The sequence below is a fragment of the Mechercharimyces mesophilus genome, from assembly GCF_059818345.1.
In genome coordinates this window covers 1439666-1497336 of record NZ_JCBAPH010000001.1, presented here as the reverse complement: position 1 = coordinate 1497336, position 57671 = coordinate 1439666, and the positions used below count along the sequence as shown (strand labels likewise).

Annotated in this window: 45 protein-coding genes, 1 pseudogene and 1 other annotated feature (1 of these 47 cut by a window edge); of the genes and pseudogenes, 35 read left to right on the top strand and 11 right to left on the bottom strand. The window is 45.9% G+C overall.

Going from position 1 to position 57671, the window contains the following annotated elements:
* Positions 1–78: 78 nt before the first annotated feature.
* Positions 79–516 (bottom strand): PH domain-containing protein, encoded by a 438-nt coding sequence (locus AC6RGY_RS07315; protein ID WP_499861230.1) that lies wholly within the window; start codon positions 514–516, stop codon positions 79–81.
* Between the two features lie 287 nt (positions 517–803).
* Between AC6RGY_RS07315 and AC6RGY_RS07310 the strand changes: the two genes are divergently transcribed.
* The 6 genes from AC6RGY_RS07310 to murC all read left to right on the top strand — a co-directional run bounded on the left by AC6RGY_RS07310 (position 804) and on the right by murC (position 9542).
* Complete coding sequence (locus AC6RGY_RS07310; RefSeq protein WP_499861227.1) at positions 804–2114, top strand: LysM peptidoglycan-binding domain-containing protein; 1311 nt, start codon at positions 804–806, stop codon at positions 2112–2114.
* A gap of 83 nt (positions 2115–2197) precedes the next feature.
* Positions 2198–3316, top strand: coding sequence for a YutH/CotS family kinase-like spore coat protein (locus tag AC6RGY_RS07305; RefSeq protein ID WP_499861225.1), 1119 nt, complete (start codon positions 2198–2200; stop codon positions 3314–3316).
* 169 nt (positions 3317–3485) lie between these two features.
* Positions 3486–3644: a hypothetical protein gene (locus AC6RGY_RS07300; protein ID WP_499861220.1), complete on the top strand. Its 159-nt coding sequence runs from the start codon at positions 3486–3488 to the stop codon at positions 3642–3644.
* Positions 3645–3774: 130 nt separating this feature from the next.
* Positions 3775–4005 (top strand) — a binding site (T-box leader).
* Between the two features lie 40 nt (positions 4006–4045).
* A complete protein-coding gene (locus tag AC6RGY_RS07295; RefSeq protein WP_499861217.1) occupies positions 4046–6712 on the top strand; it encodes a valine--tRNA ligase in 2667 nt (888 codons plus the stop codon).
* Between the two features lie 115 nt (positions 6713–6827).
* A complete protein-coding gene (locus AC6RGY_RS07290; RefSeq protein WP_499861214.1) occupies positions 6828–8132 on the top strand; it encodes a bifunctional folylpolyglutamate synthase/dihydrofolate synthase in 1305 nt (434 codons plus the stop codon).
* A 33-nt stretch (positions 8133–8165) separates the two neighbouring features.
* On the top strand, positions 8166–9542 hold the full coding sequence (gene murC / locus AC6RGY_RS07285) for a UDP-N-acetylmuramate--L-alanine ligase (protein WP_499861209.1): 1377 nt from the start codon (positions 8166–8168) through the stop codon (positions 9540–9542).
* A gap of 137 nt (positions 9543–9679) precedes the next feature.
* Here murC and AC6RGY_RS07280 read toward each other — a convergent pair whose 3' ends face one another.
* From AC6RGY_RS07280 to AC6RGY_RS07255, 6 genes are all read right to left on the bottom strand, one after another.
* Positions 9680–10519, bottom strand: a complete 840-nt coding sequence (locus tag AC6RGY_RS07280) for an SDR family oxidoreductase (protein ID WP_499861205.1) — start codon at positions 10517–10519, stop codon at positions 9680–9682.
* Between the two features lie 622 nt (positions 10520–11141).
* Positions 11142–12350 (bottom strand): ABC transporter permease, encoded by a 1209-nt coding sequence (locus tag AC6RGY_RS07275; RefSeq protein ID WP_499861201.1) that lies wholly within the window; start codon positions 12348–12350, stop codon positions 11142–11144.
* Positions 12347–13093: an ABC transporter ATP-binding protein gene (locus tag AC6RGY_RS07270; protein WP_499861198.1), complete on the bottom strand. Its 747-nt coding sequence runs from the start codon at positions 13091–13093 to the stop codon at positions 12347–12349. The genes AC6RGY_RS07275 and AC6RGY_RS07270 overlap by 4 nt, the downstream gene beginning before the upstream one ends.
* Positions 13094–13210: 117 nt before the next feature.
* Positions 13211–14062: an SDR family oxidoreductase gene (locus AC6RGY_RS07265; RefSeq protein WP_499861195.1), complete on the bottom strand. Its 852-nt coding sequence runs from the start codon at positions 14060–14062 to the stop codon at positions 13211–13213.
* Positions 14063–14496: 434 nt separating this feature from the next.
* Positions 14497–16530 (bottom strand): SBBP repeat-containing protein, encoded by a 2034-nt coding sequence (locus AC6RGY_RS07260; RefSeq protein WP_499861191.1) that lies wholly within the window; start codon positions 16528–16530, stop codon positions 14497–14499.
* Between the two features lie 201 nt (positions 16531–16731).
* Entirely contained in the window at positions 16732–18699 is a 1968-nt protein-coding gene (locus AC6RGY_RS07255) for an NTTRR-F1 domain (protein ID WP_499861188.1), read from the bottom strand.
* 463 nt (positions 18700–19162) lie between these two features.
* On the opposite strand from AC6RGY_RS07255, the gene AC6RGY_RS07250 reads away from it, so the two are divergent.
* The 3 genes and pseudogenes from AC6RGY_RS07250 to AC6RGY_RS07240 form a co-directional block, all read left to right on the top strand.
* Positions 19163–19933: a TSUP family transporter gene (locus tag AC6RGY_RS07250; RefSeq protein WP_499861186.1), complete on the top strand. Its 771-nt coding sequence runs from the start codon at positions 19163–19165 to the stop codon at positions 19931–19933.
* Positions 19934–19959: 26 nt separating this feature from the next.
* A complete protein-coding gene (locus AC6RGY_RS07245) occupies positions 19960–20598 on the top strand; it encodes a uridine kinase family protein (RefSeq protein ID WP_499861184.1) in 639 nt (212 codons plus the stop codon).
* 18 nt (positions 20599–20616) lie between these two features.
* A pseudogene (locus tag AC6RGY_RS07240) lies at positions 20617–20766 on the top strand (chloramphenicol acetyltransferase); the annotation flags it as partial.
* Between the two features lie 102 nt (positions 20767–20868).
* Here AC6RGY_RS07240 and AC6RGY_RS07235 read toward each other — a convergent pair.
* Together AC6RGY_RS07235 and AC6RGY_RS07230 are read right to left on the bottom strand one after the other, a co-directional pair.
* The gene (locus tag AC6RGY_RS07235) at positions 20869–21084 is read right to left on the bottom strand and encodes a helix-turn-helix transcriptional regulator (RefSeq protein ID WP_499861182.1); all 216 of its coding nucleotides are present in this window, start codon (positions 21082–21084) and stop codon (positions 20869–20871) included.
* Positions 21081–21596, bottom strand: a complete 516-nt coding sequence (locus AC6RGY_RS07230; protein ID WP_499861178.1) for a DUF6773 family protein — start codon at positions 21594–21596, stop codon at positions 21081–21083. The genes AC6RGY_RS07235 and AC6RGY_RS07230 overlap by 4 nt, the downstream gene beginning before the upstream one ends.
* A gap of 170 nt (positions 21597–21766) precedes the next feature.
* On the opposite strand from AC6RGY_RS07230, the gene AC6RGY_RS07225 reads away from it, so the two are divergent.
* Entirely contained in the window at positions 21767–22402 is a 636-nt protein-coding gene (locus AC6RGY_RS07225) for an AAA family ATPase (protein ID WP_499861174.1), read from the top strand.
* Positions 22403–22581: 179 nt separating this feature from the next.
* A complete protein-coding gene (locus AC6RGY_RS07220) occupies positions 22582–24300 on the top strand; it encodes an acyl-CoA dehydrogenase family protein (RefSeq protein ID WP_499861169.1) in 1719 nt (572 codons plus the stop codon).
* Positions 24301–24529: 229 nt separating this feature from the next.
* Here the strand turns inward: AC6RGY_RS07220 and AC6RGY_RS07215 are convergent, their stop codons facing one another.
* Positions 24530–25561, bottom strand: coding sequence for a ketopantoate reductase family protein (locus AC6RGY_RS07215; protein WP_499861167.1), 1032 nt, complete (start codon positions 25559–25561; stop codon positions 24530–24532).
* 315 nt (positions 25562–25876) lie between these two features.
* Here AC6RGY_RS07215 and AC6RGY_RS07210 point away from each other — a divergent pair, with 315 nt between their 5' ends.
* The 16 genes from AC6RGY_RS07210 (at position 25877) to AC6RGY_RS07135 (ending at position 52014) form a co-directional block, all read left to right on the top strand.
* Positions 25877–26602 carry a prepilin peptidase gene (locus AC6RGY_RS07210; protein ID WP_499861164.1) on the top strand — a complete coding sequence of 242 codons (726 nt, stop codon included), beginning with the start codon at positions 25877–25879 and terminating at the stop codon, positions 26600–26602.
* Between the two features lie 36 nt (positions 26603–26638).
* Positions 26639–27643: a type IV pilus biogenesis protein PilM gene (pilM, locus tag AC6RGY_RS07205; RefSeq protein WP_499861162.1), complete on the top strand. Its 1005-nt coding sequence runs from the start codon at positions 26639–26641 to the stop codon at positions 27641–27643.
* A complete protein-coding gene (locus AC6RGY_RS07200) occupies positions 27640–28230 on the top strand; it encodes a hypothetical protein (RefSeq protein ID WP_499861158.1) in 591 nt (196 codons plus the stop codon). Before pilM ends, AC6RGY_RS07200 begins: the two co-directional genes overlap by 4 nt.
* On the top strand, positions 28227–29093 hold the full coding sequence (locus tag AC6RGY_RS07195) for a hypothetical protein (protein ID WP_499861153.1): 867 nt from the start codon (positions 28227–28229) through the stop codon (positions 29091–29093). The genes AC6RGY_RS07200 and AC6RGY_RS07195 overlap by 4 nt, the downstream gene beginning before the upstream one ends.
* A gap of 95 nt (positions 29094–29188) precedes the next feature.
* Positions 29189–30241 carry a hypothetical protein gene (locus AC6RGY_RS07190; RefSeq protein WP_499861149.1) on the top strand — a complete coding sequence of 351 codons (1053 nt, stop codon included), beginning with the start codon at positions 29189–29191 and terminating at the stop codon, positions 30239–30241.
* 220 nt (positions 30242–30461) lie between these two features.
* Positions 30462–31157 (top strand): RadC family protein, encoded by a 696-nt coding sequence (gene radC, locus AC6RGY_RS07185; RefSeq protein WP_499861145.1) that lies wholly within the window; start codon positions 30462–30464, stop codon positions 31155–31157.
* Positions 31158–31243: 86 nt separating this feature from the next.
* On the top strand, positions 31244–31918 hold the full coding sequence (minC, locus tag AC6RGY_RS07180; protein WP_499861143.1) for a septum site-determining protein MinC: 675 nt from the start codon (positions 31244–31246) through the stop codon (positions 31916–31918).
* A gap of 32 nt (positions 31919–31950) precedes the next feature.
* Positions 31951–32745: a septum site-determining protein MinD gene (gene minD / locus AC6RGY_RS07175; RefSeq protein ID WP_499861141.1), complete on the top strand. Its 795-nt coding sequence runs from the start codon at positions 31951–31953 to the stop codon at positions 32743–32745.
* A gap of 300 nt (positions 32746–33045) precedes the next feature.
* On the top strand, positions 33046–33858 hold the full coding sequence (locus tag AC6RGY_RS07170; protein WP_499861139.1) for a peptidoglycan DD-metalloendopeptidase family protein: 813 nt from the start codon (positions 33046–33048) through the stop codon (positions 33856–33858).
* Positions 33851–34720: a M50 family metallopeptidase gene (locus AC6RGY_RS07165; RefSeq protein WP_499861137.1), complete on the top strand. Its 870-nt coding sequence runs from the start codon at positions 33851–33853 to the stop codon at positions 34718–34720. Before AC6RGY_RS07170 ends, AC6RGY_RS07165 begins: the two co-directional genes overlap by 8 nt.
* 87 nt (positions 34721–34807) lie before the next feature.
* A complete protein-coding gene (locus tag AC6RGY_RS07160) occupies positions 34808–34954 on the top strand; it encodes a hypothetical protein (protein WP_499861135.1) in 147 nt (48 codons plus the stop codon).
* A gap of 211 nt (positions 34955–35165) precedes the next feature.
* Positions 35166–36806, top strand: a complete 1641-nt coding sequence (locus tag AC6RGY_RS07155; protein WP_499861133.1) for a S8 family peptidase — start codon at positions 35166–35168, stop codon at positions 36804–36806.
* Between the two features lie 347 nt (positions 36807–37153).
* The gene (locus AC6RGY_RS07150; RefSeq protein ID WP_499861131.1) at positions 37154–48751 is read left to right on the top strand and encodes a golvesin C-terminal-like domain-containing protein; all 11598 of its coding nucleotides are present in this window, start codon (positions 37154–37156) and stop codon (positions 48749–48751) included.
* 47 nt (positions 48752–48798) lie between these two features.
* Positions 48799–49476 carry a hypothetical protein gene (locus AC6RGY_RS07145; RefSeq protein ID WP_499861129.1) on the top strand — a complete coding sequence of 226 codons (678 nt, stop codon included), beginning with the start codon at positions 48799–48801 and terminating at the stop codon, positions 49474–49476.
* Positions 49477–49679: 203 nt separating this feature from the next.
* Positions 49680–51536, top strand: a complete 1857-nt coding sequence (locus tag AC6RGY_RS07140) for a polymorphic toxin-type HINT domain-containing protein (RefSeq protein ID WP_499861127.1) — start codon at positions 49680–49682, stop codon at positions 51534–51536.
* Between the two features lie 61 nt (positions 51537–51597).
* Positions 51598–52014: a hypothetical protein gene (locus AC6RGY_RS07135; RefSeq protein ID WP_499861125.1), complete on the top strand. Its 417-nt coding sequence runs from the start codon at positions 51598–51600 to the stop codon at positions 52012–52014.
* Positions 52015–52163: 149 nt separating this feature from the next.
* Here the strand turns inward: AC6RGY_RS07135 and AC6RGY_RS07130 are convergent, their stop codons facing one another.
* A complete protein-coding gene (locus AC6RGY_RS07130; RefSeq protein ID WP_499861123.1) occupies positions 52164–52361 on the bottom strand; it encodes a hypothetical protein in 198 nt (65 codons plus the stop codon).
* 43 nt (positions 52362–52404) lie between these two features.
* Between AC6RGY_RS07130 and AC6RGY_RS07125 the strand changes: the two genes are divergently transcribed.
* The 8 genes from AC6RGY_RS07125 to AC6RGY_RS07090 all read left to right on the top strand — a co-directional run.
* Positions 52405–53013, top strand: a complete 609-nt coding sequence (locus AC6RGY_RS07125) for an RHS repeat-associated core domain-containing protein (protein WP_499861120.1) — start codon at positions 52405–52407, stop codon at positions 53011–53013.
* 95 nt (positions 53014–53108) lie between these two features.
* The gene (locus AC6RGY_RS07120; RefSeq protein ID WP_499861117.1) at positions 53109–53924 is read left to right on the top strand and encodes a hypothetical protein; all 816 of its coding nucleotides are present in this window, start codon (positions 53109–53111) and stop codon (positions 53922–53924) included.
* A gap of 14 nt (positions 53925–53938) precedes the next feature.
* Positions 53939–54181, top strand: a complete 243-nt coding sequence (locus AC6RGY_RS07115) for a hypothetical protein (RefSeq protein ID WP_499861115.1) — start codon at positions 53939–53941, stop codon at positions 54179–54181.
* A 142-nt stretch (positions 54182–54323) separates the two neighbouring features.
* Entirely contained in the window at positions 54324–54767 is a 444-nt protein-coding gene (locus tag AC6RGY_RS07110) for an RHS repeat-associated core domain-containing protein (RefSeq protein WP_499861481.1), read from the top strand.
* Positions 54768–54845: 78 nt separating this feature from the next.
* Positions 54846–55397 (top strand): hypothetical protein, encoded by a 552-nt coding sequence (locus AC6RGY_RS07105; RefSeq protein WP_499861112.1) that lies wholly within the window; start codon positions 54846–54848, stop codon positions 55395–55397.
* Between the two features lie 1094 nt (positions 55398–56491).
* Positions 56492–56884 (top strand): hypothetical protein, encoded by a 393-nt coding sequence (locus AC6RGY_RS07100; RefSeq protein WP_499861110.1) that lies wholly within the window; start codon positions 56492–56494, stop codon positions 56882–56884.
* Between the two features lie 68 nt (positions 56885–56952).
* Positions 56953–57486, top strand: a complete 534-nt coding sequence (locus tag AC6RGY_RS07095; RefSeq protein ID WP_499861107.1) for an RHS repeat-associated core domain-containing protein — start codon at positions 56953–56955, stop codon at positions 57484–57486.
* Positions 57431–57671: the 5' end (the start) of a hypothetical protein gene (locus AC6RGY_RS07090; protein WP_499861106.1), read on the top strand. It continues 503 nt past the right edge of the window; only the first 241 of its 744 coding nucleotides appear in the window; the start codon lies at positions 57431–57433; its stop codon lies off the right edge, out of view. The genes AC6RGY_RS07095 and AC6RGY_RS07090 overlap by 56 nt, the downstream gene beginning before the upstream one ends.

Below are 57671 nucleotides of genomic sequence, written 5' to 3'. Positions count from 1 at the left end.
CTGGCGAGATAAGAAGTTGTTTGGTTTTTGGCTTCGAATGGGGTGATTTTAGAATAGAAGCGCCGATGTTGTGTACGTCTAGGGTTCACGGCGAATCTCCGGGTTTTTGCTTTGTAACTGGGAAAAGAATTGATCGATCTCTTGTGGAAGACGGATCACATGCTTCTTCTCTTTTTGATTTGGATAATCCTTGAGATAAGAAATCTCTAACGCTTGTCCGAAAGGTTTGATCATTATCGGGTTAACTTGCATCGATTTAATCGTATGATAAGGGATTTCTCGTTTTAGAAAGGCGATACGAATGATGAGTGCATGATCAGCTAAGTGATACGTCGTTTTAAGCAATGCCGATATAGAGAGTCCATTACAGAGGATGATGGGAATGAGTAAGAGTAACATGTAGGAATTGAAGTGGTTGAGTGTTATGAGGACTAGGCCAATACTAGAAAGGATTAAGAGAGAGAATACCAATGTTCCACTCTTCCTTGTTGGAGTAAAAACTTCTTTTGGGGGCATAGAATTTACTTATCTCCCTTCTTTTTCTCTACTTTCTTAATCATAGCATAACTTATGTGACGATAAGAATGACTTGTAAACATATTGACACTTTTCCTTTGTTCCAGAAGGAGCACGTGCCGTCTATTTTCATGAGGCACCTACCTTGAGGCATCTTCATATCGGCTGCTTCCCTTCGGACAGGGTATATCCGCTCATCGCACGCATATAGATACAGTACAGTCGAAAATCTCTGATGTTTGCGAAGCGGATTTTCGAATGAAATTTCGAAGTGAGGAGGGAGCACAGTGGCGGGCAACGAGTACAAACAACTACGTTTTGATATCTCCGAAAAAGTGCGACTTCACCCCCACCAACCGGGGATGGATACCCTCCTGGAACTGGACCTTTATCCTGATGTCGAAATTGAAGAACAGGATACGCACTTAAAAATCCATGGCTATTTACGCCTCAATGGATCTTATCGCAGCAACGAAATGAATCCGACAGAGTCAGAGGTTCAGTCAGAGACGGGTGCCAGTAGTCAAGAAGAGATTGCTTATGTCATTCCAGTTGAGATTTCCTTACCCACTGACAAAGCGGACTTGGAGCAACTTGCGGCAGAAGTGGAAGCATTCGATTATCAGGTGCTTTCCCCATTTGAATTGCAAATCGAAGCTTTACTTACCATTGACGGACTGATTGAGGATTCGAATGAGGCATCGACAGCAGACAGAGAAGAACCATCCTATGAAGAATTACCCGAAGCATCGTTTTCAGGGGCTCAAGAGGAGAAAGGGTTATCGGTATCGCAGTCAGTGGAAGAAGGGTACGATCCAGAGTCACAAATTCAATCCGTTGAGACGGGTGAAGAGTATCATCAACCGCATGAAGAATATCGGGAAACGCAAGAATACGGTACACATGAGGATTATCAAATTTCCTCCAGTGATCATCCATCATCAGCCGGGTACTCCCCTTCGGCAAGCAGTTGGAATCCTTATGGATATGATGGAGAACAGGAACAGCAAGAAAGAGAAAGGCAAGCATACTCCTATCAGCAACGTGAACAAGCGGAGGAGGAGCGGATCAACGACCTTTCTTCGCGGGATGAAAGAGAATATTCCACATCTCAACAGCAGACAGATGAATTCGCATCGCATCAAGGAGAATCTGCTTATTCTTTTAACGAAGGGCAACGTTGGAGTGAAAAAAGAAATGAAGGAGATCCAACGGACGCATCATTCTCTACAAATGACAATAAAGATGTAGAAAGCAATGTCTATCCTCTCTATCCTCAACCATCGGAAGAGGAACGTCTGTCGCCAGCGAAATCTTTCACACGAGAATTGGATGATTCCGAGCAAGCGTCGATTCATGAGGAGCAGGAAGAAAAAGAAGAAAAAAGTCGTTCAGCATCCGATTGGGCGAAAAGATTGGTCTCCGAGGACGAACCGCGTTTTGTTCGCATGAGGATGGTGATTGCGCAAAAAGAAGATTCGGTAGATTCGATTGCCGATCGTTATAACTTGCCATCGAGTAAAATTAAGCAGTTAAATCGACTGGAAAGTTCCAGTCTAGATGAAGGACAGGTGGTTTACATTCCACGCGAAGGATAGCAATTGGGGAGGATTTAGGAGAGAGGGGATAGGACAGAAGGTCGATCCTCTCTCCCCGTTTACCTGCAGAGGGGGAAGGAAAGGTGAAACAGCAGACCATTAACCGCCAAGAATTACAACAAGTATTTACTGAGTACGGGTGGGCACCCCATAAAGTAACACAGATTAAAAGAATCTTCCGCGTAGAAACCAGTCAAGGTACATACGCTCTGAAGTGGACCAAACAACCAGCAGAAAAATTGATGATGCTCCACGATGTAATCTCTCACGCGTGGGAACAAGGATATGCACATGTACTACCTTGGGTGAAGACACCGGCAGATGAAGTGTATGTGATGACGAAGAATGGGAATTGGTATGTCACTCCTTGGGTGGAGTCGAAAGAGAATACGATCTATGAACCGCCTCGCGATGCTTTGTTACAATCATTGGCTCAATTTCATCGCTTGGTAGAGCCGGTGGTAGATCATTACACGAAATTTCGTAACCAACTGAATCAGCCTTTCATCGAAAGATGGAGGGATCGAAAAGCAAAAACGGCTGAACTGTACTATTTGGCGCAAGAGCGTGATATTCCCTCCCCGATGGATCAGTCTTTCCTGGAACAGGCGGGCTTTCTCGAAAAGGCGTTTGATTTCGCTATCCGTGGGGTTGAGCGATATCTAGAATCGCAAGGAGGGAAAGCACCACGGTATACCTTGTGCCATGCACGTACTCATCCTGGAAAACTTTTGATGAGCGAACAAGGATGGTATTGGGTTGATTTTGATCAGGCTGTAGTGGATTCGCCTGTGCGGGATATTGCCACTTTTTATCGTCAGTTTGGAGATCCAGATCATGAGGAGATTTCCACCTATCTAGGCTACTATGAAGAGGAATTTGCACTAAAACGCATCGAGGAGAAGCTGTTAGCTGTATACCTGGCTTATCCTCTACGCCCCTATCAAATATTGAAAGCGTATTATACACAAGAAACCAACACCAATGAAATCGATGCTGTCCGCCAGTTTGAACGAGCGATTGAGCAGTTGGAACAATTCCAGCAAGTTATTCAACAATTATGGCAAAAAAGAGAAAAAATAGAGCTTAAAAAAGGGAAGAAGAAGCGTCCGGATCGCTTTCAAGAGGATTTAGAGGACGAAGTGGGACCTTTGGATGAGTCGGTGCAGTTTCCGATTTTTCCTCATGCTCCCCAGGATTAAGAAAGAAGATTCGGCTGGTGGAGAAGCTCTCTCTTCCAGCTTTTTTTTTATTTAAGTTCAAGAATTTGTATCGCTTAAGAAAAATGTGTGGAAAAAGACTGGACAAGTGTAAGTGAAAAGAGCAGAATAGATAAGAGACTTGTGTGTTGAGACAGGGAGGTTTTTGCCTGTGAGCGCGATGAAGTCAATGGCGAAGAGCATGTATCGTGGTTTTTTCTTTCTATTATTACTAAGTTTGCTATTGATGGGTGCTACGCTTTTGTTGGCCACCTTGGCCGATCCGCCACTGATGTATGATAGTGTTCAAAAAGCATTTGGGATGAATTAAGACTGGGTTATATGAAACAAGGTAGAAGAGAACTTAGGCTCTCTCTACTGGGGAAAAGACAACAGGTGCCTCGAGTTGACCTGTTGTCTTTTCCATTGTACAATATGAAAAACATGACATGGATTAGTGAAAAGAAGCGATGACAGGGAAAAGTAGTTGGACCTTCACTTTCAGAGAGAAGTGCTCAGGGCTGAAAAGCACTTTAGTTGAACCCAATGAACCGTCCCCCTCGAGCTATCTGTCTGAATGATGGAGTAGGACAGGTCGCCTCCTTGCGTTAACAGGATGGAGGGCACGTATCGACGAAAAGCAGATACGTGAACAAAGGTGGTACCGCGAAGATGCTTCTTTCGTCCTTTGGATGAAAGGGCTTTTTTTATGCTGATAAGGAGATGAATATTATGGTAGAAAATACAGGATTGCCTTCTGCTTATGATCCGAAGAAAGCGGAGGAGAAGTGGTACGATTACTGGATGGCCAAAGGTTTTTTCAAAGCGGGACAAGACCCGAACAAAACACCTTATACCATCGTGATTCCTCCGCCCAATGTAACGGGTAATTTGCATATTGGGCATGCCCTCAACAATACATTGCAGGACCTCTTGATTCGATTTAAAAGAATGCAAGGCTATGATGCACTCTGGCTACCGGGGACGGATCATGCGGGGATTGCCACGCAGACAAAAGTGGAACAACGTTTGCGCGAGGAAGGGCTTACCCGCCATGATCTGGGGCGTGAAGCATTTTTAGAGAAAGTATGGGAATGGAAAGAGAAATATGCCGAAGTGATCCATCATCAGTGGAAGAAAATGGGCCTTTCATTGGACTATTCGCGGGAACGTTTCACGATGGATGAAGGGCTGTCTAAGGCCGTGCGTGAAGTGTTTGTGCGGCTTTATGAAAAGGGCCTCATTTATAGAGGGAAATACATTATCAACTGGGACCCAGCAGCACGTACGGCACTTTCGGACATCGAAGTGATATACAAAGATGTGCAAGGTGCACTCTACCACATGGAATATCCACTCCAAGATGGATCGGGCTCCATCCGGGTGGCAACCACACGTCCCGAAACGATGTTGGGCGATACGGGGATTGCCGTTCATCCAGAGGATGAGCGATATCAAGGGCTCATTGGTAAGAAAGCGGTCTTGCCGATCATCGGTCGTGAAATTACGATTGTAGCGGATGAACACGTCGATCCTGAGTTTGGCAGTGGGGCTGTAAAAATTACGCCAGCACATGATCCCAATGACTTTGAGATCGGGGAGCGTCATGGGCTAGCTCAAGTGTTGATTATGGATGAAAGTGGCGTCATGAATGACCAAGCGGGTCCCTATCAAGGAATGGACCGCTTTGACTGTCGGAAAAAGATTGTCAAAGATCTGAAGGAATCGGGAGTACTAATCGAAATCGAAGAACATATGCATTCTGTGGGGCACAGTGAACGTTCAGGTGCGGTGGTGGAACCTTACCTGTCGACACAGTGGTTTGTCAGCATGAAACCATTGGCAGAACAAGCGATTGCGGATACCCAGAGTGGAGAAGGCGCGCAGTTTGTACCGGATCGCTTCGAGAAGATTTACTTGCACTGGATCGAAAACATTCGTGACTGGTGTATATCTCGCCAATTGTGGTGGGGACACCGGATTCCGGCTTGGTATTGTGAAGGGTGCGGGGAAGTCATTGTGGAACGAGAAGATCCGTCCACCTGTCCGCATTGTCAAAGCGAAAACCTCAGACAAGAGGACGATGTTTTAGATACCTGGTTTAGCTCAGCATTGTGGCCCTTTTCTACCTTAGGCTGGCCGGCAGAGAGCGAGGATATGAAACGCTTTTTCCCGACAGATGTGTTGGTTACTGGCTATGATATCATCTACTTCTGGGTGGCACGCATGATCTTCACCTCACTGGAGTTTACGGGGCAGAAGCCGTTTGCTGACGTCCTCATTACGGGTTTGGTTCGTGATGCAGAAGGACGGAAAATGTCGAAGTCATTGGGGAATGGCGTGGATCCGCTGGAAGTAATTGATCAGTATGGTGTGGATGCGATGCGGTTTATGCTTTCCACTGGTTGTACCCCAGGAAATGATCAGCGCTTCCGCTGGGAACGCGTAGAGGCAGCCCGAAATTTCTCCAATAAGATTTGGAATGCCTCCCGCTTTGCTCTGATGCATCTTGAAGGGGTAAAACCAGAGGGATTGACATTGGATAAAGAACAACTGGACCAGTTGTCTACCGCGGATCGGTGGATTCTACACCGTCTGAACGAGACGATTGAGGATGTTACCCGCCTCTTGGAACGTTATGACTTTGGGGAAGTGGGACGTCTCTTATATAACTTCATCTGGGATGAGCTTTGTGACTGGTACATTGAGTTTGCCAAGTTGCCTCTATATGGAGAGGATGAAGAGGCGAAAAATCAGACACGAGCCGTGTTGGTGCATGTGCTAGACCAGTCGCTTCGTTTGCTTCATCCTTTTATGCCATTTGTAACAGAAGAGATTTGGCAACACCTGCCGCTCGAGGGAGGCGAAAGCATCACCGTCGCGCCATGGCCAGTTAAAAATGATTCTTTCTCCTATCCCAAAGCCGTGTCGGATATGCAACTACTGATCGACTTGATTCGGTCGGTACGAAATATCCGTGCAGAAGAAGAGGTGGAGCCCGGTCATAAAGTGGATTTGCTGATTAAGACGGATGCCACTGCTTTGGATACGATTAAAGGAAGTCAAGAGGCGATCCAGCGTTTGTGTAACACCAATAAGCTGGAGATTGGAACGGATGTAAAGCAACCCGCACGAGCGATGAGTGCAGTAGTGGCAGGAGCTGAGGTGTTCCTCCCGCTGGAAGGGTTGATCGATATTGAACAGACGATCGAACGTCTCCAGGCGGAGAAAAAGAAGTTGGATAAAGAAGTAGAGCGGGTAGAGAAGAAATTAGCCAATGAAGGGTTCGTGAAGAAAGCACCTGCGCATGTCGTTGAGGAAGAGAAGCGAAAAGGGGAAGAATACCAAGAGATGCGCAAGAAAGTGATCGCAAGATTGGAAGACTTGCAGAAATCATAAAGCACGTTTAAACGTTAAAAATAGCAAGGAGAGCATAGAAGCGTTGCCTTCTGGTAGAGAAGGCAACGTTGCTATGCGTAAAAAGGTGTAAGTGATGGAAAAGGAGAGCCGAATCATGATAGCACACGAGTCATTTCATTCCACAGAGGATGTATTTCAATGGATGGATTCGTATTGCCAGAATAAGATCCAACCGGGCTTGGATCGTATGCAAAACGTACTTACAGCACTGGGTCATCCGGAGCGACGACTAAAGTGTATCCATATCGCCGGAACCAATGGCAAAGGCTCCACCGCAGCGATGGTGGCCTCTTCCTTACAGCAAGCCGGGTATCCGGTTGGATTGTTTACTTCTCCCTACATTACCCATTGGAGCGACCGCATTGTCGTCGATGGAGAACCCATAGCAGATGAATCTTTGGTCAAATGGGCGAATCACCTCCTGCCCTATCTGAGGCAATTAGAAGAGGAAACGGGGGAGCGGCCCTCACCTTTTGAATTTTGGACGTTGGTTGCGATTTGTTACTTTGTATACGAAGCGTGTCCCTGGTTTGTCGTGTGGGAAACCGGACTTGGAGGACGCTGGGATGCCACCAATGTGGTTCATCCTTTGGTGTCGGTCATTCCACATATCGGAATGGACCATACCCAATACTTGGGTGAGTCACTGGAATTGATCGCACGCGAAAAAGCAGGAATTATTAAAGCGGGCGTACCAGTGGTGGTCGGCCCCTTGGAAACGACGGCACTTGCTGTGGTAGAGGAAACTTGTCGTACGAAAAAAAGCCGTCTTTATCAGTGGGGCAAAGATTTTCATATGCAGGATAGCGAAGGCGTGCTACAATTTGCAAGTCCATTCCGTACGGTGGAGCAGGTGAAAGTTCCCTTGCTAGGTGACCATCAAGTGAGGAATGCTGCAACCGCGTTAATGACACTAGAAGTTCTGAGGCAATATTATGCGACGGTATTAGAAGAAGAGGAAGTACGCCAAGGATTGGCAGAAACGAAATGGCCGGGTCGCTTGGAAGTCATCACGAGGAATCCTACCTGTGTTATCGATGGAGCTCATAATGAAGCAGGGGCAGAATCGCTAGCGCAAGCGATTTCAAAACATTTCTCTTACGACCGTCTTTATCTCATGCTGGCTTTCCTTAAGGATAAAGAGGTGGAAGCAATTTTAAAGCCTCTTCTTCCGTTGGCAGACGGTGTATTTGTTACTGAGGTGGATGATTCGCGCGCCTTGCCACAAGCGGAATTGGCACGCCAGGTAGAAGCACTTGCTCCTCAGTTAGACGTTAAAGTGATGAAAAGTGATGAGGAAAGTATGCGACAGATCATGCAGGGGATGGGAAAAGAAGATCTGCTGGTTGTGACGGGATCGCTTTATTTGGTTTCTGACGTAAGAGCTATTCTTAAATAGAAGAGTGAAAGATATTGAAAGGGAGTGAGTCTGATGAAAGCAAATGAACATATTCATTTTATCGGAATTGGTGGGTATGGCATGAGTGCCATTGCTCGCGTATTGTTAGAAATGGGGTATCAGGTGACGGGCTCTGATCTTTCTGCGAATAAGCTGACGGAAAGCTTGGCGGCTCGCGGAGCGGATGTGTATTATAGTCATGATGTAAAGTGGATTGAAGGAGTGGACCGCGTCGTCTACTCATCCAGTATTCCTGCCCATAATGTAGAGATGGTAGCCGCACGTGAACAAGGAATTACGGTCATGCACCGCTCCGAGATGTTAGCCCTTCTTCTAAATGATCAGAAAGGGATTGCCGTGGCGGGTGCGCATGGCAAAACAACTACCTCGTCGATGATCGCACAAGCGATGGAAATGTGTGAAGCCGATCCTACCTATATTATCGGAGGAGAAGTGGTTGGACTGGATGGCAATGCCAAAGCTGGCCAAAGTGAGTATGTGGTAGCTGAAGCAGATGAGAGTGATGGCACCTTTCTCGAGTACTTTCCTTACATAGGAATTGTGACCAATATTGAACCGGATCACTTGGAGAATTATGAAGGGGATTTTGAAAAACTAAAGGATGCTTATAAACAGTTTTTGTCCCAGATACAAAAGCAAGGCTCAGCGATCCTCTCGGTTGACGACCCTTACCTGCGTGAATTAAAGGATAAAGTGGATGCCGATGTGATCACCTTTGCTTTGGATCAGGAGGCGGATTATCGAGCGACCAACATTCGTGCACATGAGCGGGAAGTAGAGTTTACGGTGGAGAAGGCGGGAGATGCCATTGGGGATATCCACTTATATGTTCCTGGACGCCATAATGTATCCAATGCGCTGGCTGCGGTGATTGTGTGTTTAGAGATCGGGTTACCGTTTGCTCAAGTAGCGGAAGCACTTACCCATTTTCGCGGGGCCAAACGTCGCTTTCAAGTGATTGGTGAAGTGAATGAGATTTTGGTCGTGGACGATTATGCACATCACCCTACGGAAATTCAGGCGACGATCCAAGGGGTAAAGGCGATGAATAAACGAATCGTGACGATTTTCCAACCGCAACGATATTCTCGTACGCACCTATTGATGGACGAATTTAGTCAATCGTTTGGGGAGGCAGATGAGGTCGTCATCACGCGTATTTACTCACCGGCAGGAGAGAAGCCGATTGAAGGCGTAACGGCAGAGAGACTGACTCAATTGATTAAGGAGAACGGTCAAGATCATGTGCGTTACTGTGAAACACAGGAGGATGCGAAGAATTACCTAGTCGAAATCCTTCAAGCAGGAGACTTGGTGCTGACGATGGGAGCAGGCGATATCTGGCGTTTGGCTCACGCGCTTATTCCAGAGCTGGAAAATCGCTCATAGGGACTCGTTTAGAATGACCGTTTGGTGAAAGAGAATCTAAAAACCCACCTAGGTTACAGATTAAAACCTAGGTGGGTTTTTGTATTTAGACATAATAGGAGACTAGTGAGCAGGACTACATATCATCCAAGCGTCATTTAATCTGAAAGTAACTTTTTCACCACATAACGCTCGATCCACTCCCAGGGAAGGAGGGCTTTGGATCTGAGGGCCATCCTTGCCTCTTTGCCAATGGGATAGCGGAGCTTAGGCCGTTTTTGTCCCGTCACTTTAATAATTAGATCGACCACTTCTTGAGGATCAGCCGCCGTTTCGGCTATCTGTTTGGCTTCCTTCATGAGGGTCTCAACTTCCTTTTGATAAACGACCGGCTTACTTTCATCGATCTGGGCGAAACTTTTTGCCCAGATATTTGTTTTGTACGATCCCGGTTCAATTAAGGAGACATAAATGTTGTAGGGAAGCAATTCTAACCGAAGCGTTTCGCTAAACCCTTCGAGGGCAAATTTTGAAGAAGTGTAGGGGCTAAAACCGGGAAAGCCAAAGCGTCCGCTCACACTGCTAAGGTTGATAATTTTCCCACTCTTGCGTTGGCGCATGGAGGGGAGGACGGCCTGTGTCACGGCAATGAGACCAAAGAAGTTGGTTTCAAATTGACGGCGAAAGGCTTCGACAGAAACCTCTTCTGCATAACCTGTTTCGGCATAGCCAGCGTTATTAATGAGGACATCAATTTTTTCATACTGGCGAAGAACCTCGTCAATGGTCGTGTGGATGGTCTCTGGTTGGGTTACATCCAATGGTTGAATTTCAATAGATTTCAGTTTTCTTTCCGCGATGGCTTCCTGTAAAACTTGGCTACGATTGGTGTCGCGCATGGTCGCTATGACATGGTAGCCATGCTCCGCCAAAGCGAGGCTTGTAAGTAGTCCAAAGCCACTGGAAGCACCGGTGATGAGCGCGATAGGTTTATTCATGGTTTTGTCTCCTTTGTTGTGGAGTGATTGCTTCTATGGAAGTAGATATTGGTGAAGCCTAATGTTACGAAGGGAAATGATTCCCCTTGAAAATAAGGGTGAAAGCTCTCCCGAGAATGGTTGGAAGATGGGTGCAGGGTGCTGGCACTGTTCTCTTGCAACCGCTTCGGAAAAAGGTTCTTGGTATTACCACGACAATGTGAGGGAACCAGGTATTCCCTGTAGTCAGCTTTCATCCGGGGCTTGTGGCACCAACCATGGGAGTTTTCTATGAAAGTTTACACTTCGTGAAATAATATTTCGTTATAAAGAGAAACCCACCTTCTGATAAAGGGTGAAAGCTCACCCTAAGAGTGATTGGAAGATGGGCGAGCGGTTTCTCCTTGAGAGACTCTGAGCCGTGGATCATGGAACGAAAGGAGATGCCGCCACCCATCAACCACGCTACGAGAGAACCTGAAACTCCCATGCTGGTTGTTTTCATTCGGGGATGTGTATAGACCATGGTGGTTTTCTATAAGTGAAAATCTTATGCATGAGAAGATCGATAAGTGAGAGCTCCTTTCGTTATGCTCCTTATAATGGGGCTGACATACGCCATATCGAAAGAGGCTTCACTATGTCACTTAACCATATGACGCTTGGGAAGCCAATAGAAGCTGAGGAGATAGCTGAACACGAGACCACATCCGCCTAAAGCGAGTGTATGCAGGACTGCCTGCTCATTCTTAAGTAGAATCAACCCTAATAATACAAGCGATTGAGCACCCATCAAAACCAAGCTGAACCAAGCAAAACTCTTCCTTTTTTCTTCCACTGGGATGGGATACAGGTGAATGATGATTTGTTGGCGATGGGGACGGATGACGGTAGGTACATGCAGACTGGTCGCGAAAATACTGGCAAGATAGATTCCCAAAACGACAGAGGGAAGGTCAATCCACCATAAAAGCAAGGCGGAGACAATCAGTAAGCGCACGTACATGTCCCATAATTCGTTGGTGCGGAAGAAGGTCCGGATGTATAGGTATAGATAGGGACGCTTAAAGAGTGGAATTCTCCGTAACAATAGAATGAGCCAGGTGCGCTCTTTTACTTTGGCATGAACGTGTGGGATATCGACAAAAAGATTGGCAATGCTGTAGTTGCGTGCTTGGGCTTTCTCTTCTTTTTGTAAAAGGGTGCGCCATGGAAACTGTTTGCTTTTCCGTTTTACCTCCAGCCAGTTTAGAAGAACGAAGAGGAAGATCGCTGCAATGAGCACCCATTTATGTCGATAAAATAGAGCAGTTGTAAAGAGTACATTGATCCCTGCTCGTTGGAGAAATGAGAACATCGACGACTGCACATGCATCAAAGATTCTCCACGATAGATGATATTCCACCCTTTTAATACGACCATCCATCCAAAAGTAAGCCAGATGGACCAATCATTTGCGATGTGAAGCAAATATAAGGGCCACAAAAGGGCAAACAGAATGATGGTTGCGATCATCTGAAACAATGCACTATAGCGAATGCTACTGCGGTAATAGTGTAGCATATGGTCCTCTGCTGGCAATAAAAAGGAGAGGTCTGGCTTTTGCAAAAAAGTGCGGATAGGTGCATAGAGAAGCCATAGCGAAAAAAGTGTCGTTAAAAATAAAGGGACAGAGATGAAACTGGGAAAGAGATCGGGTATATAGAGGACGGGATGCTTCTCAGGAAGGGAGAATAAGAGTAGCAAGCCAAGGATTAAAACGCCCATTCCTTGTGCGATTAAACGGAAGTACCCCAATCGCTTGCCCCATGCATCTGAAAGCCGATCTCGAAATAATGTAGCAATATTCATAGCTTCTTCTCACCCTTTGTCGCATATAGAAATAGGTCATCAAGGCTAGCTCCTGATAAATTAGCTTGTGTGCGCATTTGGGCGAGTGTGCCGTGAAGTTGAATATGTCCATCGTGCAAAATGACAAAGCGATCACAATATTTCTCTGCCGTTGCGAGAATATGAGTAGAGAGTAAAATCCCTGACCCTTGGCTTTTCATGTCGGTGAAGTGATCCAGTAATGCTTGCGTGGCGAGAGGGTCCAATCCAACAAAGGGTTCATCTGCAATGAGAAGTGAAGGCTGAACCAAGAACGCACACAAGATCATCACCTTTTGCTGCATGCCCTTGGAAAAGACGGTAGGAAACCACTTTGCTTGCTTTTGCATGCGAAACGTTTCCAAGAGTGGTCCGATCCGCTCTTCAAAGGTTTTTTGATCAATTTGGTATGCTTGCGCTGTTAATTCCAAATGCTCCATTAGCGTAAGCTCATCATATAGTTGCGGTGTTTCGGGAATATAGGCCATCTTGGATCGGTAACGGACAGGATCTTGTGCCAGTGATACCTCATCCAACGCGATGTCGCCGGAGGCAGGCGTAAGCAGGCCCAAAATGTGCTTAATGGTCGTGCTTTTCCCCGCTCCATTCAACCCGATCAACCCGACGATTTCATGTGGGTTTACATCGAAGGAGATATCATGGATAACGGGCTTATGTATTTGATAGCCTCCTATGAGTTCGTTCACGCGTAACATATTATGCATCCTCTCTATCTTTGTGGGAACAGATTCCATTCTTTATTCATTGTAGTCGAATGGAAGAGGGCTTGTCTAGGTAAGTTTGAACCCATTAAAAGGGTCCACCAGCTGACTTCATTTGAGTTAGTCTGCATCGGGATTCGGAATGCGAAAGATGGGGATAGAACGCCCATCAATATCCGTAAAATGATACTCCTGTGCTAGTTGCCCTACTGGCCATACGCGTCCGCTCTTGTGGATGACATGAGGATCGGATGCGAGGGCGGCGGTAGCTCGTCCAATGTAATGAGGAGTTTCACTATCTTTGAGTGCGTCGTGCTCGTGCCAATGGTTTTCATCAGTGTGGAAATGTTGCAAGACCAGTTCGGTTCGCATAAAGCCGGGAGAGATAGCCAGTACAGCAATATGGTCGTTTTTCAATTCTAGTGAGAGTCCATAGGCCATGCGATTGAGCGCATTTTTTGCTAAATCGTAGTAGAAGTGACCGGTGTATTTTCCTTCATCCCAGAACGTGGTATGGACAATGAGGCCCCCTTTTTGTGCACGCATGAGGGGAATGGCAAAGTGATTGGTTACCAATTGGGCGCGTACTCCAGCAGTAAACATGGTTTCCCAATGATCTAAAGGAATTTCCCAGAATGGTAGTGGTTCAATTGCTCGTTCGTTTCCACCCCATACATTATTGACGAGAATGTCTAGTTTTCCGTGCTCTTGATGAATGCGCTGAAACAATGCTTTTACTTCTTCATCTTTTGTGTGATCACATTGAATGGGGATGCCGATTCCGCCGGCTTCCTCAATGAGAGCGGCCGTTTCATCTAGTGTACCAGGGAAGCGGGTAGGTGTTTCGCCGTGAAGACTTCTACCGGTAATGTATACGGTTGCGCTCGCTTTTGCTAATTCGATGGCAATTCCACGACCGGCTCCACGGCTCGCCCCTGTAACAAGGGCGATCTTTCCATGTAATGAAGGCATCATGCACATCCTCTCGATCATGAGTTTTTACGTTGGGATTCATTCGTTTGGTACTCTGAGATCTCGTTATGACAGTGTATATTTGCTAGTACCTTTTATTATCATGGCTTCCGCTACGTGATTTCTTCCACTGTTTTGAAAGCAAATAGTACCGATCGAATACCGCTTGCTGAGGTTTGTGTCGACTCCATTATCTACGACGACATAGGGAAATATGTTGTGGAAACTGGAGAAGTCCTCGACACACTCGGTGAATAAAGCTCATCGAGGAGATCCACTCTATACTCGTGTTCAGGAATGGCGCACGGGAGGTGTCGGAGTGATGAAACTGTGGATTCACGTGCAGCAAAAACACAAGAAGGGAAGCGTTTCGATCTTTAACATTTGATGTGATAAAGCAAACTTAAAGCCGGGTGAACAGACGCCATTTCCTTTTATCCAAAACCAAACTCTCCTCCATTCCCTCTTGGTCCTCGGGGACCTCGAGGACCTCTTCTTCCCTGTGGTCCACGAGGACCTCGAGGACCAGTGAACCCTGCTGTTCCAGTGGGTCCTGTCGGTCCGGTAGGGCCAACGGAGGATGACCTACCCATTTTGAAAATAAAGGAGTCTTGTGCCCCGCTTAATAAAGTTTGATATGCCGCAAAGGTGGTAGGAAAATTAGTGGAGGAGGTGAGTCCGGTGGTATAAGCATTTTGTAATGCATCAACTGCGATAGCTAAGCCTTCGTCACTTCTATCTCCGCCCAAATACGATGAGAAAGAAAGTCCTTGCCCTGAGTAACTTATTTGGGTGATAAAAGCGTCATTACTCCCCCCGATCTGCCGTTGAAAGGCATCGGAAGTAAGAGGAAAGTCCGTAGAGAACGTGCATCCTGTTACCCAAGCTGATCCAAAATCATCTACCGCAATCCCTTCGCCTTGATCCAAATCGCTCCCACCTAAATACGTGGAATATACAAGCACACTTCCCTGTCTATTCAGCTTTGAAACGAAGGCTGATCGGGCGCCTTTAAGAGTAGTTTGAAAGGCATTATTTGTTACAGGGAAGTTAGTAGATTCTGTTATACCTGCAATATATGCATTGGAAGCACCATCAATATCAATGGCCATTCCAAACTCGAATCCATTTCCACCTAAGTAGGTGGAATAGAGAAGAGAAGTTCCAACAGAATGGATAGTAGTAATAATTGCGTCAGACAAACCTCTTAATATTGTTTGAAAAGCATTGCCCGTTGTAGGAAAGTTCGTTGAGATCGTAAAACCTGTCACATAAGATTGATTATCACCATCAATGGTTAACCCATTACCAACATCCTGATCCTTTCCGCCTATGAAAGTTGAAAATACAAGACTACTTCCAGTCGAATTGAATCTAGTAACAAAAATATCTGAAGCTCCCCCACCATATACCGTTTGAAAGCTATCTGAGGTGGTGGGGAAATCAGTAGCATTGGTGCTTCCTGTCACATAGGCGTTTTCAGATTCATCAACGGCAATCCCCATGCCTCTGCTGAAAGAGAATACTCCAGTCCCCTTTTGCCCTCCCAAATAGGTGGAGTAAATTAGCGAAGTGCCATCTGTGTTCAATTTCGAGACAAAGGCATCCTCGTCTCCCTGTTTATTAGTTTGAAGTACTCCTGATGTAACAGGGAAGTCAGACGATTGGGTTATTCCTGTCACATAGGCATTATTGGAAGAGTCTAGGGCGATATCGAAGCCAAAATCTGCATTGCTTCCACCGATAAATGTTGAATACAGAAGAGTGGTTCCACCACTATTTAATTTTGAAACAAATACATCGGTTGAACCGGAAAGAATGGTTGCAAAGGCTCCTGAAGTGATTGGGAAGTTGGTTGAAGACGAAGAGCCTGCAACATAAGCATTCCTTCTGTCATCAACCGTAATCCCCACTCCCTCATCAAGATCTGATCCACCTAGGTAAGTTGAATAGAAGATGATGGGATCGATGACCAGTGCTTTCGTTGGATCAAACCCTTCGTTTAGTTTGAAGCCGAAGGATTGATCTGAAAAGATCTGAAAACACGTCGAGAGATACGTCCGCCCCCGGTCGGATTCTTGAAAACTGATTGGTTTTTTTTCATAAAACACTCCATCAGAAGAAGATACGATGAGGTCCCCCTGTTTGTTTAAATGAACTTCCTTTGCATTTTCATAATAAAGACGCACATCCTCCATGTTGGCGCCAGGATAAACAATGGCATCGTACTTGATTTTTTTACCATATTTATAAAAGTGAATGTCAATTCCTTCCCATACATTTGTGTAAATGACCTTCTTATAGATAACTTGATCTTCATTTTTCATCAAGACCTTGTCAGACATATTTTTAAATTGGAGCATGATTTCACAGCCGGGACTTCGAGTGAACAGTACGCCTTCAGGTAGAAAGGTAATATGGACATCCTGTTTTCGTATGGGTGTGAAGGACGTTGAATTTATTAACATTTACTAGTATATCTCCTTTCCAAAAAGCCTGGATAAATTAAAATATGCTCTTTTGTCCTCATCGGTATGGGTATTAGCGGAAGTGTATATAACTACGATGAAATTCTTTCTTTTCTTAAACAAGGTTATAAAAGAAAAAATAGACTGTCGAGAAAGTCTCGACAGTCTAACCGTCCAATATTGTAACCGTAGAAGGTGGAGCTAAGGGGTGACGGCAATCCCTTGACCGCCGTTCCCGCCCGACATTGGAGTAGCTATGATTGTATTATCGGAGGTTCGCAGTACGTCGATTTGATCAGGATCTTGATTGGAGACGTAAACCCTTGTACCATCGGTATTAATGGCTAGTTGTTGTGGGCTTGCACCTTGGAGATCCACTTGCTGGACGAGAGAGAGATTGGGTCCATTAATGACATTAAGAGTAGGAAAAGCTAAGAAGACTTGATTGTTGATGGTGTAAACAAGGTTGGATGTAGGTGATACAACAATATCAAGTGTAAAGTTTGCTCGTGGAATTTCTACACTTCCGAGGATACTATTATCTAAAGTTCGAATAACCACGACGAATTGGGTATTACCTACAACATAAAGAAATGCTCCATCGTTTGATATCGCTAAGTTTTGTGGAGAAATGGTCCCCACTCCAAAGCTGTCAAATATTGTTTGGTCGGAGAGTCTGATAACAGTTAACGTATTACCTCCAACCGATTGTACATAGGCGAATGAACTATCTGGGGAGCTTACGATGGAAAGCGGACTAGTGGCTACATTTAGTGTGGTGCTTACTGAATTGGTCAATGTATTAATAATCGAAACGGTATTGTCATTGGTGTTCGCTACCAATACAAATTGGCCATCAGCTGTGATATGAATGTTTTTAAATGTGTTAAAAGGATTCCCTCTGCCGATAGGTATTTCTTTGATGACTGAATTATCAACTGTACGAATGACAGATACGACCATGGCATCGATACAGTAGACGTATACAAATTGGCTATCTGGTGTGATCACAAGATTTTGGGGTCCTCCTCTTACAGATACGTTTGTAATAAATGAGTTATCCACTACACGGATAACAGTTACAGAAGCACTGTTGAAATTAGTTATATAGGCAAATTGAGCATCTGGAGTGATCTTTACGCGAAAAGGATTTCTTTGCGCGGGGATTGTTGTAATAAGTGTATTTGTTTGTCCGTTAAATGCGGATACGTTTGCAGACTCGGAATTTGTAAGATAGATGGTTTCAGGCTCAGCTATACACTCTGCAATAGTGAATTGAGTAACGGACAGCGGCAAATTATCTACCTCTGAACTAGCCATAACGGTAATAACTGTTTGAAGTGTAGAGGGCTCTGCCGAGATAGTTGCAGTATAATTCCCAGATTGATCGGTAGTTACGGGATTAGGTGTAAAACTAATGATTCGCGGCTCTGAGCTGTTAAAACGGACAACAGCTGGATTCACTCCGTCAGTCGTTACCGTCCCACTAATGGTTGCTTGACAGTTAAATTCCATTGGTAAGTTGAGAGTGATGGTTGGTGTGGAACTGGATGTGGTTTCTAAAGGTCCGGTTGGATTTAAAGGACCTTCTGCTGCCTGAATCGGTACTTCTGTAATTTTAGATGGATCGGAGTGCCTGCTTTGGACGGCGAAAGGCAACCCTGGTTTAGTCCCCGCATTGTACTTTTCCTCAGAAAAGGGAGAACAGGAGATTTCGTCAATCAAGACGCTTACTTGATTTTCAGGACATTTAGTAATGGTTATGCGGCCTTGTACGGCTTCCTTCGGAGCAGTGGTACTCTTATGCTGGATGAGAGTAAATGATGGAGCCCCTCCACGTGATCGAAACTCTTCCGTGATGTCTTTGTCGATTCCTATAGCAACCGTTTCACCCTTGTCATTTAGAAAGTCTAATTTAATACGAATGACGGGTTGTAAGCGGGTGATCCTATTCACTAATCTTATATGGATGAGGTAGCTCTCCTCTGATTGAATCGGCATTTCTTGGGAAAGTAACGAGCTCCTGTTTTCTCCAAAAAGGTAAGCACAGTACGTCGTCACTTTCCCTTTACTGTGGACAGGCAGAACAGAGGCATTTTGTTTGTGCCAATGATCCAGTTTTCCACTTTGAAAATCTCCATTTTGAAGTATATTAAATGTATTTAGCATATAAGTATCCCTCCCTCTCCCTATATATTCAAAAAATTAACTATTATTACGCAGGTTCTCATTAATGAAGTAGAAAAGAATAAGTAATGAGGCTATGAGTAGTGGTGAAGATACATTTGAACGGAAAGGGGGAGTTGAGGGAATGATTGTTGAGTGGTCTTGGGAAAGAAAAATGCCTTCCTCTTTCTCGCTTTCTCCTTCATAGGAAAATTAAAAAGACCGGACATGGGTACATTATACCCCTCTGTCCGGTCTCTCCGTTGGATGATTTGGTCTCGGTATCTCTATCAGGCTCTGTTCTCGATCAATGGTTTCCATTCTACTATGGATAGAAACCATATTCTAGTGGTATAGTGAAGTGGATTGTGTGAAAAGGAAATTTTACAATCGGACCTTATATAGCGTGTGATCGGTCAGAAGAGCGAAGGATGCTGTCACGATCGTAGTAGAGTGGGGGAAATGGATGGATAGCCTAAGTATTGAAATGCTTTTATTTCTAATCGCAGCTGGTTTTATAGCAGCCTTTGTGGATAGCGTGGTTGGGGGTGGAGGATTGGTATCTATTCCCGCTTTATTATTTACCGGTCTCTCGCCATCTATGGCATTGGGGACCAATAAATTGGCTAGTACGATGGGAGCCTTGACCAGTACGCTCTCCTTTCTCAAATCAGGGAAAATCAATAAGAGGCTCGTACTCCTATTATTCCCCTTGTCGGTAGGTGGGTCTGCCATTGGCGTGTATGTCGTACAATTAATAGCACCGGAAGTATTAAAGCCACTCATCATGGTGCTACTGATTGCTGTAACCATTTATACCGTGACAAAGAAGAGCTGGGGAGAAGTGTCTACCTTTACTGCGATGACAGCCAAATTAGGAATGTTCATTGCGCTAGCGGCATTTTTCATCGGCTTTTACGATGGATTTCTCGGAGCGGGAACGGGTTCTTTTCTCATTTTCGCTTTTTTGTTGCTCGGCTTTGATTTTGTTGAGTCAGCTGGTAATGCCAAGGTACTCAATTTTGGTAGCAACATAGCAGCCCTGGTCGCTTTTATCTACTTTGACTCTGTTCATTTTTCCTATGGCCTTCCGATGGGACTAGCCATGGTGGCGGGTGCGATGGTAGGGTCCAAGTTAGCGATTCGGAAAGGAACCGCTTATGTGAAAGTTCTTTTTGTTGCCGTAACCGTTGTGTTGGTAGGAAAAGGGGTGTGGGATTATATTGGAGGGCTCTAACTTAACTGAAAGAGGAGAGAACGTTGATGGTGATAACGGTGCAAACATTGATCGATCAGATACTCAATCATGCTAATCATAAACAGAAAACCCTCATGGTTGGTATTGATGGCTGTGGCGGTGCAGGAAAGAGCTCGTTAGCAAGGAAGATGAAGGAAGTGTTACCTGATAAGGTGACTGTTGTTCATAAGGATGATTTCTATCTCCCTTCTACAGAACGAAGAAATATGGAGAGTAGCCAACCAGGTGCTAATTTTGACTGGAATCGTGTGATTAATCAAGTATTGAAGCCGCTAAGTCAAGAGAAAGAAACCCATTATCAGCGTTACGATTGGGAGCAGGATCAATTGGTAGATTGGATTCATATTCCAATAGGTGGAATAGTGGTGGTAGAGGGAGTCTATAGTACACGACAGTCGCTTGCTCACTATTATGATTACCGTATTTGGATTGATACTCCATATAATCTCCGTCTGGAGCGAGGTCTTGCACGGGATGGTGAAGAGGCGCGCCATTTGTGGGAGAAAGAGTGGATGCCGGAAGAAGAAGCCTATATACGCGCCGAAATGCCATATAAACAGGCACATGTCATCCTTGATGGTACTGGAAAAGAGGCAAATAAGGAAGTGGGAGAGTGGCAGATGCTAGAGGTGACTGATCGCTAGAACGAGGAGGAAAATATCATGCCCATTATTTGCTTGGAAGGGGCGAGTGCAGTCGGGAAAACAACCGTTAGCCGCGTGATAGCAGAGGAGCAGGGTGCTTTTGTGATCCCGGAAGTCAACCTGCTCTTTGAACGACCGAAGCTGGAATGGGAAACGTGGTATCTTGATGTCATTCACTTTGATAACCTCATGAGCACGTCAGTTCGTTGACATGCTCATGAGGTTTTTAATGTGAGACGGAGTGAAGAACTTTGATTTAACGCTTAAGTTTTACTCCTCCTTGTCTTCTTGGTTCTCCTCCCAAAACAAATCATCCAATGTTTTAGAGAGCGCTTTGCTGATAGCAATGCATAATTTTAGACTGGGATTGTATTTCCCTAGCTCAATTAAGCCAATGGTTTGTCTTGACACCCCAACAATGTGTGCCAATTCTGCTTGAGATAAGTCTTTCTCTACCCTTGCTAACTTTAGTTTCAAATTTTTCATTGGACACTGTCATCGTCCTGATCAATCATGGTAACCTTGCTTACACGCTCACTCTTCTTTTGTGCGAAAGCGTGTAGAAGGAATGTTAAAGCAATGGATATTGGAATAAATATGAGCGAGCAAAAGAAAAACACTTTAGTGAAATACCATATTTCTTGCCCATTTGCTTCAGGGTGTAGCACGGTGTTACGGATACCGAACAACAATCCAATAGCAATCCCTCCGGTAATTCCTCCGAAAATATTCTTGGTGGCCATCTTCCTTGTGTTTGATCGATCATGCATCTCAATTTCCTCAGAGTACAAGCCTAGTCTGCTGGAGCGCATAATTAGGTAGAGAGAGGATAGAGCAATAATGAGGAACTCCGTGATAGTATTTTGACCAAGAATGAGTTTAATTACTAGAAAGACAGTGACGAGTAGCATGATGAGATAGTACGTTTCTTTAAAAAGTTGGTTTTTAAGATTTACGATTCGTTCGTCCAGGGTCGCTTCTTTTTTGTTAAAGAACACTCTTATCTCTCCTTCTATCAGAAAAAGCATACTATCCATGATTGTCCAATTTCTAAATAAATATAACATATAGAAGTCATTTAGACAAATATATATTGCATTTCTCCTTTTCCTTAACAAACATTACCGATATTTGATATCATGACTGCTAGGACGAGGAGGAAATCGCCATGCCCATTATTTGCTTGGAAGGAGCGAGTGCAGTAGGGAAAACGACCGTTAGTCGCGTGATAGCAGAGGAGCAGGGTGCTTTTGTTATCCCGGAAGTCAACCTGCTCTTTGAACGACCGAAGCTGGAATCGGAAACGTGGTATCTTGATTGTCAAATAGAGCGTTGGCGAATTGCGCAAGCGAAAAAGGAAGTTTACGATCTTGTTATTTTGGATGGTGACCCCTTGCAACCATTATGGTATAGCTGGATCTACCCTCATTCGTATTCTTTTGACTCCATTGAAGCGTATTATCGTCGGAATTGTAAAGAAGATCGAATGGGATTTCCAGATTCCTATTTTGTCTTGTTGAGTGATGAGACGGAGCTGAGAAGGCGGAAAGAACAAGATGATACACGCTTACGCCGTAACTTCGAAGAGCATTTGCACATGAATAAGCCACATCGAAGGTACTTTGAGAGGGTGAGCTTACTTAAATCTGAACTTGTTCACTTTATAGAATCTTCTTGTGTTCATGAAGTGGCAGAATCGATCACGCGGGAGGTGACCAAATCTTCCCTCCCTGATTCACAGGATAATCCGTTTCTGTGGTTGGAAGAGATGGTGAATTGGATGAAGAAGGATACGAGCCAATAATCATTTACTTCTGAGCAAGATGGAGGAGAAGGTTCTTTTATAGCGAAAGAATGGTTAGTACCCTTGTTGGCAAGCGATCCACGACCTGAGAATTCCAACTTTTTATATTTGTTGCGTTTCAACAGCCAGGAATTTCAATGTCAGAGAGAATTTTTAATGGAAAAGGAGAATAGGCATCCATGATCGATTACAGTCAATACAACAGTGGAACCGAGGCCAATTGGTATGAGATCGACCCTACCATGAAGCACTATTTCCATCGCTACCTTCCCCATCTACGTGAGTGGGGAGAAGAGCGCTTAGCCCAATGGGGGGCTTATTGCGCGGAAACGATGGAGGAGAGGGCACGACATACGGATCGCGAAGGAGCTCCCAGACTGATTCGCTATGATCGCACAGGCGAGGAGATTAGTCATATTTGGTACAACGAAGGTTACCGTCAATCCATAGCGGATTGCTATGAATCAGGCGTGGTGGGCTGGCGCTATGACTCAAATGCTCCTGCACCCATTCCCTTTTTTTATACGCAACTTCTCTTTATGCTCATGTCAGAAGCAGAGACGGGACTAACCTGTCCGATCACCTTGACCACGTCGGTTGCTTTCGTGCTTGAGAAATTTGGTACGAAGGAGCAACAAGAGAAGTATCTCCCGCTTCTTGCCAGTATGGATCGAACGACTTTACAAGAGGGAGCTACCTTTCTCACGGAAATTCAGGGAGGATCGGACGTGGGTGCGATTGAGACCAAAGCGGTACGAAAGGGGGACCACTATTACCTTACCGGGGAGAAGTGGTTTGCTAGTAACTGTGACGCAGGGGTATCCATCATCTTGGCACGTACGGGTGAGGAAGCAGGGACCAAAGGATTAAGTTTGTTCCTGATGCCACGAAAGCTGCCCACTGGTGAGAAGAATCGCATCACGATTCGGCGTCTAAAAGATAAATTAGGAGTACGTGCGGTTGCTAGTGGAGAACTGATTCTTGATGAGGCTGAGGGGTATCTGATTGGGAAAGAGAATGAAGGGTTTAAAATCATGGCGGAAGCTTTAAACATCTCGCGTATGTGTACGGCTTCCGGTTCGCTCGCCATTTCGCGCCGTGCTTTTTTAGAAGCGGCCGTCTATACGTCGCAGCGCAATGCCTTTGGGAAAACACTGGACCGTTTTCCGATGGTACAAAAGAGTCTCATTGACATCATGACTGATATCGAGGCGAGTTGGGCGCTACATGCGGAGATGCTCCAAACGATGGATCATGTGCATACCAACCAACAGGGAGAAGAAGATAGCAGCTGGTTACGGATGCTATTGGTCATGAGTAAGTATCGGAACAGTGAGAATGGAGTGAAACACGCACGAAGTGCTTTAGAGCTGCATGGTGGCAATGGTTATATAGAAGATTATGCAACCCCACGACTTTTACGAGATGCCCAAGTACATACCGTATGGGAAGGGACGTCCAATATCATGGGGCTGGAGTGGATGAAAATCCTAGCTCGTGATACCAGTGGTAAGCAAGCGCGTGAGTCGAGTCTGGTTCAGCGTTTGGAAGAGAAGATCGAACAACTTGATCAACCAGAAGTAAGAGAAATGGTTGGATTATTAAGAGAGGAAGTAAGGGGAGTGATCGAAGATGGGGAGTATCTCTTTGCCTCAGATTCCTACGTGCAACAGGCTCATGCCCGTACCTTTTTACATCGGTGTACCGAGCTTTCATGTGCGGTCTTCTTATTGGAAGAAGCGCAATATGCTTTAAAAGAAAAAAGATCAACGCGCTTGCTTACCGTAGCAAAAGGTTTTGTGTATCGTCTACTCTCGACATCAAACGAGGGACTGCGCCATCAACCCATTCCGAGTGAGGAAGAGTATCGGGCTGTGGTTTGTTATGAGGGGATGTAGAGATCTCCCGGATATCGATATCTTGGAAATGAATGGATAGAAGGAATCCCCAGTCACCTATAGGATGATTGGGGATTTCGTAATGAGTGAAAGGATGAAAGCGATTGCAAAAAAGCAGTGTTAAAAAATAGGGATTAGCGCTTTGCTGAGATTGGTTTATATAGGGATCATCATGGATCGTAAGCGAGGGTTGATGATCGTCCTCGATATATAGTAACTCAAGGAATTCTCAGGCCTCACTTATTTGTTGGGCAATTTTATTCCATACCTCTCTTTCCGTAAGAGGCTCGAATGAAGGTTTGGAAAATTCCTCTTTACATAATGCATAGATAGCACGATTGTACGGAGCACTTATCCCTGCTTGATCGGCTAATTGGACGATGTAACCATTGATCGTATCCAGTTCGGTGTCTGTACTGCGTCTCTGTAGGAGATCTTGCCCCATACTGCTAAGCACCATTTTGGACAGATTTTTACGAAAGATGCTATCCGTTAGGAAATGAGGCAGAAGAGTGGTCATTTTCATGGTGCGCCAAGAGGGCATGCCACCTAAGCGACATTCTTGGTATCCGTTGGCTTGCACAATCTCTACTCCTTCGACGAGTAGATTCGTAAGAATTTTTTTGAACAAGCGGAAGTCGGTGATTTCCCGGTACTTATGACCAACCAAGGTAGTAAAGGAATTGGTTAAATTAATAATAATTTTTGAGTGAACCGCATCTTGGAGGTGTGAAGTGATGATGGTTTCCACCCCTGCTTGAAAGTAAGAAGCGACCTCAGACAGCTCGGTTTGCATATCGTTATCTGGAGTACCCAGGATAAAGGGACCTTTCTTTTGATAGCCGATGACTGCGGGTTCGTCTAACCAAGCATTATAGCCGATAACCCCATAGAGCACACGCTTGAAGTACTTGGGCACAATGGATTGGTTTTCGATGCCATTTTGCAGTGCCACGATGATGGGTTCGCCGGATATCTTCTCTTGTATCGAGGACATGACGGCATCCAAGCTGTAATTCTTGACGGCGACGATGAGGATATCGATGGAATCGAGCTGATCCAGTTCGTCGATGGTTTTTACTTGAACCGTTTGCTTCCGCTCTTCTTCTCCCCCAAGATAAGTGGTAATACCATTTTGTTTAATGGTGGTTGCGACTTCGCCTCGATCGAGTACGTACGTGGAAGGGTGGTGTGGACCAATCCAAGCGGCCAGGGTTCCTCCGATGGCTCCAGCTCCTAGTATGACGATGTTTTTCTCCATGATTGTTTGTTCTCGCTCCTTCTTTGGTGGGATAAATCCTGACTTCTTTGATTATATCGTAATCAAGCGAATCCATCACCCGCGAAGAGGGTTTTAAAAAAATAAAGAGGGTAAAAAGGGACTGCAACTTCCTCTCATATTGGAGCGTCTAACTAGATAAAGAAGTTTAGACTTATGACAAGACAAAGATACGAACAGGGGACTCTATTGGTCTATCTTTTGTATGAACGAAAAATTTCCAGTTTGCTATTTTCCTTTGAACCTTTATCTAGTAAAGTAGAGGAATAAGGGAATCTTCTGGAAAGGAGTACAGTGATGCCAGTTGGATCCCTGATGGTATCTTTACTTACAGGAGCTGTGGCAGGACTTCTCATTCCAAGGTTGACCTTGCTTGTGTTACAATCACCAAAGTGGGGCGAAGTGTGCCCTTTTTGCCGAGCTTCACTTACCCCCATTGGGATATTTGCAAGGCTTTTCCCTTGTGTTATCTGTTCGCCCAAGCAGTACTTTCGGATGGGACGGATTCTTGCTGTTACCATGGGTGGTTTTTTACTCATCTATGGGGAAGTAGGATTGACGTCGGAATGGATGGTTGCTGGTTTGTTAACCATCTATCTGATTGTTTGCGGGACAGCAGATACCTGGACAGGTCTCATTCCTAACCGCTTAACGGGCAGCGCCTTCATTCTATTAGGAGGGGCCCGCTTGTGGGTAATCGACTCAAGCTGGCTTCCTTATATAGGAGGAGCGTGTGTTGGATTCAGTATGATCGCTCTTATTATTCTATTGAGCCGAGGCGGAATGGGATGGGGTGATGCCAAAATGATGGCAGCATCTGGGGTGGTTCTTGGTTGGCCATCCATTGTCCTTGCTTTTTTCTTAGCAATCCTTAGTGGAGGGCTGTGGAGTGGATTCTTATTAATGAGTCAATGCAAAGCAATTCGATCTGCGATTCCATTTGGCCCTCATCTTAGCTTGGGTTGTTTTGTCTCCTATTTGTGGGGAGAAGCTCTTATGCAGGCATATCTTTCCCTCTTGTAGGGAGCGATGCCAATTCATATTAGAAGGAGTACGAGCATGGGGTGGTTCTCGCGCAACATGCTAGCAATGGAGATTACCGATTCGTTTATCAAACTAGCAGAAGTAAAAGTGAAGAGAAAGCGCCATAAGTCACGGTTACGTGAATATATGGTACATCCCTCTCCGCAAGGTTGGATAGAGGGAGGGACGGTCGTCGAGCGGGACGCATTTATCCAAATGGTGCGCGAAGTGATGAAGACGAAAAAGTTTAAAACGCGTAAGGTGGTATTGGCTCTGCATAGCACCGATGTACATATGGTGAAAAAGAGCATTCCTGAGATGAGGAACCGCCGCCTACGCAAATGGTTTTCCAAAGAAATCTTGCCTGAGCTGGATCTTCCGTTTGACGATGCTGTTTATGATTTTCATCGCATGGGTCATGTTTGGGAAGATGGGGGAGAACAAGAGGCGATGTTTGCGCTCGCTTCACGTGAGAAAATCAATGACTGGATGGAGCTTTTGGGCTGGCTCGGTTTGGAGCCGGTTGGTATTCATCTGGCCCCTCTTGCCCTGTACCGCTGGTTGGATTTTCAAGAAGAACCTGCTTCGAAACTAGCAACGATCCAGATAGTGAAGTCAGGGGTAGAGATTGCTTTCTATTTTCAAGGAAATCTAATGGAGTGGGTTTCTATCCCGCTTTCGATGGAGCGGCATTGCACAAATGGTGACCGTCCGCAAATGGATCCGCTCAAACCGATTCTAGTGGAAGCTGGGGAAGTTGCTGCCTATGGCGAGGAACTTCTGCCATTGGTGGCACAAACCCTGGCTACATTTGAAGAAAAGCATGGATTCATAGCAGAGGAATGGGCATTTAGTGGAGATCACATCAACTTTCATCGGTTGAAAGAGTGGCTTGAAAGACAGGTGGACAAAAAAATCACGATCAGTTCGTCACCAGAAGTGTGGATGACGAAGAAGTTACACAAGAGACATTCTTCGTGGTTGGGTCCTGCTTTGTCGGTTCCGCTAGGAATGGCGCTGGAAAGGAGGAAGAGAGTTTGAAAATAAACCTCTTGCCTTCTATTCCACTGGCTCGCCGTTATTATCGACTATGGGTTTTTCTGATCCTATTGTTTTTTAGTAGTCTGTTCGCTCTAGGGGGATGGATCTACTATGAACAAAGAGTCGCGCTGCTGTTAGTGAAGCAACAGGTGAGTGCGATCGATCGATCGTATACAGAGCTTCGCGCCAAGGTGAACACGGAAGAAGGGATCACCAGTAACCCCAGCTATCGCTATGCGGAACGAGTCGCTCAATTGGCGGATTCGAGGTTGAAGTGGAGTCAGGGAATGGATTTGGTGAAATCTTCTCTTCCTTCTGGAGCAGAACTTTTTCAAGTAACAGTGACAGATCGTGAGATGAGAGGATGGGTTGCTCTTCATTCCTATCAAGATGCAGCAGCTTTTACGGATGAAATGAATCAGCAGTCTTCAGTTTCTTCCTTCTCACTGGATTCCGTAGAAGTATCAGCTGTGTACCAACTGCTAAACATTGATCCGAATGAGGCAAAAGTGGTGCGCTTTCATTTTCAGTTTCATCCTGACGCGGAAGAAGCAGAGGGATTGACGGAGGAGGGAAGTACACCATGATGGCTCGTATTCGCAATCGGCACCCACTATGGTGGAAATCGGCTGGATTTTTGATGTCGTTTCTTTTCATCGGAACCCTCGTCGTTTTGGGGAGCTTGTTGCTGATTCTCTATCAACAGAAAGGCACGCTTGACCGAGCGGAGAGTCAGTACAGTGAGATGGGTCGCTTTATTATTGAACATGATCAATTGGCTGGAGAAGATTATGAGCTTCCGGATTTGCCAGAAGAGGAGGACCTGATTCAGGCGCAAGAACAAGTGCCTCTTGAAAAGGAATTGCCTTATCTGCTGGTGGAACTGGAACAACAGGCGAAGGCTTCTGGCGGGACATTGACAGGAGTCCGCTTTGCTGATGATCCCTCTGGGTTGGAAAAAATGATATTGGAGTCACAAGCAGAAGGGGAGAAGGAAAAAGAAGAGGAAGCGACACCCTTTTTCGTCACCTTTCCTACAGGTATGAAAGCCTTATGGGCAGATGTATTTGTAAAGGCGGATCAAGAGGAACTAGAGGATCTCTTAGACGGACTACATGGTTCAATGGAACGGTTGGTCTCCGTTCAGGGATGGGAATACCTCCTGGAAAGTAAGGAAGAGCAAGGGCATGGAAATGTTCGCATTCGTCTCGCTTACTTTGTCTATGAAGATGATCAGTTGCCGGCATTGCCAGCAGTAGATTTGCCTGAAATCTCTTCTGACGGTGGGACCGCTATTACAGTGGAAAGAAAGGAAGAAGAGATAGAAGGGGACGAAACACAAAAGGAAGAAAAAAAGAAGAAAGAGGATGACGAGGCCTCGCCATTGGAGAACCGTTCTGAGAGGGAAGAGATAACCGATGACCTTGAGGAAACGGAATCCTCCAACTAACGAAGCTGTGCAGATCACTGCACAGCTTTTTTGGTTCTATCCACTCTATCAAATCATATAGATGAATTAAAAGATGATAGAAGGAGAGAATCAATGTGCCTCAGCCAAAGATCACGGTAGGTTCAAAAGGAAAGCGCGTCAAAACCTTTGAGAAAGATGATGTTAGAGAGAGAGAGGAAGCAGAAAAAAAGAATCTCCCTTCCTCCCAGGTGAAATCCGAGATAAAAATATCCGAGATGAAAGATGAACTTCCATTTCCACGTGTTTATCCGAAAAAAGAAGGGTCATTTTCTGAGGAAGTAGATTGGGGAGCTCCGCGAGGAAGTTATGCTTATCCTAAGAAAAGAACCTCTTTCCAACAGCCTTTGTTCACCTTACTCCTCGCCATTGGCAGTGCCATTTTGTTGGGAGTACTCTTAGGCTACTCTGTTCTTACTATTTTTTTCTCTGATACGACCCTTCCCTCCTCGCAAAGTATTGACGCTCATCTGAAAGAACCCCCAAAAGAGAACAAAGGAGGGGAGGAGAAAGGGGCTACCTCCTTACCCACCATGAAGATGACACTACTTCAAGCGGGGTCCTACAATGAAGTAGAGGGTGCAAGGGACAAAATCGAGGGGTTGCGGAGCCGAGGATGGGCAGCTGTCATGACAGAGGAAGCACCTTATCGGATTTACTTAGGGATCTCTAGCAATCGAGATCACGCCTTGCAACTATCTTCTTTTTATCAAGAGGAAGAGACGGATGTTTACTTAAAAGATTTGCAAGTGACGGGAGGCTCTCTACCAGAAGAAGCAACAGAACAAATGACTTCTTATATGGAAACGGCGGCCTCTCTTATGGGTTCATTAGAAGAAACGACCATTACAGGGCTGAGTGGCAAGACAGACGAAGCTGCTTCGGGGATGGATGAAGCGACTCTTCAAAAAAACTATCAACAATTGTTAAAGCAACAAGAAACAGCTACAGGCGTACTCAAAGAAGAGCAAAACGCACAATTAACAGAAATGACACAAGCATTGGATCAAGCGGTACAGTCGGCAGTTGTATTTAAGAAAACACCGAGCGAAGCGATTTTGTGGCAGGTTCAAGAAGGTTTGTTGCGGTACGCCCTGGCCTATGAGCAATTTGTTCAGTTAGCAAAATAAACCTACATTTGCTTGTTTGCATCTACTCTGTTTTGCTAGAATGGAGATAGAAGTTTCTGTTTCATGGGTAGCAGGTGATTTCAAGGTGCATAGTAACCTTTCACTTCCTGCTTTTGTTATGCGAACTTTCTGTAAAAAATCGGCTATAAGGTCGCTTTCCTCTGTGTGCTTCTCGACTTCGTAGAAGTTGATCTTTATGGTCCTCTGAGGAGGAAAAGGAATGCCCCATAGGGATGAGCCGATCATGGTGCGCGATTTGCCAGAAGAGGAACGTCCTCGAGAGCGTATTCTGGCATTGGGTGCGAGCCAAGTGGCTCCTGCCGATCTTATTTCCATTCTCTTGCGAACAGGTACGGGCAGGGAGTCCGTGATGACATTGGCGGATCGCGTCCTTGCACAAGCGGAGGGGATTCGTGGCTTAGCAGATATGACATTGGACGAGCTGATGCAGATTCGTGGAATTGGTCCAGCCAAAGCGATGCAACTTCTAGCAGGAATTGAATTAGGGCGAAGAATTTCTCGTGTTCATCCGGAAGAGCGGGTGAAAATTCGAAGCCCACGCGATGCTGCTGAGTATGTAATGGAAGAGATGCGCTATTTAAAGCAGGAGCACTTTGTCTGTCTCCTATTGGATACGAAGCATCAAGTACTTGCTAAGAAGACGGTCTTTGTAGGCAGTCTCAATGCTTCCATCGTTCATCCACGGGAGGTTTTTCGGGAGGCGATTCGGCGCGGTGTGGCAGCGATGATCTGTCTTCACAATCATCCGAGTGGCGATCCTCAGCCGAGCCGAGAGGATGTCCAGATGACCCAACGTTTAGCACAAGCGGGGGAAATCGTGGGGATTCCATTGCTTGATCATGTGATTATTGGTGACCAAAATTACTATAGTATGCAAGAAAAAGGGATGTTGTAATCATAAGAGGGGCGCGCCCTTTTATTTTTTTGTGGAGGAAATGAGGAAATGATAGAGAATACCTTTGTGAGGCGGGGTGAACGCATATGGGACAAGTGTTAAAGCCAGCAGTGATGATCAAAGGAACGAAAGAGGGCCTTTATTTTCTGCTGGATGAATCACGACCTTTCCCTTCAATTATAGAAGAATTAAGATATAAATTAGAGAATAGCGCCAATTTATGGGATGGCCCCGACATGCATGTCATGATCAAACTAGGACGGCGGCAAATTACAAGGGAGGAAGAGGCGGAATTACGTTCGCTGTTCGCAATACGTAAAAACTTAATCATCCATTCTATCGAGTCGCAAGGTCGTCCCTATTTAGTAGAGCCCGGAGGCGGTATTCATGTGATGACAGGAACCGTGCGCTCCGGTCAATTGCTTGAACATCATGGAGATGTTCTGTTATTAGGTGATGTGAACCCTGGTGGGAGCATTCAGGCAGAAGGGAGTATCTTTATATTGGGTGCACTTCGTGGCTTGGCACATGCAGGAATGCGGGGAGATACTGCTGCTGTTATTGCTGCCTCGCAACTACATCCGACGCAACTACGCATTGCTGATGTGATCTCTAGACCCCCTGATCAATGGGGAGATACGGAATCAGGAATGCACTTTGCTCACTTGAAGGGGGAGCAAATCTCCGTAGAAAAGACCTCACATCTGGCACGGTTGCGCCCGGATTGGGAATGGAAAGAAAGCCACTTTCGACGTAAATAAATAAAGGTTTAAGGGAAAGGGGGACGGAAAGTATGGGTGAAGCCATCGTCATTACATCGGGTAAAGGTGGTGTGGGGAAGACGACTACTACCGCCAATATTGGCACAGCATTGGCTCTTATGGGTAAAAGCGTTTGTCTAGTGGATACGGATATTGGGCTACGGAACTTGGATGTATTGATGGGATTAGAAAACCGCATTATTTATGACATTGTGGATGTATTGGAGAAAAAATGCGAGACACAGCAAGCGCTCATTCGTGACAAACGGTGCGAAAACCTGTATCTTTTACCGGCAGCTCAATCAAAGGATAAGTCTGCCGTTAGCTCCAGTCAGCTCCGCTGGTTAAATGGTGAGCTGAAAGAGCAATTTGACTTTGTTTTCATTGATTGCCCGGCAGGAATCGAAAGTGGATTTCAAAATGCGGTTTCAGGAGTGGATCAAGCGATTGTGGTTGCCACTCCAGAGAATGCTTCTGTAAGGGATGCCGATCGCGTCATCGGGTTATTGGAAAAGGAGAGTGTGCAACCTCCTAAGCTGATTATTAACCGCTTTCGTGCACACATGGCGAAAGACGGTGGGATGATGAGTGTAGACGAAGTGGTTTCCGTTTTAGCGGTAGATCTTCTTGGGGTGGTTCCCGATGATGAAAACATTATCCGTGCGGGTAATCTAGGGGAACCGGTCGTATTAAGGCCAGGTGGCTTGTCCACGCGCGCCTATCAGAATATCGCTCGCCGTATCCAAGGTGAGACGGTACCTTTATTGGTACTGGAAAAGCGAAAGAAAATGGTGTCACGTGTGAAGAAGTGGCTCGGGTTTGCTTAGAGGATAAAACAATGTAAGTGGATGAAGGTTGCCTGAAGGGCACGAATAGAAAATGACGCCATGGTGAGAAAGCAGAAGATGATTAAGAGAGAACTTACTTACATGTAGGATCGATGGATACCATAAGGAATAGAGAACAATATCCCCTTAAGTAGACAGTGAGAAAGTGGAATGCGTCTACTTAAGGGGATATTTATTTGTTAGACACGCCGGCTAGAGATCCTGCTGGAAAGCCAATGGTAGAGTAGCAGAGGTCACGCTGTCATACCACTTCTCGTACAAGCATAAGGTTGTATAAAAGTGGGACAGGGTGGTGAACAAGCGATGAGTGAATTTGGTGAAGGGGTGCGAAAACGTAGAGAAGAAAAAATCCAACGTATCCAGCGAGGAGGCGCCAGTCGTTATCCGGAAGAGCGTTGGGACAGCCGGTGGGATGCTCATGGGACAAAGCACGAGATTGCCCCGTGGAATCGTTCTCCATCATCAGGAGGCTGGATGGAAAAAGAGAAGAAGATAGGAAAGAAGCGCTTTCTCATCCAGTGTATTGCTTCCTTTATGCTATTTCTGTTGACCTATCTCGTTTTTACCATGCAATCCCCTGTGACAACGCCTGCACAAGCTTTTATCGTGGATTCTCTACAACGGGAATTTCATTTTAACCAGGTGGCTGCTTGGTACCAAGAGAATTTAGCCGGTAATTCCTCTTTTATTCCAGCTTTCTCTACGAAAGAGAAAGAGAAGGAGGAAGCGAAAGCGAGTTTGGCATGGAGCGCTCCTGTCACGGGCGAAGTCGTGCGGTCCTTTAGTAAGGAGGAACCCATGATTATTATCCGGGCACAGAAAGAGAAGACCATTGGAGCGTCAGAAAGAGGATGGGTTATCTTTGCTGGGGAAAAAGAGGGGCTCGGAAAGACCGTTATTTTGCGTCACTTAGATGGAGAAGAGACGTGGTATGGGTGGTTAAATGAGGTTGTCGTGCAGGAGAAAGATTGGGTAGAGAAAGAGCAATCCATTGGGGATATAGGGGGGGAAGAGGGAGATCCACTCCTGTATTTTGGGTATCGTAAAGCGGATCAATTTCAAAACCCTGTAGGTGTGATCCCTTTTGAATAAGTGGCCATGGAGTCAAATACGCATCCGTATTCACTTTTTGTTCTGGGTTGTTATTATTTCTAGTGTGCTCACAGGACGATTCTTGGAGATCATCACGTTGTTTGTGTTGGTCTTGATTCATGAGTTGGGTCATCTGACGGCGGCATGGTCCTTTGGCTGGCGGATGGATTCTTTGGAACTCTTGCCGTTTGGTGGGGTGGCTAAAACAGATGAATGGGGCACGGTCTCCTCACAAGAGGAGATGATCGTGGCGTTAGCGGGCCCCTTTCACAATGTGATGATGGTGTTAGTCGGTTCGATCTTTTATTATGCGGGCTGGTGGTCTCCTGAATGGACGGCTTATTTTGTACAATGCAATGCTTGGTTGGCCGGATTTAATCTGTTACCGATTTACCCTTTAGATGGTGGGCGGGTACTACAAGCACTGCTTAGCTTTGTTTTCCCTTATCGGCAGGCAATTATCTATACGCTGGTCCTCAGCTTTCTCTTCTCCTTGCTTCTCTTTGGGGTGAGTTTGACCTACACGGGTGGCATTCATCTCAACTTGTTGGCAGTCTCTCTCTTTCTCTGTGTGTCCAACTGGATGGCTTATCGGCAGAAGGATTTCCAATTTATCCGATACTTGATGAACCGGCATCATCGACGAGCCGAAGAGGATGTGCCACTGGTCTGGGTGGATGTTCATTTGGACGAGCGCTTATTAACGGTGGTAAAGAGGTGGAGGAAAGAAGGATATCATTGGATGCGTGTCGTGGATGCTCCGCCTTCTGCGAACGCAATGGTTTCAGAAGAAGTGCTTCTCCGCCACTACTTTGAGGTAAAGAAGCCACAAGCGACGATGCGGGAGCTGGTGCGGGGCTGAGAGGAGGCACTCATCATTTATTTTTGATTAATCATTCTTTTCGGTTAATCATGTGGTATATTGGGATTAAAGAGGAGGTGGGCTAACATGCATGCGCTTTTTGGAACGATCCATCTTCATCTGCAAACCATTTTCGTTATCATCGTCATGCAGTTTTTTATTCTGCCTGTGTGGATCTTGAAAATATATTACTCCTTTAAAGGGATGATTCAGTTTTTTATTGATTTACTTTAACGGCGATTGCAGATTCTCTGTAGCTTCCTCTTCCTGCATGGTTTAGACTCCCACTTATATAAGTGGGCTTTTTTGATTGGGTGGGGTCAAAACGCTCCGGATACTCCAATGACCCAATTATTTTTTTAAATTTACTGAATATATTTTGAGAACCCCCATATATATCGTATTGCTGGTGAAAAACAGCAAACTTTTGATTCAGGGGGATGTTATGAGAGCTTTTATTGTTGTAATCGCATTGCTGATGACTTTTTCTATTTGGGTAGCTCCTTTGCATGGTCCGTCCACAGTCAACGCAGAGAATGAGATGGTGGATTCCATGCTTCAAGGAAAAATGAAGAACCTAACGCAGAATGAAAAAATACCGGTTATCATCACAACAAAGGGACGAAACCATGAGTCAAATCAAAGGAAACTGCAAGAAAAAGTGCATGCTATGCAGGTAGATCACACATTCCAACATCTCCCGTTTGTCACGGCTAAATTGACGAAAGAACAGATTGCCGAAGCCCAATCATCCGGAGTGGTATCCAAAATTGAGCTGGATCAAAAGGTTACCGCCATGCATGAAGGCAACTACATTACTTGGTATGGTGGGTTAAAAGCAAGGAATGAATTTGGACTGACAGGGGATCGTGATGGGGACAAAAATCATTACTCCAAAGAAGATGTCACGATTGCCATTATTGATACGGGGATTGATGCTCAGCACGTTAGCCTGGATGAAGGTAAGGTTATTGGTTTTTACAATTATTTTAATCCGGGAAACAGTACCCCAATAGATGATCAGGGACATGGAACGCACGTTGCAGGAATTGCCGCAGGGGATGGAAATGGTGGAACGAGCAGTGTTGGTTATGGAGTGGCGCAAGATGCAGCGCTTGTCGGAGTGAAAGTACTAAATCAATTCGGAAGCGGGTCCTATAGTAGTGTCTTAGCTGGTATTGATTGGGTAATTGCAAATAAAGAAGAGTACGGCATCGATATTCTCAATATGAGCTTAGGCAGCAGCGCCCCATCGAATGGAACAGATGCGATTTCCCTAGCAGTTAATCAAGCGGTAGATGTAGGGATTGTGGCTGCCGTTTCCGCAGGAAACAGTGGGTCCAATCATGGGACGATTGGGTCACCGGCAGCTGCAGCGAATGCGATTACGGTGGGAGCGGCATCGGATCCAAAGGTAGGCGGATTTTTCTTAGCGGAATTTTCAAGTAGAGGACCGACAGTCGACGGTCGTGTGAAACCTGATATTACCGGACCAGGTTGGCAAATTATTGCGCCCGCGGCGAACACGGGGGATGGCTTTACAACCAAAAGCGGTACCAGTATGTCCTCACCGTATGTGGCGGGTTCGGCAGCGCTCATGCTAACAGCCAACCCCGACTTATCTCCTGGAGAAGTAAAAGCGATGATGATGGCTTCTGCGCGAGATTGGGGTGCTTCTGGTCTGGATGTTGAGTATGGCGCTGGCTTGATCGATACATGGGAAGCCGTTAAGCTCGCGGGAGATTATGATGCGGGTGGACGACACATGGTTAATCATCGTTGGAAAAGCGAGGATATCACATCCGGAGAGGATGTATGGACGTTCAATATTCATAAAGTCCATGCGCCGATTGCAGTCACATTATTGGCATCAAATGCAGGAGAGGATTTTGATGTGGAGCTATACGATCCAGAAGGCGAGTTAGTAGCTACCTCAAGTGATTATCGCCGACAAGAAACACTCTCTCATGCTCCGGTTACGATGGAAGGAGAGTATACACTGGTGGTAAAATCCTCAACGACAGGTGAGTACTCATTTGATCTCAGTGGCTATACGCACGATCTGCAATTGCAGGAGGATCATTGAGTGGGTGAAGGCGGTACAAAATAATTCAATAACATTTCGGTAATAGTTTGATAGATAAGGTCTTTGAGGACGCTGAGCAATCAGCGTTCTTTTTTTCTTTAACTCTGCTTGGTCATTTTTTCTATTATCCAAAGATAAAAAATATATACAGCAAAATAATCCATATCAGAATATAAAGTCTATTTTTCGAGCGCTTAACCTTACAGGTTTTTTACAAGATGATCGAGTTATTTTTGAAGAATGGTAGAGAGGTATCCCCAAGATCAAGGATTTTTTGTCATTGAATTCCCTCTTTAATCTATTAAAATAAATCCATGTGACTATTTTCAGAAGAAGGGGTTTTGTGGATGTATCGTAATAGAAAACGACGATGGATACATAAGAGTTTCATCAGTTTATTTGTTTTTATTTTTCTTTTTACAAGTATTGTTCCTGTACCCGCAGCGATCGCAGCGGGAAACAACACGAGCGTAGCGTTTAGCGATGAGAAGGTACCATCGCTTCGCAGTATCTTTCTGCCTTTGTGGCAATCCACCCAATCTACGGGGAAGGAGATGGTTGAAGGGCTAAAGAGCCTCGTTGCGGATGACGAGGACGAGAAAGAAGAAGGAGATTCCTCTGAATCGAAAGAGGAAGCGGAAAAAACTGAGGAAAAAGAAAAGAAGGACCCGCCCAAGAAAGTGAAAGAATTGACGGAAGAGCGGGACACCCATACGAAAGTCTATGAACTGGACGATGGACGCCTGCAAAAGGAAGTGACGGCTACGCCGGTTCACTATGAAGATGAAGAGGGGGAGATGCAAGAGATTGATGTCGAAGTGGAGAAAACGAACGAAGAATCCTTCGTCTTTTCCAACGAATCCAATACCTTTCAAACCCATTTCGGTCAAACAGCTGAACAAATCATGCGATTTGACCAGGGGAACTACCGCATCGAGATGGGCGCCATCGATGCGCACGATGTGACCCCGGAAGCCAAAGAGAATCGGGTCACCTACAAAGGACTGTGGGAAGAGACGGATCTCCTCTACGATATTGGATCGGATTCCCTTAAGGAAACGATTCGTCTCCATGAGGTACCCAAAGATCCCACCTACACGTTCCACTTAAACGTGAAAAACCTCGAAGCGGTGAAAAAGGACGATGGCTCCATCGTTTTCTATAGCAAAAGCGACGAGCGGATTGTCTACACGCTTCCCAAGCCGTTTATGATGGACAGCCAGGAAGACCCGGATTCCCCATACGGTTATGCTTACAGTGAAAAGGTGACGCAATCGGTTGAGCAAGAAGGCGATACGGTTACCGTGACCATCGAAGCGGATCCAGAGTGGTTGGAGGCGAAGGAAAGATCCTACCCTGTCCATATTGATCCCACCATTGTGGTGGCACCCACACCGACTCAGAGTCAGGACGTCTATATTACCGATCACGATCCGACGGGAACCTACAACCAGACGTGGGAGATGAAAGTGGCCACTGGTGAAGGAACCAAATACCGTGGTTTGGTGAAATTCGACCTTTCCAATGTGCCGGAAGGGGTGCGCTTGGATGAGGCGAAGCTTTCTCTTTACTATGATCGGTACTTTCATACCAACGCGAACAATGTTCCGATTTCCGTCCATCAAGTGACCAAATCTTGGGACCCAAACAGTGTGACCTGGAACCGGGCCTCGGATGATGTGGATTGGAAAAATGGAGGAGAATATAGCTCCACGGTACTCGATACCGAGACGAAAAAAGATCACATCTACAACACCTGGCATCACTTCAAGGTGACGTCGCTGGTACAGAAGTGGCTGAATGGATCGGCGACCAACCATGGTTTCCTCCTAAAGACCAAAACGGACAGTTCGAAGCAAGGCGGTCCCATCTATACAGCGAGCGAAAACTACGATGAACATGAAGTGCGCCCCAAGTTGACCTTAATCTACGGGGAGCCTGGCGTGACACTGAAAACCCCGACCGTGCTCCACGGAAACGGGGCCGAATTGAACTGGTCGTACTACAAGGGAGACGACTTTTTAGAGTATCAAGTGCACCGCAGTGTGTATCAGCAATTTACACCGGATGAAACGACCTTGATTGCGCCCATTGAGGACAAAAAACAGGTTCACTTTACCGATACCACGGCCAAGCCCACCCCCGCGGATGACCCGCGCCGAGTAGGAGATGCCTACTATTACATGGTGGCGGTAAAAACGAAGAGTGGGGAATTGCTTCCAGCAGGAACGGCATTGGCCCGGTTACCAAAGGCCGGTATGACCAAGGTGATTTTCTCGGGAGCAAGGAATGACACCACCATTTCTAGTAAGACAAATGAAAATATGAACCACATAGACGACACGCACTTTGAACACCCCTGGCTGTCTGTGGGAAACAACAGTCCTACTTATGGTCGGACACGATCTCTACTCAATTTTGACCTCTCCAGCATCCCAGCGGATGCGCAAGTGGTCGATGCGGAATTGGGGCTGTGGGCCTTTCTTCTAAATCGTGACAGTAATGCTAAGAAAGACGCCACTTATCGCATTCACGAGCTTACTAAAAGCTTTAGTGAAACCAGTGCAAACTGGGATGACTATGCGGGTAGCTATCATTCGACGGTCATTGACGAAACTGGCCCCCTCACGAACGATCCCAAGTGGCGGGATTTTGATGTGACGAGCCTTGTCGGCGACTGGGTATCGGGAGCCAAAGGGCAACATGGTTTCATGGTGAAGATGGAGAAAGATAGTGATTCGAATGAGGGTTCCGAGCGAGCGATCTTTCTGAGCAGTGAAGCCAGAGAGACCAACTTACGCCCGGAGTTACGGGTGATCTACACGACGCCTACATCGGAAAATACGTATGATTCTACCGACCTGCCTCAAGAAATGGAGAGTGGGGAGTCGTATGAAATCGATGTTACCTTGACGAATACCACGGATCGGGTGTGGAAGAAAGATCAACAATCCCTTGCTTATCGTTGGGCAGACATCCAAGTGCCCCAAGGGGAAGAACGGGTCGATCTTCCGAAAGATGTGAAGCCCGGTGACTCCATTCGCTTGAAAGCGGAAGTGCATGCGCCTCAGCTGAAGGGTAAAGGGGCTTACCGCGAATCACGGATGGTCGAATGGGACCTCCTCGATCACAATGGCCAGTGGTTATCTGAAAATGCCCAAGGCATTCCGGCCCTTCAGCAAGCAGTCGTCGTTGAATCCAAACCGGATGCGAAGAAGCTGGGCTTTGAGCCGGATCAAGGCTTGATTAGTGAGCCAACCGGGGGCGGAACCGCGTTGGTGGCCAACCTGTTCGAAGGCAACACCATGTTTGACTACACGCCGTTCGCCAACCCCTCACGTGGGTTTGATACAGCGCCGCAGATGACCTATAACAGCCGCGACTTCTCCGACTCGATTATCGGACCCGGTTGGTCGTTTGCGCTCACCAACATGATGCGTTTGGGGACCCCCTCCAACAGCAAAGGGGTCAAATTTGTTAATGGGAAAATGGTGTCCGGAAAAGTCTTCATGATTGACGGGGATGGGACCCAATACTCCTTTACGTATAACAAAGACAAAAAGAAATTTGTTGGACCGAAAGGAATTCACTTATCGCTCAAACTGAATTCCATGAAAGACAAGGCCCGCATGTGGAAAATCACCGCCAAAGACGGTTCCAAATACTACTTTGATAACAAGGGGTATGTGACGGAAACCATGGACCGGAACGGCATCAAGCTGAAATATGCTTATGAGAGCCGCCGCATCGGGAACCACAATGTGAAGCTCTTGCGCTACCTGACGGATACCGAAGGGCGCCGTACCGTCAAGGTGGAGTACTATGAGAGCAAAGAGACCCCCAACAAACAGATTCAGAATCAGATCAAACGCTTGACGGATATCTCTGGTTACCAAGTGGCGTTTGCCTATGACGATGAAGGACGTTTGATTAAGATTACCGAAGGGGCCAATACATCGGATCAGAAGGTGTACAAGCTCTCGTATGAGTATAACCTTCTGCGGACCATTACCGATCCCAAAGGAAACACGACGCAAGCGTATTACGATGATTACGGTCATCTTACCAGTATGGTGGACCGACAAGGGGAAGAGACGACGATCGATTACCGTTCCACCTTTGAAGAAGAGCTGGCGCTCACCTTGGTGACGGACCCCCTCGGGAAGAAAACCGCCACCACCTTTAATGACGACGGAAAACCGATTAAAGTCCATAACGCCTTAGATGAGACCACCACCTACGAGTGGGACGAAGACCTCAATATGGTGAAGCGGGTGGCTCCCAATGGCGCTACCTCGACTTGGACCTATGACGACAACGGCAATGTGTTGACAGAGAAAAGTCCGGAGTACAACGAACAGCAAGCACAAGAAGCACAGGAAGCGAAAGACGCCAATGTGCTCGAAAAAGCAGCAGGTACCGTTAGCGGTTGGATGGAAAAAGCCCCACTGGTAGGAGAGGATTCCACGGACGGGAAAGGGTATACCCAATACGTCTACGACTACCGCGAGGACGGGCAAGTGGCGGATTTGGTGCAAACGATCTCGCCGGAAGGGCGCGCCACGACGTATGAGTACGATAAAGAAGGCAACCTGATTAAGGTGAACGCCCCTCAAGGAAATGAAATTCAATCGTATGATGACGAGAAAAAGCGTTATAAGATCCAAACGAGTGGGGAGTATACCACGACGTATAGCTACCACACGGGTGAGCTCGTCGGATTGCTGGCTTCCGTCAAAAACGCCAAGGGGCAAGTGACGAAGTACAGTAGCCACGACGCCAATGGGCAACCGCAAAAAATTACGGACCCCGCGGGCAATGTGACGAAGATCACCTACGGAAAGCGCGGGGAAGTCTTAAAGGTAACCGATGCTGAAGGCAACACAAGCACGTACACCTACGACACCTACCTGCGTCCCTTGACGAGTAAGGTACCGAAAGACACCGACGCGGGCGAATACATTACGGTACCCGCACCGAAGTATGACAAAAACGACAACCTCTTGGAGTCGGTTTCGCCCAATGGTGCCACTGTCACCTACGACTACAACAAGAACGATTGGGTAACCGCAGCCTCCTTGCCGGAAGATACGAAGGATGGCGAGCCACGCCTCATGACCTATCGTTATGATGCGATGGGCAACGTGATCCAAGAAACGGAACCTCTGGGCAATGTGCGCGACGATGTGATCATCTTGGATAACCAAGATAAAGCTCATGAGGCAGTCGGCGCATGGGAAGCGTCCAGCGAAGTGGCTGGTTTTTACCGAGAAGATTATCACTACAATTTTGCTGGTACGGGTGAGGACACGTTTACCTGGAACTTCAATCTGCCGGAAGAAGGCACGTACCGTGTTTCGCTCTACTACACGGAATCGCAAAATCGACCGACCGATGCCCCCTATACGATTCTTACGACAGAGGGCGAAGTAACAAAAAGGGTGGACCAGACAAAAAATGGTTCCACTTGGGTAGATATCGGTACCTATAACTTCACCAGCGGTGCCAACCAAATTGTGCAATCCGATGACGTGGCAGAGGGCTTTGTCATTGCAGATAGCATCCGCTTGGAGAAGGTGGAAGAGGTTATCACGTTAGATAACCAAGATGCTGAACATAAAGCGAAGGGAGATTGGGGCTCTTCCACCAGTATCACAGGCTACCACGGCAAAGATTATCAATGGAATGACTCTGGGTCTGGAGCTGACACGTTTACCTGGAACTTCGACTTGCCGGAGAAAGGGCAGTACCGTGTGTCGGTCTACTATACCGAGTCGAGTGGTCGAGCCACGGATGCGCCCTACACCTTGTATACCCGAGAGGGTGAAGTGACCAAACGCGTGGATCAGACGCAGAAAGGTTCCACTTGGGTGGATATTGGTACGTATACCTTTAACCAAGGAGACAACCGCATTGTGCAGTCGGACGATGCATCTGGAAATCAGGTGATTGCCGATGGGCTTCGTTTGGACAAGGTAGAGGAACCGATCGTGAGCGATCATACCACCCGGTATGGCTACGATCGCCTCAATCGAGTGAAGGAAATCATCAACAGCCAAGGTCACCGCGTCACATATGAGTACAATGATGTGGGTCAAGTGGCAAAAGTGACCGAGCCAAAAGGACAGAACACGGACGATCCAGATGACTTTTCTACCACGTATGAATATGATCTAAATGGACGTGCGATCAAAGAGACTGATGCACTCGGAAACAGCATTCAGTTTGGTTATAGTCCCGATGGGCTTTTAACCCGAGTGACCGATGAAGTGGGTGCTACGACCACAGCTATCTATGGCAAGAATGGTCAACTTCTCGAAATGAGCACCCCTCATGAAGACGGATCGGAGAAGGTGACCCAGTACCAATACGATGTGCTTGGGAACTTGACGGAGACGATTACGCCACGTGGGGTAGCCACGGACAAGGAAGGGGATTTCACCCACAAGACCGTCTACGATGAGCTCAACCGTGTCAAAGAAGTGATCTATCCACGTGATCCGAATAGTAACGATCCTCGGGAGCGAGAAGAGCAGAAGCTCCTGTATGATTACGACAAGTTGGGACGAATTACCGAGATTAGTGCGCCAGCATCCGAAGGGCAATTGATCCGTAACAATACCCAACTGGAATACTTTGATAATGGCTGGATCAAAAAAACGACCGATCCGCACAGTATTCAAACGCGTTATGAGTACAATGACCTCGGTCAAACCACCAAGCGGACATTGAAAGGCGAAGGTGGGAACATTACCCGCGAGATGACGTGGGACTACTTTCCGGATGGGAAACTCAAAGCGGAAGAAGACATCGGAACGACACAAGATGTGATCGTGGTGGAAGCCACCGATGCGAAAGTGGAGGCCAACGGCCACTGGAAAGATTCACAGGAATGCCGGTGGAACGTGAAAGACTTCCAAGATGGCACGAATGATCATGCCGAAATTTATCTGAAGAAGACGACTAACGATGCACGGCAAGCTGCGGTTACCTTCTATCAGAAAAACGGAAGTGAATGGGAAGAGATCGGGAAAGATCCCGCCTTCTTTGATGCAAGTAAGGTCTTTTCTGCTCAAGGGGAAGTAAAGGCCGTGATCAGTGGACCTCCAGGTTCAGAAGTGAACTATGAGATGTGGGAATCTGATCCTCCTGGCGACGATCATGAAAAAATTGGGGAGTGTACCGTGGATCCCTCTTACCAGAGCGAAGCGGGGAATGGAGAGGAAACCTTTACGTGGAATCTAACGATCCCACAAACGGGTGAGTATGATGTGTATGTTCAATACCTCTCCGGTGACAAACGGGCGACGAACGCTCCGTATACCCTTTCTTTTGCAGGCGGTACGGAAGTGAAGAAAGTGAACCAACGCGAAAGCGGTAGTCAATGGGTTCATCTGGGCACGTATCCCTTTGCAGAGGAACAGGCTGGCAAGATCACGCTGTCCAACGATGCCAATGGGACCGTCAGTGCCGAAAGCGTCCGTCTGGTGCGTCGAGGGGAAAAAGAGGCGTTGCTCTTTGATGACAACGAGAAAGCGACATCCTCAGTAGATGCCACCACTGCAGTAGAAGAGCTGACCACCGTCTGTACCTGGGAAAATGCAGGGCAGTTTGTAGACGGTCCCAATCAAGAAGCCGAATTGTACTTGGAGAAGGGATCTAGCGATGGATTCTCTTCCAAAGCGGTTTTCTATCGTGGAGTCAACGGAAACTGGAGTAAAATCGGCGAAGACGAAGGTTTTACACAGGAGAGTAAGCGTGTCAGCTTCCCTTCGACAGGGGAGTTAAAAGTGGAGATCACGCAACCGGTGGGAGGCGAGACGTTCTTCCAACTACTAGAGGACGATCCTGACGGAGATGAAAGTGAAACGGTTGGATCTTGTGAAGTGGATACGAAGGCACCTGCACGGCAATGGTCTTCTTCGGATGAAGTGACCACTGAATGGATCTTTACCAACGCAGATGAGTTCAAAGATGGAACGAACCAACAAGCCGAATTCTTCTTGACGAAATCCGAAGACGATGGAGTTGCCACGAAGGCAGTCTTCTATGAAGGAAGTGTAGGAAACTGGAAGAAAATCGGGGAAGATACCGGCTTTACGAAGAACAGTAAGAAGGTTTACTACACTCCAGGTGGATCGCTGAGAGTGGTAGTGACGCAACCCATTGCGGGCAAATCGGTTTTCCATCTCATCGAAGATGATACCGAAGGTTACGAAGATGTCTTCGTGGGAAAACGGGAAGTCCCCCACGCCCTTGGAAAAACGATTACCAGTAAAGGACGGGGCACCGGGGAAGGCACCTTCACGTGGAATGTGGATGTCACTGAAAAGGGCGAGTACACGGTTTATGCCAAAGCCGTTGGAGGCAAATTTAGTGCAACCAACGCGCCGTATACGATCCACCATGCTGAGGGGAAAGAGACCGTACGCATGAACCAACGGGATGCGGATGATCAATGGGTTAAATTGGGCACCTATTCCTTTGCTTCCGGGTCCGATGCCAAAGTGGTGTTATCCGATGATGCGAATGGCCATGTAACCGCCGATGGCATCAAGCTTGTCTGGGCAGGTCCCAATGGAGCGGTTATCGACAATCACGAGGAAAGCAACGTGAACGTCCAAGGAGATTGGACGGTACGCGAAGATGTGACGACCGAATGCGTATGGGACATTGAAGCTTACCGCGATGGTGAAAACAAGCAGGCGGAGTTGTATGTAGTAAAAGATCAAACCGACCATTCCTCGTCGGCTGTCATCTATGAAGGCGAGAATGGAGAATGGAAGAAGGTCGGGGAAGATCTAGATTTCCTCGAACGAAGTGAAGTAATTGCAGTCGATGATCAAGAGGCAAAAGTGGAATTAACTCAACCGATCATCGATGGGGCGACACGATACACCTTGTACGAAGATGATCCAGCAGATAATGCAGATGGGGATGAAAAGATTGGTTCCTGTCAGGCGCAAGTGCCGGAAGGAAACAACTTTGCGCAAATGGAAGCCGGAGACGGTGAAGACTCCTTCACATGGAACCTCGATTTAGCGAAAAGTGGCGCGTATGCGGTTTATGTTAAAGCCGCCAAACACAGCTCTTACGCGACCGATGCGCCGTTTACGCTTCATCATGCGAATGGAGAAGACACGGTAGAGGTGAATCAGCGTGAAAAAGGCGACCAATGGGTCTTACTGGGGACTTATGCCTTTAACAAAGACGAAGAGCCACGTGTGACCTTATCCAACAAAGCGGACGGCATCGTCGCAGCGGATAGCGTCAAAGTGGTTCGTGCAGAACCGACGGAAATCGTTTTTGACAACGCGGATGCTACTTCTAAAGCAGGAGGCAGCGGATGGACGGAATCATCCAATGTTGCAGGACACTATGGAAAGAACTATCTGTGGAACGAAGAAGGCTCAGGGAGTGATACGTTCACCTGGAAGCTGAACGTTCCAAAATCCACGGAGTACACGGTCTATGCACGCTACCTTTCCTATAAAGACCGTGCCACCGATGCACCGTATACGATTACGCATGCCAACGGACAAGATACGGTTGAGGTGAATCAGCAGGAGAATGGAAGCGAATGGGTCGAATTAGGGACCTATGCGTTCCAGAAAGGAACCGGTCAGAAGGTGGTTCTTACGGACAAAGCCAATGGTGTCGTCATCGCAGACAGCATCCAGCTGGTAGAGAAAGCACCGACCAAGACCGATAAGAAAGCTTTCACCTACGACTACGACCGCAACGGCAACTTGATTGAAGTAAACGATCAGAGCAACGGAGCCGAAGTGGATGCCTACCGCATCGACTACAACGAACTGGGTCAGGTGGATGCGCTCAAGAAAATCGTGGGCGAAGAAATCACGCAATCGATTGGCTACCAGTACGATCTTAACGGCAACTTGACCGGACGCTCCTACGAAGGGAATACGCAATCGTATACCTACACCGAGCGCAACATGCTGGAAACCATCGAGGATCAATCCAGTATGGCAAGTGACCTCCCACGCACGTGGTCGTATGCATACACCAAGCGCGGTCAAGTCGCTCAAGAGACGAAGCCGAATGGGAACGTCACGAATTATGATTACTACATGGATGGGATGCTGAAACAGCAGACCACCAAGAAGAGCGATGACACCCTCGTCAACCAACACGGATTGACGTACAATGAAAATGGACACCGCATCGAAGAAGCGCTAAAACTACTGGATGCGGACGGCAACACGGTGGAGAGTACCACCCAGTACGAATACGATGCACGCGATCGCGTCACGTCGATGGTGAAAACGGGTGACAACCCGCTCAGTGAATCGGTCGTCTTGGATGCGAACAGCAACATCGTCTCCCATAACCAAGAGGGGAAAACGAAAACGTACACCTACGACCGCAACCGTATGGTGACACAGACAGCGGAAGGGCAGACGAAGAGCTACAGCTATGACAGCACCGGACGTCTTCACACCGTGGCCCAAGGAAGTCAGGTAGAAGAACGCTACACCTACGATGGCTTCGACCGTTTGCTGAAGCACAGCAAGCGCCAAGAAGACGGCACCCTAAACACGTCACAGTACACGTACGATGCCTTTGACCGTACAATGAGCAAGACGGGCAAGGTGGGGACGGAAGAAGAGGAAACGACGATCTTTAAATACTTAGGAGCGTCAGAAGACATTCTAAGTGAGGAAATAGCTGGGGAGTCCGTTCGTTCATATACTTATGCTTTTGGCGCAAGACTCTCGATGATGCATGAAGAGAAGGGCGAAACCTCTTATTATGGATACAGCTCTCGTGGTGACGTGGAAATGTTGTATGATGAGAATGGGGGTGTACGCGCGACCTATGGCTACACGATGTACGGGGAAGATCAAGAGAGTGCCTTTACGGGTGTAGATGAATCGAATCAGGAGATGTACAACCCGTATCGCTATACAGCAAAGCGTTGGGACGCAGATACGAACAGTTATGATTTGGGCTTTCGAAACTACAACCCAAGTCTTGGACGTTTCCATACGCGAGATATGTACAGCGATGCTTCGCAGGATATAGGACTGGCGATGAGAATAGCGACAAATAGTCGTTATGGATTTACCGGGGGAAATCCGATATCTTTAAGCGATTTGGATGGTCATATTGATCTAATGGGTGGCGTACATCAAACGAATCCTGTAGGGGATTACACCAAAGCTACAGGAAATTATTACAGCCCCACCAAAAAGAAACCTAGAAAGTACAATGGCTATGTAACTGAAAAGTATAGTTGGGAGAAGGGTTATGATCCTAATTATCAGGTGCATACGAAGACCAAAAAGAAAAGAAACCTGTACAAGAAGAAAAAAGGTGGGAATCAAGGGAAATCAAATAAATCATCAGGTAGCAATAGTGGCTCTACTTCAGTAAATAAAGCACAAGCGGCCATCGTTGAGTTTTTTACTGGCTCTGATGTACATGCGGCAGATAAACATTTTTTAGGTGGAGGAGGGGCACCAGGAGGACCTAGCTTTACTCCACCACCTAGAGTTGGTAGCGGAGGCGGAGGTGGATCAACATCTACTACGACTCAGGGTTCTATAGGAAGTGTGAAAAATGGTAGTCTTGGTGGATATCAATTAGGTCCTACAAGAAGTGGATCACGTGGAGTAGATATTGAAGGGCCTTATTTCTCGAAACATGTGCTGGTAAGAATGAGACAAGACAAATTCGCTTACCATAACTTTCCTTCATCTTTTGATAAAAAGATTCTTTCTCAACGCCCTGCTCTGATGAGAACCGATGGGAGTGGGAGAGGTGAATATCTTTTAAAAGGTTCTATCAATGGAATCAGTGGAGTGTATCATATTACTCTTAAAAACGGGTATAGAATGATACATCGGTCATTTATTCCAAAAAAGGATTGGTCAAGATATTCAGGGAATCATGATCTCCCTAAGTGGGATGTACTAGAATAAAAAGAAGAAGCGATTCCGCTTCTTCTTTAATCAAGGAGAGGTTATTTTTGTTAAATGTTGAGATAAGTGCAGAAGTATCGGAGTCGGTATTAGATAAATGCAAGCTTTATTATAATCATAAATTAATATTTGATGGATATATAGATGATTTAATAACTTCGATAAATGGTTATGTGGAAATAAGATTGAATCAATTTCTTGAAAATGAGTCATTGCGAATAATACCTAAAAGAATAGTAAATCACTTTATTTGGATGCCAGTAAAAGAAAAGCCGTTTAACTGGACTCAAGAGGGGTTAATTATACTAGATTTACAAGGTATGGAGAGGTTATGGTCTTTGTTAGGGTATGACTTTTCGATGGATAGCTCTGATTTCCTATATTGTACAGAACAGGACTTTGAATATTTGTGGATTCTAAATAGTGGAGTATTAGTATCTGCTAATTTTTCTAAGAGGACAATTGATGATTTGAAATTTCACTTCTCCCATGAGGAAAATCATAGGTTAGTTAAAGTTTATAAATGGCTTATGTCAATAGAAAAAATAAACCATTATAGTGAAATTGTAAAGATTAAACAGGGGCAAATAAAGGAACGTCTCATTGTCTATTTGGATGATGGGAACCTGTATGAGTGGCATTCCCTTATAGAAGATAAAAATAGCGAAATCTATATACATTTTGGAGATAATTGGGTCAGTAAATTGACTAACTACGAGATATAGTGACCTCGTCAAGCAAATCTGTAAAGACATCGTCTCCCATAACCAAGAGGGGAAAACGAAAACGTACACCTACGACCGCAACCGCATGGTGACACAGACGGTGGAAGGCCAGACGAAGGCTACAGCTATGACAGCATCGGACCCATACCGTAGCCCAAGGAAGTCAGGTAGAAGAACGCTACACCTACGATGGCTTCGACCGCTTGCTGGAGCACAGCAAGCGTCAAGAAGACGGTACCCTAAACACGTCACAGTACACGTACGATGCCTTTGACCGTACAATGAGCAAGACAGGCAAGATGGGAACGGAAGAAGAGGAAACGACGACGTTCAACTACCTCGGCTTGTCGGATGATATCCTGAGTGAAGAAGTGGCAGGCAAGACCACGCGCTCCTACACGTATGCCCCATGGGGCGAGCGTCTGTCGATGACGCACCATGAAGAGGAGGAAACCTCCTACTATGGATTCAATACCCGTGGCGACGTGGAAATGCTGTATGATGAGAATGAAGACGTACGTGGCACCTACGGTTACACGATGTACGGAGAGGATCAAAAGAGCGCCTTTACCGGTGTCGATCAGATCGATTCCAACAACCCGGATAAGGAAATGTATAACCCGTATCGCTACACCGGAAAACGCTGGGATGCGGATACGAACAGCTATGACATGGGCTTTCGAAACTACAACCCAAGCCTAGGCCGCTTCCATTCGCGGGATATGTACAGTGATGCTTCGCAGGATATGGGGCTGGCGCTGAGTCTGACGAATAATAACCGCTATGCCTTTACGGGTGGGAACCCGATCAGCAATGTTGAGATAGACGGTCATGCCTACTTGGAATATGGTGGTGGCGCCAAAGCGAATTGTACGAAGAATTATTGTGACATTTGGGGATCGAAGAAGGATGGAGTAAATGGACGTTGGGATGTAAAAACAGGGGGACCGTATGTACCACCACCGAAGCCTCAACCAATAGTAGTGAAGAAAAACAATTGGAGTGGAGCTGTCTCTCCCACGAAGAGGTTAGTTAATACGAGAACAACAAAAAGCGAAGTTGGGGGGCAAACGAAGAGAACTCAAGACCTACCTGATATCAGCTTCTCTACAATGGGACATTTCGCTCTTGATGTCATTGGGCTAATTCCAGGAGCAGAATTTGCTGATTTAACTAACGGTGCCTGGTATACAGCTGAAGGAAACTATGTAGATGCCGGATTTTCTTACGCAGCAGCTGTTCCAGGAGCAGGTTGGTTTTCGACAGGCACAAAGTGGACTAAAAATGGTTCGAAAGCGTTAGATGCGGCTCCTAGTATGTGTTTTGTCGCTGGAACGAAAGTTCTAACTGTTGAAGGAGAAAAGCCCATTGAAGAGATCGAAGTGGGTGACAAAGTCCTCTCCAAGAACGAAGAAACGGGAGAGATGGAGTACAAAGAAGTGACCCAACTCTTCCAGCGTGAAGTGGATGAGATTTATGAAGTCCATGTGGATGGAGAAAAGATTGAAACCACGGATGAACATCCTTTCTGGGTGAAAGGTCGGGGCTGGGTGAAAGCGAAGGACCTTGAAGCGGGAGATGAGTTGGAGACCAGTGATGGAAAGATTCTGCCTGTTGAACAAGTACTTCGTAAGAAGCAGGAAACCCCCGTCAAGGTGTATAACTTTGAAGTAGAGGATTTTCACACGTATTTTGTTTCGGGTATGCACATCTTTGTGCATAATATGTGTAGAGAAATTATAGCCACTGGCGGGAAAAATTTCTCTAGTTACAATGATTTAGCAAAAAATGTCACTCCTAAGAAGTTGATTCAAGATCTCAAAAATGAAGGTTGGACACACACTATTGAAAAAGGTGGAGGGGCAAGTGGGCCTGCAAATATTTTACTGAATCCCAGTACTGGGACAAAGATGAGGATTCATGTGAACCCTAGAAACAATCAACCTTATTTTAGGGTTCAGAATAGTGGTGGAAACTATCTTGGAGCAGATGGAACATTTCCAAGTAACGCATCCAAGCAAGAGCTTCGGGATCTAACACACTTCAACTTTTCTAAATGAGGTAAGATCCTCTCCCCCAACAGGGGAGAGGATCATCTAAAATATACCTAGGAGGATAAATATGATTATTTCTGATGACATCAACTTTATATCGGAGGAGCTTGGATTCACGGATAGTATTATTTGCGAGCTAAAGTTGGGGGAAAACCTAACAGATTTAGAGATGGTAATAGATTATTTTTGGGGTAAAAATAAAGAAACAAAGATATTAAAACTAGTGTTTAAAAATTGCCTTAAAATCAATTTTAGCTATAGTGATATCGTACATCAAAATTACAAAAGAGAATTACCACCAGCTCAAATATATAGTTGGTTTACAATTATATCCTTTGAAACAGGAGAGTTCAAAAGCGATGATATGTTTGGGGAAGATCCTGACAGATCACTTTATTTTGCGAAAATATATACTCTAGACTTAGAGAAGTCTTGGTTAGAGGTTGTTTTTAGTAGTGCTGTTTTATTAGAGATGTCTAACTAGTGATTATCGTTGTGTATGGCAAAATGAAAATACAGAGTTCGGCAACCGAAAAATGCAGGTCGCTAAAACCGATGAATTGCGTTTTTTTGTAGTCCCTGTACGGAGTTGAAGCTGATCGAGAATATAAGTTAGGTAGCCCTGCTCCCCTATTAGTTGAGAGCACCACGGAGTACGCATACGATGCCCGCGATCGCGTCACCTCGATGGTGAAAACGGGCGACAACCCGCTCCCCGAATCGGTTGTTTTGGATGCGAACAGCAACATCGTCTCCCATACGCAGGACGGGAAGACCAAGACGTACACCTACGATCGCAACCGCATGATGACGCAGACCCGCAGAAGGCAAGACGAAGAACTACAGCTACGACAGCATCGGACGTCTGCATACGGTGACGCAAGGAAGTCAGGTGGAAGAACGGTATACCTACGATGGCTTCGACCGCTTGATGAAGCACACCAAGCGTCAAGAGGACGGCACGCTGAACACGTCCCAGTATACGTACGATGCCTTTGACCGGACGATGAGTAAGACAGGCAAGGTGGGGACGGAAGACGAGGAAACGACGACCTTCCACTACCTCGGCTTGACAGACGACATCCTGAGTGAAGAAGTAACAGGCAAGATCACCTGCTCCTACACGTACGCCCCATGGGGAGAGCGTTTGTCCATGACGTACCAGGAAAAAGGAGAGACCTCCTACTACGGAACCAACACCCGCGGTGACGTGGAGATGTTGTACGATGAGAAGGGAGACGTACGCGGGACCTACGACTACACGATGTACGGGGAAGGTCAGGAGAGTGCGTTCACAGGTGTTGATCAGGTTGATCTGGATCAGGAGATGTACAACCCGTATCGCTATACCGGGAAGCGTTGGGATGCAGATACGAACAGCTACGACTTAGGCTTTCGAAACTATAACCCAAGCCTGGGTCGCTTCCATTCGCGGGATATGTACAGTGATGCGGCTCAGGATATGGGGCTGGGCTGGCGCTGAGTCTGACGAATAATAACCGTTATGCCTTTACAGGTGGAAACCCCATAAGTAACATTGAGATCGATGGACACGGATGGGCAGAGCCCAGTGGTACCATGTCCAACAAAGAGATCTTCGATGCACATGAAGCAGCTTATGGCGAGACGTTTACCCAGACGTATAATAAGAGCCAGAAAAAATTCAGGCAAAAAAGTAGTCCCGGTGGCGGCGGAGGTTCAGGATCGAAAGGCAATAAGGGTTCAATAAAAAGTACCTGGAGTAAAGTTACGAGCATCGCTAAGCGTGTAGAGAAAAAAGCGAGGAAGCATGTTCCGAAAGATGTCGTTGAGTTTTTCCTTGGAGCTAGCGATGGAGCAATGGAAAGCATAACTTTGGGGTTGATTTCTCCGGATGATCACGATAATACCGCGTATTTAGTTGGGAAATTAGCAGGAGATACCCTAGTTATGGGTGCGGGATTATATTTATTTGTTGGAGGCACAGTAGCTACTCCACTTCTTGCTGTAACAGGTGTAGGTGTAGCAGTCACCCCTGTAAGTGCGACAGCAGCAGCTGCAGGTGCTTGGGGTACTATGGGTGGTGCAAAGAGCCTAGGTGAAGATCTTGGGGCGTTGTGGAATAAGTTTTCTAATAGATCACAGCACTCTTTACAATGGGGAAGTGAAGGAAGGCCTACCGGTCCTGCCTTTAACGATGCTCAGAGGGCTAGAGATTCCGATATTTTAATTCAGGAAGACGGTAGATGGGTAGTCATTGGTAAAAATTCTAGAGCTCATATATTTGAACCAGAAGGTCAGCTTGTAACTTCGTTTACTAATCGGAAAGGGAATACAAATCAAAGAATTTCTGATGGAAGGTGGAGTAGACCTACAGAAAGTGAGCTTGAAGCATTTAAAAAAATATTTAAGTAAAGGAATTGAAACCTATGGATTATCTCGGTCACAAGGAAATAGCTAGTGTCATCTTGTTTGATTTACGGTTGTCTGAGTCTGAGTTGATGGTTTATGAGGACTGTATAGATTATGTAATAAAAAATTGCCCAGAAGAAAGTATTTATGAGGTTACTGGCTGCGAAAACAGAGAGCAACTTTCTCATTTTCAGACTGAACTAAAGGAGATGATAAAGAGGTATGTATTGAGTGAGTTTTTACCAGACAAATATAAATAAACTCATGTTTGTTACGCATGTTCATTCTTATATGGATGGACATGTGTTTTTTATGAAAAAGTTAGAATTAATACTATTAAAATAACAACTCGGAAGGTCAGAAGGGAGCGTTCACAGGTTTCGATAAACCCGATCAGGACAAATCAAACCAGGAGATGTACAATCCGTATCGTTATACATAGAGCGTTGGGATCCGGATACGAACAGCTATGACATGGGCTTTCGAAACTACAACCCAAGTCTTGACCGCTTCCATTCACGGGATATGTACAGTAATGCTGTGCAGGACATGGGGCTGGCGCTGAGTCTGACGAATAATAACCGCTATGCCTTTACGGGTGGGAACCCCATAAGTAACATTGAGATCGATGGACACGGATGGGCAGAACCAAGTGGTGCCATGTCCAACAAAGAGATCTTCGATGCATATGAAGCAGCTTATGGCGAGACGTTTACCCAGACGTATAATAAAAGCCAGAAAAAATTCAGGCAAAAAAGTAGTACCGGTGGCGGAGGAGGTTCAGGTACATCAGGCTATCACTATAGTAGTAAGGAGAAGGTAGGAGTCATCCATACGTATGGATGACCAGGAACCCCACCGCCAGGAGGTTGTGGCAAAAATAAATGTGGCTTTACCATACCGCCCTTGTCGGAAGAAACCCAAATGTGGATAGCGAGTATATCTTTTGCATTAGCGGTTATAGAGCCAACGGTGTTAGGAGAAGCGGTATTTGCTGCAGTGTTTGGGGCGGGTATGCTTCGGAGTATGAGTTCTAGATTAATAAGTGGTGGAACAACTAAGATTGCAACTACTGAAACAGCAACTGTTGCTACGAGTAATTCTGTTAAGTATACTCCGCATAATCCAGGTCCCCTTGATGCAAGAACAGATGCTACTTTTAGATCTGCAACTTATGAAGCGACAGTTCTGGAGAGCGACACCGTATTGTACAGAAGTTATGGTGGTAATGTGGGACCTATAGGGAGTTATTGGAGTAGAACACCGCAATTAGGTGGAATGCAATCGAGAATTGACAGTGCCATCTTACCTGAATGGGGTAATCTGCTGGATAAAACCGTTGCTATAAACGTACCCAAGGGAACTACTGTGTATGAGGGAGCAGCAGCACCGCAGGTGAATATGCTGGGATCTTATATGGGTGGTGGAAATCAAGTATTTATTAAAGAGGTGAATCCATCTTGGATCATAAAGTAGACTGCATATGTGATGTTTTAGAGGAGATCGATGGATTTAGAGGTTGGAATGAATTTAACAAGTTCTTAAGATACATTGATGATCAAGTGCGGAACGGTAATTTGAAGGAAATCAGTAATGAAAAAAAATACGTTGGGATGTCAGAGGAAAATTGGTTCGAATGTACAAGATGTAAACAACCGTGGAGACTAGTACATCCTGATCCTCCTTTTAGAGGCTTTTGGGAAAGGGAGGAATAATAAGTTCAGCCTCAAGAGAACAGTTTGTTTTCTTGAGGCATTTTTGTGCGCCCGGCAGTAATGCATACCTTTGGTATGCAATTCTTCATAAAAAATGGGGAATGCCCCTCGGATTCGGTTTACAGGAACAGGCTTCAATCCACCTCAAGCTGCATGGGTAAAGAGCCTAGAGACCGGAGAAACGGAATACAACGAAGTGACTCAACTCTTCCAGCGTGAAGTGGACGTGATTTACGAAGTCCATGTCGATGGAGAGAACCACGGATGAACATTCATTCTGGATGAAGGGTAAAGGATGGGTGAAAGCGAAAGATCTCCAGTTGGGAGATGAGCTATAAACCAGTGAGGGAAAAATCCTTCCGGTAGAACAAGTGGTTCACTAGAAGAAGGAAAACCTCGTCAAAGTGTATAACTTTGAGGTACGAATTTTCACACGTATTTTGTTTCGGATTTACACATTTTTGTGCATAATAGTTGCACAAAACTTAAAGACTCAGGAACTATTAATTTTAGTCAGAATACGGTAGGGGCACAGTTTAGTGATGGTTCGAGCCTAAAAGGCCTTACTGCAAGGCTTAAGTCAGATCCAAACTATGCAAGTAGTATAAACCTATACGTACAATAATATACCAGTATTTACCTGTTGATGTGAAAGGAAAGCTTGCTTCGCAAGGTGTTGGAGAATATACGGTGTTCACATTAGACAATAGACGTCTATTTGCAGCTAGAATGGCAAATGTAAATGTAAATACTCGTTGGGCAACATCAGAGGAGATATTAGAGTTCGCTACAACAAGGAGATTCTCAACAACAAACGGTGGAGGACTTCCCCGAGTTAAATAAAGGGAGTGGATTATGAACAAACATGTTCCTGTAGTTACTGAGTTAGGAATAATCGATGGAAGAGATGGTATATTTTTAGATTCGGTAGAACAGAGATTTTCTCCAAATCAACTAATATTCATTGGCGAAATCAATGGCGAACTTTGTGAGAATAATTATTTGGGATATGAATGGTACCCCTATGAATTGACATTTAACCGTGTACAGGCTTATGAGTGTAGAGAGCTTGAAACATGTAAAATAAGGGTGATATCAAGTTTTGATGAGGTAGCCGATTCTCAATTGATAAGAGAGTTAAAGGTAAGTTCCGACAAGTACCGCCATTTCATTTTTGCTACGTATGACTATATATACAGCATAGTAGCAGGTGATTATGAACTATCTCTGATTGTAGAACGAAACTGATATCCATCAAAGATGACTGTTTGTTTTATTGCCCGCATCACCTATGTGTGAAAGCGGGCTTTTATAATTTGGACGATATCCAGAGTGAAGTGTTGTATGATGAGGAGTGGTACGCGCTACTTACGGCTACGATATACGGGGACGATTATGAGAGTGCCTTTACGGGTGTGGATGAATCAAATCAGGAGATGTACAACCCGTATCGTTATACAAATAAGCGTTGGGATCCGGATACGAACAGCTATAACATGGGCTTTCGAAACTACAACCCAAGTCTGGGTCGCTTCCATTCGCGGGATATGTACAGTGATGCTGTACAGGATATGGGACTGGCGATGAGTTTGGCAACGAATAGTCGCTATGCGTTTGCTGGGGGAAATCCCATTACGTTTAGTGAACTGGACGGGCATGGTCCGCGGGCTCATGCTAGACAAACCAACCCAGTAGGGGATTATACAAAGGCAACGGGACATCTATATACTCCCAGAGGAGACGGGAAAAAGTACAATGGTTGGGTGGCGCAGAGCTATAGCTGGGAAAAGAACTATGATCCCAACCTTCGTTCATACAAAGACAGGGAAGAAAAGAAATCTAAGAGATAAGAAGTCGAGCGGAAGCCATTCTCACTCTGGTGGTTCCAGTAGCAGTGGAAGTGGCAAAGCCAAGTCAGATGAAAGTAAGAAAGATAAGACCAAAGATTACTTGAAGGCTACGGCTACTACGATCTCAGCTAGTTTGCAAACGGCTACGCTAAGCGCCTCCGATGGGTTTGCTAGAAATGCCTATT

Excerpts from the sequence above, each read along its gene's own strand:
- AC6RGY_RS07315 (WP_499861230.1), bottom strand. The coding sequence starts at position 516 with ATGCCCCCAAAAGAAGTTTTTACTCCAACAAGGAAGAGTGGAACATTG.
- AC6RGY_RS07295 (WP_499861217.1), top strand. The coding sequence starts at position 4,046 with ATGGTAGAAAATACAGGATTGCCTTCTGCTTATGATCCGAAGAAAGCG.
- AC6RGY_RS07290 (WP_499861214.1), top strand. The coding sequence starts at position 6,828 with ATGATAGCACACGAGTCATTTCATTCCACAGAGGATGTATTTCAATGG.
- murC (WP_499861209.1), top strand. The coding sequence starts at position 8,166 with ATGAAAGCAAATGAACATATTCATTTTATCGGAATTGGTGGGTATGGC.
- AC6RGY_RS07280 (WP_499861205.1), bottom strand. The coding sequence starts at position 10,519 with ATGAATAAACCTATCGCGCTCATCACCGGTGCTTCCAGTGGCTTTGGA.
- AC6RGY_RS07275 (WP_499861201.1), bottom strand. The coding sequence starts at position 12,350 with ATGAATATTGCTACATTATTTCGAGATCGGCTTTCAGATGCATGGGGC.
- AC6RGY_RS07270 (WP_499861198.1), bottom strand. The coding sequence starts at position 13,093 with ATGCATAATATGTTACGCGTGAACGAACTCATAGGAGGCTATCAAATA.
- AC6RGY_RS07265 (WP_499861195.1), bottom strand. The coding sequence starts at position 14,062 with ATGCCTTCATTACATGGAAAGATCGCCCTTGTTACAGGGGCGAGCCGT.
- AC6RGY_RS07260 (WP_499861191.1), bottom strand. The coding sequence starts at position 16,530 with ATGTTAATAAATTCAACGTCCTTCACACCCATACGAAAACAGGATGTC.
- AC6RGY_RS07255 (WP_499861188.1), bottom strand. The coding sequence starts at position 18,699 with ATGCTAAATACATTTAATATACTTCAAAATGGAGATTTTCAAAGTGGA.
- AC6RGY_RS07250 (WP_499861186.1), top strand. The coding sequence starts at position 19,163 with ATGGATAGCCTAAGTATTGAAATGCTTTTATTTCTAATCGCAGCTGGT.
- AC6RGY_RS07245 (WP_499861184.1), top strand. The coding sequence starts at position 19,960 with ATGGTGATAACGGTGCAAACATTGATCGATCAGATACTCAATCATGCT.
- AC6RGY_RS07235 (WP_499861182.1), bottom strand. The coding sequence starts at position 21,084 with ATGAAAAATTTGAAACTAAAGTTAGCAAGGGTAGAGAAAGACTTATCT.
- AC6RGY_RS07225 (WP_499861174.1), top strand. The coding sequence starts at position 21,767 with ATGCCCATTATTTGCTTGGAAGGAGCGAGTGCAGTAGGGAAAACGACC.
- AC6RGY_RS07220 (WP_499861169.1), top strand. The coding sequence starts at position 22,582 with ATGATCGATTACAGTCAATACAACAGTGGAACCGAGGCCAATTGGTAT.
- AC6RGY_RS07215 (WP_499861167.1), bottom strand. The coding sequence starts at position 25,561 with ATGGAGAAAAACATCGTCATACTAGGAGCTGGAGCCATCGGAGGAACC.
- AC6RGY_RS07210 (WP_499861164.1), top strand. The coding sequence starts at position 25,877 with ATGCCAGTTGGATCCCTGATGGTATCTTTACTTACAGGAGCTGTGGCA.
- pilM (WP_499861162.1), top strand. The coding sequence starts at position 26,639 with ATGGGGTGGTTCTCGCGCAACATGCTAGCAATGGAGATTACCGATTCG.
- AC6RGY_RS07195 (WP_499861153.1), top strand. The coding sequence starts at position 28,227 with ATGATGGCTCGTATTCGCAATCGGCACCCACTATGGTGGAAATCGGCT.
- radC (WP_499861145.1), top strand. The coding sequence starts at position 30,462 with ATGCCCCATAGGGATGAGCCGATCATGGTGCGCGATTTGCCAGAAGAG.
- minC (WP_499861143.1), top strand. The coding sequence starts at position 31,244 with ATGGGACAAGTGTTAAAGCCAGCAGTGATGATCAAAGGAACGAAAGAG.
- minD (WP_499861141.1), top strand. The coding sequence starts at position 31,951 with ATGGGTGAAGCCATCGTCATTACATCGGGTAAAGGTGGTGTGGGGAAG.
- AC6RGY_RS07160 (WP_499861135.1), top strand. The coding sequence starts at position 34,808 with ATGCATGCGCTTTTTGGAACGATCCATCTTCATCTGCAAACCATTTTC.
- AC6RGY_RS07155 (WP_499861133.1), top strand. The coding sequence starts at position 35,166 with ATGAGAGCTTTTATTGTTGTAATCGCATTGCTGATGACTTTTTCTATT.
- AC6RGY_RS07150 (WP_499861131.1), top strand. The coding sequence starts at position 37,154 with ATGTATCGTAATAGAAAACGACGATGGATACATAAGAGTTTCATCAGT.
- AC6RGY_RS07135 (WP_499861125.1), top strand. The coding sequence starts at position 51,598 with ATGATTATTTCTGATGACATCAACTTTATATCGGAGGAGCTTGGATTC.
- AC6RGY_RS07120 (WP_499861117.1), top strand. The coding sequence starts at position 53,109 with ATGTCCAACAAAGAGATCTTCGATGCACATGAAGCAGCTTATGGCGAG.
- AC6RGY_RS07115 (WP_499861115.1), top strand. The coding sequence starts at position 53,939 with ATGGATTATCTCGGTCACAAGGAAATAGCTAGTGTCATCTTGTTTGAT.
- AC6RGY_RS07105 (WP_499861112.1), top strand. The coding sequence starts at position 54,846 with ATGTGGATAGCGAGTATATCTTTTGCATTAGCGGTTATAGAGCCAACG.
- AC6RGY_RS07100 (WP_499861110.1), top strand. The coding sequence starts at position 56,492 with ATGAACAAACATGTTCCTGTAGTTACTGAGTTAGGAATAATCGATGGA.